The organism is Streptomyces sp. NPDC102360, from assembly GCF_044766085.1.
Taxonomy (GTDB): Bacteria; Actinomycetota; Actinomycetes; order Streptomycetales; family Streptomycetaceae; genus Streptomyces.
This window is the reverse complement of sequence record NZ_JBIWLG010000015.1, coordinates 111,396-157,494: the sequence shown is the minus strand read 5'-3', so window position 1 is coordinate 157,494 and position 46,099 is coordinate 111,396. Positions and strand designations below refer to the sequence as shown.

Genomic DNA, 46,099 nt, shown 5'->3' with positions numbered 1-46,099 from the left:
GGGGCCCGCCCCCGGGGTTCGGCCCGGGAGCCGCCTGCTCAATCGCCGCAGGGGCTCAAAAGATCGGGGCTCTGCCCCGGACCCCGCGCCTCAATCGCCGGCGGGGCTTGATGGGCCAGCGGGGCTTGATGGGCCGACCGGGCTCGATGGGCCGGCGGGGCTTGAATATGCGTCGCCCCACTCGACCTTCCGGGCCTCGCGGTAAGCGGACCCGTGGCGCTTGGTCACCGTGATCCTGGTCAGGGCCCCCCGGGACTCGCAGAGGTCGAGGAGGACCTGGCCCTTGCGGAGTTGGGGTTTGCGGACGACGCGGGACGCGGCCGGGTCCGGCGCGAAGCGGGTCGCCGCGACGTACGCGAACTTCTCGTCCTCGTACGCGAGGGAACCGCCCTTGATCTGCCGGTGCAGCGAGGACCGGGCGACCCGCGCCGAGAAGTGGCACCAGTCCGTGCCGGGCACGATGGGGCAGGCGGCGCTGTGCGGGCAGGGCGCGGCCACGTGGAACCCGGCGGCGATGAGCCGGTCCCGGGCCTCGATGACACGGGCGTAGCCGTCCGGGGTGCCGGGCTCGATGATGACCACGGCGCCGGTGGCGGCCCGCGCGGCGGCGTCGACGACGACCGCGCGGTCCCCCTCGGTCAGCTCCTTGAGCACGTACGAGACGGTGACGAGGTCGGCCTCCGGCGCGTCGTGCGCCCCGACCCGACCGCGTTCCCAGCGCACCGAGTTCGCCAAGTCGCCCTGCGATGCCGCCAGTTCACGGCCGAGGTCGAGCGCGGGCTGCGACCAGTCGACGACCGTCGTGGTCCGCTCCCCCGGCCACACGTCCCGCGCAGCCCACACGGCCGCGCCCGTGCCGCCGCCGATGTCCAGGTGCCCGGCGGGCCGCCAGTCGGCCGCGGCGTCCAGCGCGTGGAGCGCGGAGCGCACCGCCTCGAACGTGGCCGGCATCCGGTACGCCGCGTACGCCACGACGTCCGCCCGCTCGCGCAGGATCGGGGCGTCGGTCGGGGTGGTCCCCCGGTAGTTCGCGATGAGCCGCTCGACGGCCTTCGCGGCCTGCGTGGGCGGGAGGCCTTCGAGGAGCGCGGCGAGGGTGGACCGGAGGGTGTCGGAGGTCGACTGGAGGGGGGCGTTCACCCCGTGATTCTACGAAGTGGTGGGGGTGGTCACGGGCACCCGTCAGACCACCGCCCGCGCCACCCGGTTCGCCGCTGCCACCCGTGGGCCGTTCGCCGGGCCGCGGCGGCGGGGGTGCACGGTGTTGGCGAGGAGGACCAGGAAGGTGTCGGTGGCCGGGTCGATCACCAGGGACGTTCCCGTGAAACCGGTGTGGCCCGCCGCGCCGCGCCCCGCCAGTTCGCCCATGAACCAGGACTGGTCGAGGTGGAAACCGAGGCCGGGCGGGGTCAGCATCAGGTCGACGAAGTCGGGGCCGAGGATGCGGGCCGTGCCGTAGGAGCCGCCGGTGAGGAGGGTGCGGCAGAGGATGGCCAGGTCGTACGCCGTGGCGAAGAGGCCCGCGTGACCGGCCACACCGCCGACCGCCCAGGCGTTCTCGTCGTGCACCTCGCCGCGCACCATGCCCCGGTCGGCCTTGGCCCAGGGGCGGCGCTGGTCCTCGGTGGCGGCGGCGTCCGGGCACGGACCGTACGACGTGGCGGTCATGCCGAGGGGGCGGGTGATGCCCTCGCGGATCAGGACGTCGAGGGGGCGGTCCGTGATCCGCTCGAGGACGTGCTGGAGGAGCAGCATGTTCAGGTCGGAGTAGAGGTGGTCGCCCGGTGGGGAGGACGGCGCCTCCGCGCGAAGCAACGCCATCCTCGCGGCGGCGTCCGGCGCGTCGTACAGCGGGAGTTCGGGGCGCAGGCCCGAGGTGTGGGTGAGCAGTTCGCGGACCGTGATGCCGTGCCGGGCGGCGGCCGTGAACTCAGGGACGTAGGCGGCGACCTTCGCGTCGATGCCGAGTCTGCCGCGCTCGATCTGCTGCACGGCGGCGATCGAGGTGAAGAGCTTGGTGAGCGAGGCCAGGTCCAAGGGGGTGTCCACCGTCATCGGGACGCGGGCCTCCGGCGGCAGCTCGATTCCCGCGTCCGTCACCTCGTCGTACGACGCGTAGCGCGCCGCCCAGCCGGCCGCCGCCTCCACCGCGACCACCGGGCCGCGCCCCGCGAGCACGACGACCCCGGCGCACCAGGGCCGCGCCCCCTCGGGCAGCCGGCGCACGTCGGCGACGAGCCCGGCGAGCTGCTCCGCGTCCAGCCCGGCACGCTCGGGGGTGCCGGGGCGAAGTCTCGGCGCGTTCAGCGCGCAGCCACCTCCCCCGCCGTGCGCTGCCTCCAGGGGCGGCAGAGCGTCACGAAGGCGAGCGCCGCGACCAGGCCGCAGACGAGCTGGACCAGCGCCATCGGGACCGCCGTGTGCTCGCCCGCGATGCCGACGAGCGGGGAGGCGATCGCGCCGATCAGGAACGAGGACGTCCCGAGCAGCGCCGACGCGGAGCCCGCCGCGTGCGGGGTGCGCATGAGGGCGAGGGCGTTGGTGTTGGGCGTGGTCAGGGCCATCGACGCCATGAGTACGAAGAGGCCCGCCGCCACGGGGGCGAGGCCCAGCTCCTCCGGGCTTCCGAAGACACCCGTGGCGGCCAGCAGGAGGAAGGCGGCGGACAGGACCACCAGCGTGAGGCCGATGCCGAGCACCTTGTCGAGGTTGACCCGGCCGACCAGCACCTTGCCGTTGAGCTGGCCGACAGCGATCAGGCCGATCGAGTTGAGCCCGAAGAGGAGGCTGAACGTCTGCGGGGACGCCCCGTAAATCTCTTGGATGACGAAGGGGCTGGCGCTCACGTACGCGAAGAGCGCCGCGAACGCGAAGCCGCCGACGACCGTGTAGCCGAGGAAGACGCGGTCGGCGAGCAGGCCGCGCATCGTGCGCAGCGCCTCGCCGGTGCCGCCGCTGTGCCGCCGCTCCGGCGCGAGGGTCTCCGGCAGGAACTTCCACACGACGGCGGTGAGCGCGATGCCGATGAAGGTGAGCACGACGAAGACGCCGCGCCAATCGGTGAACCGCAGCACCTGGCCGCCGATCAGCGGCGCGACGATCGGGGCGATGCCGGAGATCAGCATGAGGGACGAGAAGAAGCGGGCCATCGCGACGCCGTCGTAGAGGTCGCGGACCACGGCGCGGGCGATCACGATGCCCGCCGAGCCCGCGAGGCCCTGCATCAGCCGGAAGGCGATGAGCAGCGTGGCGTTCGGCGCGAAGGCGCAGATCGCGGTGGCCACGATGTAGATCAGCAGGCTGACGATCAACGGCCGGCGCCGGCCCCACTTGTCGCTCATCGGGCCGACCACGAGCTGCCCGAGCGCCATGCCGGTCAGACACGCGGTGAGGGTGAGCTGGGCGGTGGCGGCCGAGGTGTGCAGGACCTCGGTGACCTCCGGCAGGGCCGGCAGGTACATGTCCATGGAGAGCGGCGGTACGGCGGTGAGGCCGCCGAGGATGAAGGTGACGAGGAGGCTCGCACCGGCCCCGACCACCGCCTTGGGAACGGGCGTTGGGGTCGTGGCACGAACCTCACCGGTCGCGCTCTCCCCCGTGGTGCTCCCGGTGGAACATCCGCTGTCCTTCATCCCGCTGCCCCTCGTTTCCCTTCGCCTCTCCCGGCCACCTGTGCGATTCCCTATGCTCTCAGCTCGGTGGTGCGGTCGAGACCAATTTCTGGAGTGGGTGGGACGCGGTGACAGAGCGGGTGCGTTGGGGAATCCTCGCGACGGGAGGGATCGCCGCGTCGTTCACGGCCGATCTGCTGGATCTGCCGGACGCCGAGGTGGTGGCGGTGGCCTCGCGCAAGGAGGCCTCCGCGAAGGCCTTCGCGGAGCGGTTCGGGATCGAGCGGGCGTACGGCGACTGGGCCTCGCTCGCGGCGGACGAGGACGTGGACGTCGTCTACGTCGCGACACCGCACGCCGCGCACCGGGAGGCCGCCGGGCTCTGCCTGGAGGCGGGGCGCGCGGTGCTGTGCGAGAAGGCGTTCGCACTGAACGTGCGGGAGGCGGCCGAGCTGGTGACGCTCGCGCGCTCGCGGGGCGTGTTCCTGATGGAGGCCATGTGGATGTACTGCCATCCGCTGGTGCGGCGGATGAAGGCGCTCGTCGACGAGGGTGCGATCGGCGAAGTGCGGACCGTGCAGGCCGACTTCGGGCTCGCCGGGCCCTTCCCGCCCGCGCACCGGCTGCGTGATCCCGCGCAGGGCGGCGGCGCGCTCCTGGACCTCGGGGTGTACCCCGTGTCGTTCGCGCAGCTGCTGCTCGGGGAGCCCACCGGTGTGACGGCGTCCGCGCAGCTCTCCGAGGAGGGCGTCGACCTCCAGACCGGGATGCTGCTCTCGTGGGACAGCGGCGCGCACGCGCTGCTGCACTGCGCGCTGAACGCCGGTACGGGCGTCACCGCGTCGGTCACCGGGTCGGCCGGGCGGATCGACGTCCCCGCCGGGTTCTTCTCCCCGGAGCGGTTCGTGCTGCACAGGGACGGGCGGGATCCGGAGGAGTTCACGGCGGCGCCGGAGGACGGGCCGCACGACTCCATGCGGCACGAGGCGATCGAGGTGATGCGGCGGGTCCGGGCGGGCGACACGGAGTCGCCGCTGGTGCCGCTGGAGGGTTCGCTCGCCGTGATGCGGACGCTCGACGCCGTCAGGGAACGGGTGGGCGTCCGCTATCCCGGCGAGCACTGACCAGGGCTACGCGGGCTTGAGGCCCGGCTCTCCCACGGCCGTCACGAACGAGGCCGCCGTGGTGAGGGCCGCCCCCGGCGTGGTCACCGCGGACACCGTCTTGAAGTCGGCCCGCGCCGCTTCCTGCCCCAACTCCACGGTCGCGTAGCCGCGTTGGCCGTTGTAGTGCTTCATGTGCGGGTTGCGGGCGAGGTATCCGGCCCAGTTGGCGGGCTTGGCGGAGCCGTCCTTGCCGCTGGTGATGGACGTCGTGACGATCTCGGTGCCGACCGTGCGCGAGCCCTGGTCGTCGGCGTCCCGCTTGATGTCCATGGCGTACGAGACGTGGACGTCGCCGGTGAGGACCATCAGGTTCTCGACGCGGGCCGCCTCCGCGCCCTTGAGGATCCGCTCGCGGGAGGCCGGGTAGCCGTCCCAGGAGTCCATGGAGAGCGTGGTGTTGCCCTCGACCGCGTTGTTCCTGCGGGAGAACGTGACCTGCTGCGGCACCACGTTCCACAGCGCCCGCGAGTCGCGCCAGCCGTCGGTCAGCCAGCGCTCCTGGGTGAAGCCGGGCAGCGTCTGCGAGGCGGCCTCGGACTCGGGCGTCGGGGCCTTCCAGCCGTCGCCGTTGGCCTGGTCGGTGCGGTACTGGCGGGTGTCGAGGATGTCGAACTGGGCGAGCCTGCCCCAGTGCAGGCGCCGGTAGAGCCGCATGTCGGGGCCGCTCGGCGTCTGGGGGCGGCGCAGCGGCTGGTTCTCCCAGTACGCGCGGTACGCGGAGGCGCGGCGCAGCAGGAACTCCTCGGGCGGATTGCCGTTCTCGTCGGTGTCGCCCGCGTAGTTGTTCTCGGTCTCGTGGTCGTCCCAGGTGACGACGAAGGGGTGCGCGGCGTGCGCGGCGCGCAGGTTCTCGTCGGACTTGTAGAGGGCGTACCGCAGCCGGTAGTCCTCCAGCGTCATGGTCTCCCGGTTGAAGACGTCGGGCAGCACGCGGTCGGTGTAGTTCCGGGCGCCGCCGGCGGAGGTGACGGCGTACTCGTACAGATAGTCACCGAGGTGGAAGACGACGTCCACGTCCTCCTGCGCCAGGTGCTTGTACGCGGTGAAGTACCCGTCGTGGTACGCCTGGCAGGACACGGCGGCGAGGGTGAGCGCTTCCGTACGCGCGTTGGTGGCGGGCGCGGTGCGGGTGCGGCCCGTCTCGCTCACCCAACTCCCCACGCGGAAGCGGTAGTAGTACACGCGCCCGGATGCGAGCTTGTCGACCTCGACGTGCACGGTGTGGTTGTACTCGGGGTGCGCCGTGGCGGTGCCGCGCCGCGCCACACGCCGGAACTTCTCGTCGAACGCCAGCTCCCACGCCACCTCTACGCGGGCGGCGGGCAGCCCGCTGCCGCTTTCGTACGGGGACGGGGCGAGCCGCGTCCACAGCAGCACGGAGTCGGGGAGCGGATCGCCGGAGGCGAGGCCGAGCGTGAAGGGGTCGCTCTTGATCTTCCGGGCGTCGAGCTCGGCGGCGGCCGCGGTGCCGGCGGTCGGCAGGTTGGTCGCGAAGGCGAGCGCGGCGGCGGCGCCGGTGACGGTGAGGAATCGTCTGCGGCCCAAGTGCTGGGCGGCGACGCGGAGTTCGGGAGCGTGCTGCGGTATGTGAGGCATGAAGCGTTATTGCAGTGGCCGGGGACGACCGTGGACTGTCACGTACACAACAGCCACATGGCGGATCGATGATCTCCGCGTGGCCCGGCGACCCGTACGCTGCGGCCTCATGAACGCTTCGCAAACGGACACCGCTTCGCGCACCGCCGTCGTCACCGGCGCGGGTTCCGGCATCGGCCGGGCCGTCGCCCTCGAACTGCTGCGGGCGGGCTGGCGGGTGGCGCTCGCAGGCCGCCGCACGGAGACGCTGGAGGCGACCGCGGCGCTCGCCCCGGACGCCGGCTCCCTCGTGGTCCGCGCGGACGTGTCGGACACCGAGGACGTGGCGGCGCTCTTCGCCACCGTCCAGGACCGCTTCGGCCGCCTCGACCTGCTGTTCAACAACGCGGGCACGTTCGGCCCCGGCGGCGTGGGCATCGAGGACCTCGACTACGACGCGTGGCGCCGCGTCGTCGACGTCAACCTCAACGGGGCGTTCCTGTGCGCTCAGGCGGCGTTCCGGCAGATGAAGGAACAGGACCCGCAGGGCGGCCGGATCATCAACAACGGCTCCATCTCCGCGCACGCGCCGCGCCCGCGCTCGATCGCGTACACGACGACGAAGCACGCCCTGACCGGACTGACGAAGTCGCTCTCCCTGGACGGCCGCCCCTACCGGATCGCCTGCGGCCAGATCGACATCGGCAACGCGGCGACCGACATGACCGAGGCCATGCAGCGGGGCATCCCGCAGGCGAACGGGGAGCTGGCGGCCGAGCCGGTGATGGACGTCGCGGACGTGGGCCGCACGGTGCGGCACATGGCGGAGCTGCCGCTGGAGGCGAACGTCCAGTTCGCGACGGTCCTTGCGACGAACATGCCGTACATCGGCCGCGGCTGACCTCCCGCGATCAGGTGTGCGGCTTGATCCACTGAACTAGGGTCACTCGAACGGGCCTGCGCACCGCGTGCGGGCCGGACGAGTGCCGGACGGTGAAGTCATGACCTGCTCACGTTTTCGTACGTCTCGTAAATCCTGCTCCGGGCGCCTGGACCTGGGGCTGCTCGCGCTGCGCGTCGGCACCGGCGGGGTGCTCGCCGTGCACGGAGCGCAGAAACTCCTCGGCTGGTTCGGTGGCGGCGGGGTGTCCGGCACGGCCGCCGGCATGGAGGCCATGGGGTACCACCCGCCCAAGGCGAGCGCCATCGCCGCCGGGCTCGGCGAGGCGGGCGGCGGGGCGCTGCTCGCGCTCGGGCTCGCGACGCCGGTGGGCGGGGCGGCGGCCGCCGGGACCATGGCGGGCGCGGCCGCGGTGCACGCGCCGAACGGGTTCTTCGCGCAGGGCGGCGGGTACGAGTACCCGGCGTTCCTCGGCTTCGTCGCGGCGGGCCTCTCGGTGACCGGCGCGGGCCGCTACTCCCTCGACCACGCGCTCGGGCACCGCCTCGACCGGCACTGGATGGTGCCGGCGGCGCTCGTCGGGGCGGGCGCGGCGGCGGTGGCCGTGGTGGCGTCCCGCAACAAGCAGGTGGCGGCGGCGCAGGACGACAAGGAAGAGGAATGACCCTCTACCCTCGTCGCCCGTGACGACGAACGACGACAACACCAACGACAGCGCCCTGTGGGCGACGATCGACCAGTTGCGCGCCTGGCTCGACGCCAACAACTCCCGCCCGCCCCATGAGGCCCTCCTCCTGCGGATACTGAAGCTCGCGGAGGAGGTCGGCGAGGTCTCCGAGGCGGTGATCGGCGCGGTCGGCCAGAACCCCCGCAAGGGCGTGAGCCACTCGTGGGCCGACGTCGAGTCCGAACTCTGCGACGTCGTCGTCACGGCCCTGGTCGCCCTCGGCACACTGACCCCGAACCCCCGGGACACACTGCACGCACACGTGGCGCAGGTGGCGGACCGCTCCCTGGGCCACTCAAGCCCCTCCGGCGATTGAGCAGGCATTTCAAGCCCCTGCGGCGATTGAGCAGGCGGCTCCCGGGCCGACCCCCGGGGATCCGGTTACGCTGACGTGGATCATTGGCCATGGATCACAGGGGGCACCACGTGGACAGCGGCAGCGTCACGGCGGTCAGCAGTAACGGCACGTACTCCTTCACCAAGCCGAACCGGGAAAGCATCACCCTGCTCGCGGGACTCGGTGTCGAGGGGGACGTGCACGCAGGGGTCACCGTCAAACACCGGTCCCGCGTCGCCCAGGACCCGACGCAGCCGAACCTCCGCCAAGTGCATTTGATGCACGAGGAGTTGTTCGGCGAGGTCGCCGGCGCGGGGCACGCGGTACGGCCCGGCGACCTCGGCGAGAACGTCACGACACGCGGCATCGACCTGCTCGCCCTGCCCACCGGCACCCTGTTGCACTTCGGCGAGGGCGGCGCCGTCGTGGAGGTCACGGGGCTGCGCAACCCGTGCGCGCAGATCGATGCGTTCCAGGGCGGGCTCCTCAAGCAGGTCGTGGGGCGGGACCCGGAGACCGGCGAGCTCGTGCGGAAGGCCGGGGTCATGAGCGTCGTACGGGAGGGTGGCGAAGTCAGGCCCGGCGACACGATCCGCGTGGAACTGCCGGCCGAGCCGTACCGGCCCCTGGAGAGGGTCTGACCCCGCACGGGCAGGACGTACAAGGTGAACGGCTACCATCGCCGCCATGACTGACAGGCACCGAAGCACCGAACCACCGCGCCTGGGTGTGGCCATCGTCACCATGGGCAATCGGCCCAAGGACGTGGCCGCCCTCCTGGAATCGGTGGCCAAGCAGGATGCGGTGCCGGCCCGCGTCGTCATGATCGGCAACGGGACACCGCTGCCCGCGTATCCCGGCTACCCGTTCGAGGTCACGACGGTCGAGCTGGACGAGAACCTCGGCTGCCCCGGCGGCCGCAACGTCGCCCTCGCCCGGCTGCGCGAGTTCGGCGACGTGGACGTGGCCGTGGAGCTGGACGACGACGGGCTGCTCGTCGACGCCGACGTTTTCTCGACCATTCAGAAGCTGTACGCGGCCGACCCCGAGCTCGGCGTCGTCGGCTTCCGCATCGCCGACGAGCTCGGCGAGACCCAGCGCCGCCATGTGCCGAGGCTGCGCGCCAAGGACCCGATGAAGCGCGGCCTCGTCACCGCGTTCCTCGGTGGCGCCCACGGTTTCTCGATGAAGATGCTCGACGAGACCGGCGACTGGCCCGCCGACTTCTTCTTCACGCACGAGGAGACCGACCTGGCGTGGCGGGCGCTGGACGCGGGATGGAAGGTTCTGTACGAGCCGTCGCTGCTGCTCCAGCATCCGAAGACGTCCCCGGCCCGGCACGCCGTCTACCACCGGATGACCGCCCGGAACCGGGTGTGGCTGGCCCGCCGCCGCCTCCCCCTCCCGCTGATCCCGCTGTACCTCGCGGTGTGGACGGGCATCACCCTGCTGCGTACGAGGTCGCTCGGCGGCCTGCGCGCCTGGGCGGGCGGCTTCGCCGAGGGCCTGCGCGCGTCCGCCGGTGAGCGTCGCCCGATGCGCTGGAGAACGGTGTGGCGGATGACGCGGCTCGGCCGCCCGCCGCTGATCTGACCGTACGGGGCCCCGCCCACCCTCGCAGGTGCTTCGCTGGCCCCATGATTGTCGTCGCCACCAGTGTCATCGCGGTCCTCGGCACCCTGTTGGGCGCGGGCCTCAGTCACGTACTGCAGAGCCGCACGGCCGCCCGCGGCCAGGACTTCGCGCGTGCGGAACGGCTTCGCCAGGAGCGCATCGACGCGTACTGCGCGTTCGGCGGGGCGCTGGCCAACTACCGGCGGGGGCAGCTCGACCGCTGGTTTCCCGAGCACGTCGACCGGCCCGGCGAGACCGCCGACGTCCATGAACTGCGGCGCGAGGCCTTCCGGTTGAGGGCTTCGGCCATGGAGGCGATGTTCCGCGTCGAGCTGCTCACCGCGAGCCCTTCGCTGACCGCACTCGCCCAGGAGGCGATGGCATCGGTCGACCGCATCCCCGCGGCCGGGGACCGCGAGGAGCTCCGGGTCGTACGGGACCAGTCGCGCGGCCTCATGCACGACTTCATCGCGGCATCACGCCCGCACGTGAACCCTGCCTAGATCGACTCCAGGCTCCGCCCGGTCGTTCGCGGCCCCAACAACCGTACGTTCAGGCACAGTACGAGCATCAGCACGCCCGAACCGATGAACACCGCGTTCGCGCCCAGGTCCTCGAGCACGTCGATCGCGATGAACGGCAGTACCACCGAGGTGAGCCGGGACAGCGAGTACGCGATGCCGATGGCGCTGGAACGCATGCCCGTCGGGAAGATCTCCGTCTGGTAGACGTGGAAGGCGTTCGAGAAGACGTTGGAGCACACGGTGAGCAGGAAGCCCGCCCCGACGATCAGCCAGGACGCCTCCGCGAAGCCGAAGACCAGGCCGAACGCGGCGATCCCGAGCGCCGACAGGATGATGAGCGTGCGCCGCTCGATCCGGTCGATCAGCGGCACGGACAGCGCGGAGCCCACCGGGTAGCCGAGGTAGCTGAGGGCCGCGTACGTCAGGGACTCCGTGACGGTGTGGCCCTTGGCCTGGAGCACGACGGGGGCGAGTGAACCGAAGCCGTAGTAGCCGACGGTCTGGAGGATCTGGAAGATCCACCACATCACCGTGCGGCGGGCGTAGGGGGGCTTGAACATCTGGCTCAGCGGGACCTTTTGGGCGTCCGCCGTTTCGGGTCGCTGCACCGGAGTCGCGGTCGCGGGGCTCTGCCCCGGACCCCGCTGCTCAATCGCCGCAGGGGCTTGAGATTCGATGCCCCGCACGACCGCATCCGCCTCGGCCGCCCGACCCCGCGAGACCAGCCAGCGTGGTGATTCCGGCAGGCGGGTCCGCAGGAGTTGGATGAAGGCGGCGCCGAGTGCGCCTCCGACGAGCAGCCAGCGCCAGCCGTCCACCCCGAACAGCTCGTGCTTGGCGACGAGTCGCGCGCCGAGCAGCGCCGCGACGGGCACGCCGACGAAGCCGAGGGTGTACGCCCAGGCGATGTAGCGCCCGCGCACCTTGCGCGGCAGGAACTCGGCCAAGTACGTGTCGACAAGCACCAGTTCGGCGCCGAGGCCGAGGCCGGCGAGGAAGCGGAGCACGGAGAGCTGGGTCGCGTCCTGGGCGAAGGCGGAGGCCAGCGAGAACAGCGAGTAGAGCCCCAGGTTGACCAGGAACATCTTCCGCCGCCCGAACCGGTCGGCGAGCACGGACAGCACGTTGGCGCCGACGAACATGCCCAGGAATCCGGAGGCGATCAGCCATGACTTCTCGGTGCCCGACAACTGCCAGGACTCGGCGAGCGCCGCGGCGAGCACGCCGCCGAGGAACACCTCGTAGAGATCGAAGAAGGCTCCGATGCCGACGATCGCGGTCAGCCGGCGGTGCCACGGACCGACGGGCAGCCGGTCGAGCCTGCCGACCGGGTCCGTGGTGTCGTTCAAGTCCGGGGTGGCGGCAGCCCCCGTGACGCCCTGCTCACTCATGCTCACAGACGTTAGCTGTAAGCGGCAGGTAAATGAAGACCTTGATTCCGCTTCCGGGACGGCGTAATGGGGCAGACGAGTCGGGCTGTACGCCGGGTTCTGTGCCCCGGGACCTCGCGGTCGTCGGGGCGACGGCCATCCATCTACGACCGGCGTTGCCACCGGCCTCCTGCGGTCTACCCGCGAACATCGGGCGGGCAGCCCTCGATCGTCCGCGCAGGACCGGCTCCGAAGAATCGGCCCCTCTTGACCTTGCTCCAGGTGGGGTTTACCTAGCCACCTGAGTCGCCTCAGGCGCTGGTGGTCTCTTACACCACCGTTTCACCCTTACCCAGCAAGCTGGGCGGTCTGTTTTCTGTGGCACTGTCCCGCGGGTCACCCCGGGTGGCCGTTAGCCACCACCTTGCCCTGTGGAGCCCGGACGTTCCTCGGGAGACCCCCGAAGGAATCCCACGCGGCCGCCCGCCCGGCTCGTCTGCCGTGTGGCCATCCTACCTGGCGGTGCACCGGATCCCGTCCGCTTGACCTTGCCGCAGCGTCAACGTTTCTACTGAGGTCATGCGGATCGGAGAGCTCGCCGGGCTTGTCGGCGTCACCACGCGTGCCATCCGGCACTACCACCATCTCGGCCTGCTGCCGGAGCCCGAGCGGCTCGGCAACGGGTACCGCGAGTACGGCCTGCGGCACGCCGTGGAGCTGGCCCGGATCCGGCGCCTTACCGAGCTGGGGCTCGGGCTCGCCGAGGTGCGGGACGTGCTGGCCGACGACGCCGGGCGCGACCTCGTGGAGGTGCTCGCCGAACTCGACGCGGACCTGGCGAGGCAGGAGGCGGCGATCCACGAACGCCGCACCCGGCTGCGGACCCTCCTGACGGAGGCCGAACGGGGGCGGCTGCCCGCAGAGGGCCCGGTGTCGCCAGAACTCGCCTCTTTCTTCAGCGAGTTGGGCGACACCGGCGCCGATTCGCCGATGGCCGCCAAGGACCGCGAGGTGCTCGCGCTCATCGACACGACCGCCCCGCCCGAGGCCCGCGAGCAGCTGATGGCGACGCTGCTGCCCGCCTTCTCCGCACCGGGTGCCGTGGCGGCGGCCCACGAGGTCTACGCCCGGCTCGACGCACTCGCCGACGCCGCCCCCGACGACCCGCGGGTGGCGGAGGCGGCGCGGGCGCTGGCCGCGTGCGTACCGAGCGAGCTGCCGATCGGCGAGGCGCTCGCGGAGGGGAACACCCTGCTCGACACCTTCCTCGCCGACTTCTCCCCCGCCCAGGCCGAGGCCGTCCGGCTCGCGATGCGGACGGCCGCCGAGGGCGGTGCGCCATGACGACCCTGCGCACGACGTTGCGCGTCCTCGCCTACGCGGCCCTGGCCGCCGAACTGGTCCTCACCGGCTGCCTGTTGGCGGGCGCGCGGCCACCTCGCAGCGTCGAGGCCGCGGTCGTCGCCGTCATCGTCGTCGAGGTCTGCGGGCTCGCCGTGCTGTACCGGCGCGGCGGCCGGGACGCCGTGCGGGAGGTCGTCCCCGCCAAGGTTCGCCGGCTCATCGGGCACGAACTGCGGGTGCTCGGGAGCTACTGGCTGTGGGTGACGCGGCGCCGCAACGGCGTTCCGGCGGGGGCGAGCGCCTTCGCGTATGCGCGCGGGCAGGCCGTGATGATGTACGCCTTCGCGTTCGTGTGCCTCGTCGAGACCGCCGCGATGTGGGCCCTGCTGCACAACTGGCCGCTACTGCACCGCGTCGTGCTCGTCCTCGACGTCTACACGGTGGTGTGGGTGCTCGGCCTGCACGCCGCGGCCGTGACCCGGCCGCACGTCGTGACCGCCGACACGCTGCGGGTGCGCCGCGGCGCCCTCGTCGACCTGCTGATACCGCTGGAGCGGATCGGGGCCGTGCGCCGCGAGAACAAGTACACGCACCAGCCCACGGAGGGCGAGCTGAATCTGGACGTCGGCGCCCAGACCAGCATCACCCTCGAACTGACCTCTCCCGTACGGCACTTCACGTTCCTCGGCCACCCGAGGGACATCCGCCTGGTGCGGTTGCACGCGGAGGATCCCGACGGGCTCGCGCGCACCCTGGAGCAGCGGCTCACGCCGGCGTGAACAGCACCTTCGCCGAGCCCGGGTCCGCCTGCGCGAGCCGGACCCGCAGTCGCTCCCCCAGCGGCAGCGCGGACGTACCGCCCTCGACCCTGGCGACGACGGCGGGCTCGGTCAACTGCACGGTTCCGGCGGCAGGTTCGCGGTCCTTCACGTCCACCACCACCGCGTCGAAGACCTCACCGACCCGGTGCCTGAGCAGCGCCGCCTCGACGATGTCGACGCACTCGCGCTCCACGGAATTGGCACGCCGGGTGCCCTCCGCCATCTCCTTCGGCAGGCCGTCCAGAGCCGTCAACACCCATTCGGGGACGCCACGTTCGGCGGACGCGGCCAGGCAGAGTTCGGACGCGTAGCGGTCGACGAGGCGGCGCAGCGGGGCCGTGCAGTGGGTGTAGGGCGCGGCGACGGCCGCGTGGGTGGCGAGGGCCGGGGTGTCGCCGCCGCGGAACGCCGTGTAGCCCGCGCCGCGCAGCAGCGTCGTGCACTCCTGGAGGAACGCGGCGTGGTGCGGGATCCGCGGGTCGAGGGTGCGGATCAGGTCGGAGTACGGGACGTGGTGCGGCCACTCGATGTGCAGGGCCTTCGCGGTGCGGCGCAGCCGGCCGACCGCGCCGTCGGGGGCGGCGGGCAGGGTGCGCAGGATGCCGGTGCCCGCGGCGAGCATCAGGTCGGCGGCCGCCATGCCGGTGAGCAGCGAGATCTGGGCGTTCCACGAGTCGGCGGGGAGCGGGGCCCGGTAGGCGAGTTCGTACGCGGTGTCGCTCGCGACGATCTCCTGCTCGGGCACGTCGAGCGAGATGCCGCCGCGCTCGACCTCCAGCCGTTCGCGCAGCGACCCGATGTCCTTGAGCAGGGCGAGCGGCTCCTCGGCGGTCCCGTCGTCGATGGCCTTCTGCACGCCCGCGTAGTCGAGCTTGGCGCGGCTGCGGACGAGGGCGCGGACGACATCCGTGGATTCGGCGCGCCCGTCCGCGTCCAGGTCGATCGTCCACAGGATGGCCGGGCAGGTCTGGTCCGGCAGCAGGCTCGCGGCGCCCTCGCTGAGCACGGTGGGGTGCAGCGGGACCTTCTCGTCGGGGAAGTAGAGGGTGGTGACGCGGCGGTGCGCCTCGGCGTCGAGGGCGCCGCCGGGCGCGACGTACGCGGCGACGTCGGCGATCGCGTACCGCACGCGGTAGCCGCCGCCGGAGCGCCGGGACAGATGCATGGCCTGGTCGAGGTCGGTCGACGTGGGCGGGTCGATGGTGAAGAAGGGGATCGCCGTCTCGTCGCGGTCGGGCAGCCACGGCGGATCGGCGGCGGCCTTCTCCGCTTCCGCGAGCACATCGGCCGGGAACTCCTCCGGCACGTCCAGCTTCGTACGCAGTTCGCGCAGCACGGCGCCGAGCGGCTCCCGCGCCACGCCGGTCACTCGGAGGTGGCGACGGGGCATGCGTCGAGCGTAGAAGCCGGTGGCGGGGTTGGCACGCCGTAGGGCCGTAGGCTGGTGCGTCGATCGACAGTTGTTCCGTACGTGTATGAGGAGTGCCCCGTGCTTGTGCTGTTGCCGCCGTCGGAGGGTAAGGCCGCTTCCGGACGCGGGGCGCCGCTGAAGCCGGAGGGCCTCTCGTTGCAGGGGCTCGCCGAGGCGCGGGCTGCCGTCCTGGACGAGCTGGTGGAGCTGTGCGCGGCCGACGAGGAGAAGGCGCGCGAGGTGCTCGGCCTGAGCGAGGGGCTGCGCGGCGAGATCGCCAAGAACACGGAGCTGCGCACGGCGGGCGCGCGCCCGGCCGGCGAGATCTACACGGGCGTCCTGTACGACGCCCTGGACCTGGCCTCGCTCGACGCGGCGGCGAAGAAGCGGGCGGCCAGGTCGCTGCTCGTGTTCTCGGGGCTGTGGGGCGCGGTCGGCGTCACCGACAGGATCCCCTCCTACCGGTGCTCGATGGGCGTGAAGCTGCCGGGACTCGGCGCGCTCGGGGCGTACTGGCGCGACCCGATGGCGAAGGTGCTGCCGGAGGCGGCCGGTACCGGCCTGGTCCTCGACCTCCGGTCGTCGGCGTACGCGAGCGCCTGGAAGCCCAAGGGAGACGTGGCCGAGCGGACGGCGACGGTGCGCGTGCTGCACGCGCCGACCCGCAAGGTCGTCTCCCACTTCAACAAGGCGACCAAGGGGCGGATCGTCCGGTCGCTGCTGACGGCGGGGTCCGCGCCGGCCGGGCCCGCCGAGCTCGTCGACGTACTGCGGGACCTCGGGTACGTCGTGGAGGTCGAGGGGCCCGCGAAGGCCGGCCGGCCGTGGAATCTGGACGTACTGGTGGACGAGATCCACTAGAGACCCTGTAAGGACCAGAAAGACCAGACGGATTGCAGCATGTGCAACGACCTTTGCGCATGTTGCTGCGGGCGGGGCAGGATGGGGCCATGACCTCGACTGCCGCCGCCTCTGCCGGCTCCGCCTCCGTGCTGGATCTCGCCCCTGTCGTCCCCGTCGTCGTGGTGGAGGACGTCGCCGACGCGGTGCCGCTCGCGCGGGCGCTCGTCGCGGGCGGCCTCCCCGCCATCGAGGTGACCCTGCGTACGCCCGCCGCGCTCGACGCGATCCGGGCGATCGCCGCCGAGGTCCCGGACGCCGTCGTCGGCGCGGGCACCGTGATCTCGCCCGCGAACGTCGCCGACTCGGTCGACGCGGGCGCCCGCTTCCTGGTCAGCCCCGGCTGGACGGACACGCTGCTCGGTGCGATGAAGGAGTCGGGCGTGCCGTTCCTGCCCGGCGTCTCCACGACGTCGGAGGTCGTGGCGCTGATCGAGCGCGGCGTGCACGAGATGAAGTTCTTCCCGGCGGAGGCCGCCGGCGGCGCCCCCTACCTGAAGGCGCTCTCCGGTCCGCTGCCGCAGGCCCGGTTCTGCCCGACGGGCGGCGTCTCGCCCGCGAACGCGCCCACGTACCTGGCGCTGAAGAACGTCGGCTGCGTAGGCGGCAGTTGGATGCTCCCCGCCGACGCGATCGCGGCGAAGGACTGGGACCGGGTGGAGGCCCTGGCCCGCGAGGCGTCCTCGCTGCGCTGAACCATCTGAACCAGCTGGTTCGGCTGAACTATGTGAGGTGCGCTGTCTCGTTGAGGCAGCGCACGCTCGCGTTCCCGTCCGCGTAGTACGCGACCGTGGTCAGGGACGCCGCCGCGAGCTCCATGCGGAACATCGCCTCGGCGGGGGCGCCGAGCGCGAGCCGCACCAGCGTCTTGATCGGCGTCACATGGCTGACCAGCAGGGCGGTACGCCCCCGGTACACGGCCGTCAGCCGGTCCCGCGCCTCGGCGACCCGCTCGGCGACCTCGGCGAAACTCTCGCCGCCACCGGTCGGGGCGGCATCGGGCGAGGCGAGCCAGGCGTTCAGGTCGTCCGGGTAGCGGGCGCCGGCCTCCTTGAACGTGAGCCCCTCCCACGCCCCGAAGTGCGTCTCGCGCAGCCCGTCGTCGACCTCGACGCCGAGCCCGAGCCGCGCGGCGACGACCTCGGCGGTCTCCCGGCACCGCTTGAGCGGCGAGGCCACGACGACCTCGACACCATCGCGCGCGACCAGGGCAGCGGCGGCCTGCTCGGCCTGCCGCCGCCCGGCCTCGGACAACTCGGGGTCGCCGCCCCCGCTCCCGGAGAACCGCTTCTCGGGCGTGAGGGCGGTCGCGCCGTGCCGCAGCAGCAGAAAGGTGGCAGGCGGGCTCAAGTCGGGTACCGGCATATCAAGCCCCTGCGGCGATTGAGCAGCGGGGTCCGGGGCAGCGCCCCGAGACCGCAACACCGTGGGGCCGCAACATTCCTACAGCCCCGACTCGGACGTCCGCACCAGAATCCGCCGACAGTTCTCACAACGGACCACCGAATCCGCGGCAGCGGCACGCACCTCGTTCAGCTCCGTGATGTTGAGCTCAAGCCGGCACCCCTCACAGCGCCGCTGGAACAGCTTCGCCGCACCGACCCCGCCCTCCTTCTCGCGAAGCTTGTCGTACAGCTTCAGCAGGTCCGCCGGGATCGACCCGGCGACGACCTCACGCTCCTTGGCGGCGGAGGAGACGTCGGCGTCGATGGCGGCGGCCGCCGCGTCGCGCCGCGAGGTCGCGTCGTCGGCCTTGGCCTGCACCGAGGAGAGCCGCTCGGCCAGCTCACCCGCGCGCTCCTGCGCGGACTCGCGGCGCTCCATGACCTCGAGGACGACGTCCTCCAGGTCACCCTGCCGCTTGGCGAGCGAGGTGATCTCGCGCTGCAGGTTCTCCAGGTCCTTGGGGGACGTGACCGCGCCGGAGTCGAGGCGCTTCTGGTCGCGGGCGGCGCGCTGGCGGACCTGGTCGACGTCCTGCTCGGCCTTGGTCTGCTCGCGGGCGCAGTCGCTCTCCTCGGTCGTCGCGGCGACGTGCAGATCGCGCAGCTGCGTGAGGTCCTTGGTCAGCGACTCGATCTCGGCGTGCTCGGGCAGCGACCGCTTCTTGTACCTGAGCTGCTGCAGTCGTACGTCGAGGTCCTGGACGTCGAGAAGTCGGATCTGGTCGGCGGGCTCGGCGTTCAGTTGGGGGCTCCAAATGTAGATACAGGCTGGGGGTGGGACGCCGCGTGGGCGGTCCAGGGATCGGTGACCGTCTTCGAGACATGGACCCGCAGGCCCCATCCCTCGCGGTCGGAGATCTCGTCGAGCTGAGCTGCGGCCAGCTCGCACCAGGGCCACTCGGTGGCCCAGTGCGCCGCGTCGAGCAGCGCGAGAGGCGTGGTCTCACGGGCCTCGCTCACCGGGTGGTGGCGCAGGTCCGCGGTGAGGAAAGCATCGACGCCCGCCGCACGCACCTCGTCGAAGAGGCTGTCGCCTGAGCCACCGCTCACGGCGATCGTACGCACCGTCGCGTCGAGGTCCCCCGCGACGCGGATGCCCTGCGCGGTGGCGGGCAGCCGGTCGGCGGCGCGGCCCGCGAGCTCGCGCAGCGTCAGCGGGTGCTCGAGCTCGCAGACCCGGCCGAGGCCGCGGCGGCCCGCGGGGTCGGTGGGGTCCGGGACCAGGGGACGTACGACGCGGATGTCGAGCGCGCCCGCGAGCGCGTCGGAGACGCCGGGGTCGGCCTTGTCGGCGTTGGTGTGCGCGACGTGCAGCGCGATGTCGTTCTTGATCAGCGTGTGGACGGCGCGGCCCTTGAACGTGGAGGCCGCCACCGTCGTCGTACCGCGCAGGTAGAGCGGGTGGTGGGTGACCAGCAGGTCCGCGCCGAGCTTCACCGCCTCGTCGACGATCTCCTGGACGGGGTCGACCGCGAAGAGCACCCGGCCCACCTCGGCGTCCGGGTCGCCGGCGACCGTGCCCACCGCGTCCCATCCCTCGGCGAGGGCCGGGGGCCAGAGGGCTTCGAGGGCGGTGGTCACTTCAGACAGACGGGGCACGCAGACAGGTTACCCGCGCCGCCCGCCCCACCCCCAAGCCCGGCCCGTTCCGGAAGGGCACACAGGAGAGCACAGGGGACCCACCGTTCTCAGCCAATTCGGGGCATGGCCCACCTTTCGTGTGAAACGGCGGGCGCGAGGTGCCACGGAGGTTCGTACGAAAACTACGTTCGTGGCGAACACAAGCGGAGGTGACTGAATCCATGACGGCCCTGGCCACGGAACCCACGCCGGATACGCCAGACACGCCAGAAACACGGCCACGACCGCCGCACACCGGATGTGTGCTCACGATGGACGCGACGTACGCGGCGCGGCTCGCGCGGCACGGCGGGAGCGAGGACTCCTGGTTTCCCGAGCGCTGGACCCTGGACGGACCCGAGCCGTACGCGGTCCCGCTGCCGGGGCCGCAGCCGGAGGAGCCCGGTACCGCCGTGCTGCCCCTGACGGACGGCCGGGTGCTGATCCAGCGCGCCGCGGCGGGGCGCCGGATGTTCTCGCTGCTCTACCCGACGGGCCCGGGCACGGGCGAGGTGCCGCTCGGGGCCGTGGAGTGCGCGGAGCTCACGCTGCTGCCCCCCGCGCCGGACGGGCGGTGTGCCTACGCCCTGTCGGCCGGCGCCGACGGGGAGTCGACCGCCGTATGGCAGGTGGCGGGCGCCGGCTCCGGGCCCGAGCTGCTCGCCGAGGTGCCGGGGCGCTGCTCGGGCGGGGTCTGGCTGTCCCGCGAGGCCCGGCTGCTCGCGCTCGACCGCACACCGCCGGACGCGGACGGCGGCGGCCCGGTGAAGACGGTGGTGGTGGATCTGGACCGGGGCGGCGAGGTCTCCCCGCTCCTCCAGATCGCCGAGGAAAGCGAGGACCGGCTGCTCCTCGCCGATCTCGACAGCGGGCTCATCCTGCTCCGCTCGGACGCTCCGAGCCCCGGGGAACTCCGGCTCGGCTGGGGCGTGTTGGGCAGTACGCTGCCGATCCGGTTCCCGGAGTCGCTGCGCCTCGCCGACTGCGAGCTGACGCCCTTCGCGATCCAGCCGGGACAGTCGCTGATGCCGGAGGGCTGCGCGGTGGCGCTGCACGTGGCGAGCACGGAGGGCGGCTCCCCGTGGCTCGGCCTGTGGCGACCCGTGGAGGGCCGGATGCACCAGGTCGCGGCGCCCGGCGGCTGGCTGCCGGGCAGCGGCTTCCTCTCGCGCGACGGGGTGCTCTCGCTGCCGTACGTCAGCGAGGACGTGCCGTGCGGCCTGGCGAGGCTCCCGGTGCCCGAACCCGGCACGGGACAGCGCGAACCGAAGGAGGAATCCGCCCCGCCGGAGCCCACCGCGACACGCCCCGTCCCGTTGGCGCAGGCACCCCTAGGTGGCCGCACCACGGACCGTTAGACTCGCCCGGCTGCAACTGAAGGATCTTGTACGTGTTTACGGGGTGAATGTTCCGATGGCGGAAGGCAACGGCACGCATGTCGAGTTCGACACGGAGACGACGCGCCATGCGCGGGTCGGCTCGGGTCGGCACCGCGGCGAGGTGTCCTCGCCGCCCATGACGGGCGGCGACCAGGAATCGAGGCCGCGCGGGCGGCACCGTGGGGCGCGCGCCGACGAGGCGTAACGCTCGACACTCGATGTGAGGAAACGTATCTCTGAGGGGCCCGGCGGAAGCCGGGCCCCTCAGTCGTGTCGTGTCGTGTCGATGGCGGTCGGCCGGGCTCAGCCGTGCTTGAGGCCGAGCACCTCCGCTGCCGCGAACGTCTCGTTCGGGGGCCGGTCCTTGTAGTGCGGGGTGAGCAGCGCGTCGAGCTCGTCGTACGTGAACGCGTCCTTGGCCGTGTCGAACTTCGCCTGCACCCTGGGCCGGTCGACGACGGCGACCATGCCGCCGTGCACCACGAGCAGTTGGCCGTTGACGTTCCCGGCGGCGGGCGCGGCGAGGTAGCCGACGAGCGGGGCGACGTGTTCGGGCGCGAGCGGGTCGAGCCCGTCCTCCGGCTCGGCGAATCCGGCGAAGACGTCCTCCGTCATCCGCGTACGGGCCCTGGGGCAGATGACGTTGGCGGTGACGCCGTACTTGGCGAGGGCGAGCGCGGTGGAGGTGGTGAGCCCCACGATGCCGCCCTTCGCGGCGGCGTAGTTGGGCTGACCGGCCGAGCCCGCGAGGAAGGCCTCGGACGAGGTGTTGATGATGCGCCCGTAGACCGGGGCGCCGGCCGCCTTCGAGGCCTCGCGCCAGTGGCGGGCCGCGAAGTGGCTGGTGTTGTAGTGGCCCTTGAGGTGGACGTGGATGACCGAGTCCCACTCCTCCTCGGTCATCGAGAAGATCATGCGGTCGCGGAGGATGCCGGCGTTGTTGACGAGGATGTCCAGTTGACCGTACGTGTCGATCGCCAACTGGACGAGTTCCCGGGCCTGTTGGTGGTCGGCGACGTCGCCGGTGTGGGCGGTGGCGGTTCCGCCCGCAGCCTCGATCTCCGCGACGACCTGCTCCGCGGGGCCGGTCGTGGCCTCGCCGGAGCCGTCGCGGCCGGGTTGGCCGAAGTCGTTGACGACGACGTTGGCGCCGAGGCGGGCGAGTTCGAGGGCCTCGGCGCGGCCGAGGCCGCGGCCGGCGCCGGTCACTATGGCCGTGAGGCCGTTGAGCGGGGTTGACATGCAGTCGGCTCCCTTGGTTCGTGTGCGCCACGACGGTGTTGCGGGCACGGGGCTCTGCCCCGGACCCCGCGGGCTCTCGTCACAAGTGCGGGGCTTGAAATGCCCGGCCTACAGCTCGATACAGGTGCGCAGTGCGACGCCCGTGCGCATCTGGTCGAGGGCCTCGTTGATCTCCGCCAGGGGCACCCGGTGCGTGATCAGGGACTCCAGGTCGATGCGGCCCGCCCGCCACAGCGAGATGGCCCGTTCGTAGGACTGCAGGACGTCTCCCCCGCCGTACATCGACGGCAGGATCTTCTTCTCGTCGAAGAACAGCTCGAACATGTTGAGCTGGAGGAAGTCGTCCATGGCCCCGGCGCCGACCACGCAGAGCGTGCCGCCGCGGCGCGTCGTCTCGTACGCCGTGCGGGCGGTGGCGGACTTGCCGACGACCTCGAAGACGTAGTCGAAGCCCTCGCCACCCGTGATGTTCTGCTTGGCGTCGGCCAGTTCGTCCGGTGAGATCGCCTTCGTCGCACCGAACTTGAGGGCGGACGCGCGCCGCGACTCCACCGGGTCCACGGCGACGATCTCCGCCGCCCCCTTGAGCCGCGCGCCCTGGATCGCGGAGATGCCGACGCCGCCGCAGCCGATGACGGCGACGGACGAACCCGCCTGCACGTCGGCCGTGTTGATGGCCGCGCCGAGCCCGGTGGTGACGCCGCAGCCGATGAGCGCCGCGATGTCGAACGGCACGTCGTCGGGGATCGGCACGGCGCAGGCCGCGTTGACCACGACCTCCTCGGTGAAGGTGCCGGTCCCGGCGAAGCCGAAGACGTCACCGCCGGGGCGCTTGAAGTTGGGGGTGCCCGCGTTCATGAATCCGGCGAGACAGAGCTCGGTCTGGCCGCGCTTGCAGGCGGGGCAGCTGCCGCAGGCGGGCAGCCAGCACATCAGGACCCGCTGACCCGACGTCAGGTTCGTTACTCCGTCACCGACTTCGACGATCTCGCCCGCGCCCTCGTGGCCGGGGATGAACGGGGCCGGCTGCGGCAGCACCCCGTTCATCGCGGAGACGTCGGAGTGGCACAGGCCCGTGGCGCGCAGCCGGACCCGCACCTTGCCGGGGCCGAAGCCGACCGCCTCGACGTCGTCCAGTACCTCGAGTTTGTCCTGGCCTATCTCGTGCAGTACGGCTGCTCGCATGGCGTGCGGCTCCTTCGCGATCGATCTGCCTGCTGGTTGCGTCAGTTGTGGTCGACGAGGGTGTCCGCGAGCACCGGAGCGTCCTCGCGGTCCGCCGCGGTGACCGTCACCTGCACGCGGCCCGGCTGCTCCCACATGCGGACGCGCAGCGTCTCGCCGGGGAAGACGATCCCGGCGAAGCGCGTGCTGTAGCGGGTGATGCGGGAGACGTCGCCGCCGAGGGCCGTGTCCGCGACCGCCTTGAGCGTCATCCCGTACGAACACAGGCCGTGCAGGATCGGCTTGTCGAAGCCGGCCAGCTTGGCGAACTCCGGGTCGGCGTGCAGCGGGTTCCAGTCGCCGGAGAGCCGGTAGAGGAGGGCCTGGTCCTCGCGGATGGTCCGTTCGACGGTGCGGTCGGGTTCGCGGGAAGGGACTTCCAGGCGCTCGGAGGGGCCGCGGTCACCGCCGAATCCGCCCTCTCCGCGGACGAAGATCTGGGAGTCGGCCGTCCACAACGGGCCGTCCGCGTCGGCGACTTCGCTGCGCAGCACGAGCACGGCCGCCTTGGTCTTGTCGTACACGGCGGCGACCCGCGAGGTGGTCGTGGCCCTGCCCTTGACCGGGATGGGGCGGTGCAGCTCGATGGTCTGGCCGCCGTGCAGCACGTGCGCGAGGTTCACGTCGATGCCGGGTGCGGACAGGCCGCCGACGACGCCCATGCCGGCGCCCGCGACGGTCGCGAAGCTCGGCAGGACGTGCAGTTTCGACTCGAGCGTGTAGCGCAGCTCGTCGGGGTCGGTGGCGGGGCGGCCGGCGCCGAGGCCCAGGTGGTAGAGCTGGATGTCCTTGTGGTCCCAGGTGATCTCGGCGGACCTGGGCTCTGCGGCTACGGCCTTCGCGGCGTCGATGGGCATAGAGGCAAGCGCTCCTAAGGCGGGTCGAAGACCTCGGTGCGACCGTCCGCACCGTCGGCCGCACCGAGGTCGTCACGGGCCGGGTAGAACCTGTTCCAATTCCCCCGGCGCCCCATGTATAGCCAAGAGCGCATGGCTTGGGAAGGGCCGGGGCGCATTTTCCTGACGATGCGTCAGACGGGAGCTCGGGAGGGCGGCGGTGACATTTGTACCGGCGAACCAGGGACAAGCGGTCCTGCCCGCGAGCGGGCACCCCTTCGTACGCTTTCGGCATGACATCGAGGACGAAGGCTGCCGGCCGGAAATGCGACGACAGGCCGGACAAGCAGGTCTGGCCGGTCGCCGGCATCGGCGGCGCACGGGTGAACGGATACACGCTGCTGCCCTGGCTGCTCCTCGGCCTCGGGGCGCTCTCGAACCTCCTCCAGGGCGAGACACCGAACCCCTGGGTCGGCGGCATCGGCCTGCTGATCTTCAACTCCCTCTACATCTACGTGGCGTTCCGGTCCTTCGTCCCGATCACCCGCGATGCCCTCTCCACCCGCCTCGCGCTGCTCGCGATGACCGTCGTGACGTGCACGCTCGCGGGTCTGTACGGCGGCAGCTGGGTGGCGTTCTTCCCGCTGCTCGGGCTCGCGGTCGGGGCCGCGATGCGGGGGCGGCACCTCGCCAAGGTCGCCATCGTCCTCTCCTCGCTCGGCGGCGCCGTCGCCGGTGCGCAGAGCCCGAGCGCGGGGGTGACCATCGGCTACGGCACCTTCCTGTCCACCATGGTGACCGCGGCGATCCTCTCGCTCGGCGAGACCGTACGTGAGCTGCGCGCGACCCGGGAGGAGCTGGCGCGCAGCGCGGTGGCCGAGGAACGCCTGCGCTTCTCCCGCGATCTGCACGATCTGCTGGGCCACACCTTGTCCGTGATCGTGGTGAAGTCGGAGGCCGCGCGGCGGCTCGCGCCGCGCAGCATGGACGCGGCGCTCGAACAGGTCACCGACATCGAAGCGGTGGGGCGGCAGGCGCTCACCGAGATCCGCGAGGCGGTCACCGGCTACCGCGAGGGCAGCCTCGCCCTGGAGCTCGACCGGGCCCGCTCCGCCCTCTCCGCGGCCTGCATCGAACCCGTCGTACGGCAGTCGGGCCCGCCCCTGTCGGCGCGCACGGAGGCGCTGCTCGGGTGGGTGGTACGGGAGGCGGTCACGAACGCCGTCCGGCACAGCGCGGCCACCACCTGCACGATCACCGTCGAGGGCACGGCCAAGGGGGCACCCCCTGCTCGAGCGGATTCGAGTGCTTGGGGGAGGGTCCGGCTGCGGGTCACGGACGACGGGGCGGGCCCCGCCCCGACCACCACGCCCGGCACCGGCCTCAAGGGCCTGACCGAGCGGCTCGCCGCGGCGGGCGGCTCACTGGAAGCGGGCGAGGGGCCGGACGGCGGCTTCGAGGTCCGGGCGGAGCTGCCGGCCGACGAACGGGAACCGGCGACCGGCGGCGCGCTCGCCGCGCCCGCGTGACGCCGCCCAGCGCCCCCGGTCCCCGTAATCTCTCTTCCGTGACGGAGATGCCGCAGGACCACCGCCCGGCCAAGAGCATCCGCGTACTCCTCGCGGAGGACCAGGGCATGATGCGGGGCGCGCTCGCGCTGCTGCTCGGTCTTGAGCCGGACCTGGAGGTCGTCGCCCAGATCTCGGCCGGCGACACCATCGTCGACACGGCGCTCACGTGCCGGCCCGATGTGGCGCTGCTCGACATCGAGCTGCCCGGCCGCAGCGGGCTCGACGCCGCGGCGGAGCTGCGCGAGCAGGTGCCGGACTGCCGGGTGCTGATCCTGACCACGTTCGGGCGGCCCGGGTATCTGCGGCGGGCGATGGAGGCCGGGGCGGCGGGGTTCCTCGTCAAGGACGGCCCTGTCGAGGAGCTCGCCGAGTCGATCCGCAAGGTGCTGCGGGGGGAGACGGTGGTCGATCCGGCGCTCGCCGCGGCGGCGCTCGGCACCGGGCCGAATCCGTTGACCGCGCGGGAGGCGGATGCGTTGCGGGCGGCGGCGGGCGGGGCGACCGTCTCCGACATTGCCGGGGAGTTGCATTTGTCGGAGTCGACCGTGCGGAATTACCTGTCGGCGGCGATTGGGAAGACGGGGGCGCGGAATCGGGCGGAGGCGCGGATGGCGGCCGCCGAGAACGGGTGGCTGTAACGGGGTTGCGGTCACGGGGCTCCGCCCCGGACCCCGCGCCTCAGTCGCCGGCGGGGCTTGATATTGGCCGGGTCGCGCGCCTCAATCGGCGGCGGGGCTTGGTTTGCGTATGCCTGTCAGGAGGACCGCCGCGGCCACCACCAGGATGGCCGAGCCCACCGCGAACGCGGCCGCGTAGCCGTGGGTCAGTGACGTCGGGTCCGTCGAACCTGCGGAGCGGCTCGTCGCCACCGTTGAGAGGATGGCCAGGCCGAGTGAACCGCCCAGGGTGCGGGACGTGTTGACGAGGCCGGAGACCAGGCCCGCGTCGCCGGGCGCGGCGCCCGATGTCGCCAGCGAGGCCAGCGGGGTCATCGCGCAGCCGGCCCCCGCCATCATCACGATTCCGGGCAGCATGATCGTGGTGACGTAACCGCCGTCCGCGGTCATCGTCGACTGCCACAGGAATCCGGCCGCGGTCACGAGCACGCCCACCACCGCCACGTTCCGCGCGCCGTAACGGGGCATCAGGCGCGGTGCGAACTTCGAGCCGAGCACCACCGCCAGCGAGCTCGGCACCAGCGCGAAGCCCGCCTCGATCGGCGTGTAGCCGAGCGCGTTCTGCGCGTACAGCGTCATGAAGAACCACATGGCGAACGAGCCCATGCCGCACACGAACATCGCCGCGTTCGCGACCGCCACCGAGCGCACCTTGAACAGGCCGAGAGGCATCAGCGGGAGGCGGGTGCGCGCCTCCACCAGCAGGAACGCGACGATCAGGAGGAGCGCGATGCCCAGTGGCACCAGCGTCACCGCGGCACCCCAGCCCTGCTCCTCCGTCTGCACGATGCCGTACGCGAGGACCGCCGTGCCCGCCGTCACGAGGACCGCGCCGGGCAGGTCGAGCCGGCGTTCGCCGCCCGCGCGGGACTCCTTGATCCAGCGGGCGGCGGCCGCGAGGACGACCGCGCCCAGCGGAACGTTGATGAGCAGCACCCAGCGCCAGTTCAGCCCCTCGGTGAGGACGCCGCCGACGAGCCCGCCGGCCGCGCCGCCGCCCGCGCCGACCGCCGTCCACGTCGCGATGGCCCGCGCCCGCGCGGCGCCCTCCGGGACGGCGGAGGTGAGGATCGTGAGGGTGGAGGGCGCGAGGACCGCCGCCCCCAGGCCCTGCACCGCGCGCGCCGCCAGCAGCTGCCAGCCCTCCTGCGCGAGCCCGCCCGCGAGCGACGCGAGCGTGAACAGGCCGAGCCCGACCAGGAACATCCGCTTGCGGCCGAAGAGGTCGCCGGCCCGGCCGCCGAGCAGCATGAAGCCCGCGAAGGCGATCGAGTACGCGTTCACCACCCACTGCAGCCCGCTCGCGCTGAGCCCGAGGTCGGTGCGCATCGACGGCAGCGCCACGTTCACCACGGACACGTCGAGGACGACGAGGAACTGCCCGGCGCAGGCCACGGCCACCACCAGCCAGGCGGGCGGGGCGGCGGCAGCGCGGCCACGGGAACGTATCGCGTCGTCGGAGGCCGCTTCGGAAGCGGCATCGGGGGGAGTCTGGGCCATGCGTGTCATGGTCCCAGCCGCCCGGCACCCCGTACATCGGGATTTCGCCGGACCCGTTTCCGCCGTGGGTCATAGGTCCAGGGGCCTAGGGCCTGTCGCTGGACGAGATCGGGAAGAAGCGGGATCCCGCCCCGGTGTACCACCACGACGACAAGGGGAACGTGACGCGGCTCGGGGGCGACGGCAAGAAGCAGACCCTGAGCGACAGCGACAAGAAGCGCCTGGGCATCCTGCAGCTCAACGCCGACAACACAACCCAGCCCCGCCCGCGGGGAAAGTTCGGACTGCCGAACAGGAAAAAGGGCGAGGCGCGGCCGCAGAAGGATTCCACACAGGTCGCCCTCGGCGGCACCGACCTGTCCAGGGCCACACAACTGGCGCGCCACTCGGACAAGAGCTACGGAAACTACACGAAGGACAAAACGTCCGGAGATTCCAAGTTCAGCAGCAACAACTACGCCGCGGTCAGGTACGGAAAGCAGGGCGGCGAAGACGAGTTCATCCTCGCAGGGCGCAGCAGATCCCCCGTGCATTCCGAACGGGTACTTGGGATACCTTCGATTCAGTCCGGCGCCACCCATAAAATTTCCGAACTGTACACGGAACGTGAACGTAGAATACGGCACGTCGAAGGAGTCCCAGATTCGCGGGAACCAGGGAATGGAGAATTACCTGGGCGACCTGCGCAAAAAGGGTAAATGACCACGCCTGACACCGCCGGATTGGAAAGACAGCACACATGCCTCCGCTCATTGACCGCGAAACCATGGAGCGGCACTTCGAGCCGTCCGACATGGTCACACTCGACGAAGCACAACTCGCCGGGGTGACACACGCCGAAACCCTCCGACGGCGGCCGACTGGATCTCGCTGGGTGAAATCCCCTACGACGGGATTGCGGTGGACGGCGGGACCGGAACCGTCTACTGCCTGCCGGACGGCGGCACTGAAATCTACCCCCTCAATGCGAGTATCCACTCGTTCGCATATTTCCTCTGCCTGCTCGAGGAAGAGCGCGAGAATTACGATTTTGGCGCAGCCGGCGAGTTCACGGACACAACAGGTGCTGCCGCCCGGATTCTCGGCCGGATGCAGGAAACCGATCCCACCTCGGTCGGTGACGAGGACTCCACGTGGCGGCGCATGCTGGAATACGTTGAAGAAGGAATCCCCGCGTAGTGACTCGAAAATTTGGAGTCTCCCCCTTGAATGATGCCCAGGTTCACAGGTCCTTCGGCGCCACGGCCGCCGGGAATCCGCTCGACGTGCCCGTCGGTGTGCGCCGCGTCGCGCGGCTTGTGCTGCCGCTGCGCGTGGGACCGTATTTCGCGACTCAGGCCGACGAGCCGGTGGTACTGGGCGAGTACGCGGCCACCGTGGACCGGCAGGTCGTCCGCGAGGACTGCGAGGCGTGGGCGCGCCTGGGGAGCGACGGGGGCTTCGAACTGTGCGCCGACCGGGACGGGGCGGTGCGGGCCGTACTGCTGGACTGGGAGGAGGACGTGCGCTTCGTCAGTTCGTCTCCCGAGGCCTTCGCCGATTCCCTCACCGAGCTGGATCGGGCGCTGCGCACCATTCTGACCACCGATGACCCGCCGCGTGCCGAGCAGGCGTACACGCGCCTGGAGGAGCGCCTGCGCTCCATCGACCCGGAGGCCTTCGCGCAGCGCGAGAACTGGTGGCCGCTGGTCCTCGACGACATCCGCGACACCGCGAGCGCCGAGTGGTTCACCGCCTTCGAAATCCTCAACGGCCAGGGCGAGAAGCAGATCGTCACCGCGTCGGGTGCCATCGGCGTCCACCCCGAGGAGAGGCTGTGGGAGCAGCTCGGCGCCGCGGGTCTCAAAGCCGAGCAGGTGCTGCGCATCCACACCGAGCTGGAGGCGTGCTTCATGCCCGGCCACTACTGCGCACTGTGGCTCGGCCAGGTCTTTCCCAAGGCGCAGATGACGCACAACTTCCCCTATGGGGAGAGCGTCGCCTCGCGGGCCGAGGGGATCCGGCGGCTGCGCGAGGCCGCCGAGCAGCAACAGCAGTAGGGGGAGCCGTCAGTGGGTACGAGCAGCGAGATCGTTGATACGACACCGGCACAGGAGCTGCTGGACTGGGTCGCGGACGGTTCGTCCCGACTTTGCCGGGTCACCGGAGCGCGGGGCAGCGGCAAGAGCCACATGCTTGCCCGCTTCCTCGCCGACTGGGGCGACGGTCCGGGCACCACCGTGCATGCCACGGTGCCCGCGCGGGGACTCGACGTCGACGGCACGGCCTGGGAGCTGGGACGTCAACTGGGCTACGGCCCACAGCCTGCGCACCGCCTGCTGAAGCGGGTGGCGGATGATCCGCGTCCGCTGCTGCTGGTCGTACCCGACCTGCATCTCGCCCGCGGTCCGGAGACGGTCGTAGGGAGCCTGCTGGCTCCGCTGCTGCGTCTTGAGCACGTCCGGATGGCCATCGAAACCGCTGACGAGGCGCTGTTCCCGGGCGAGGCGAAGAACATCGGGGCGAAGAACATCGACCTGAGGTGCGCTGTCTTCGAACCGCCGCAGCCGCAGGCCGGCTTCGCCGCCCTCCTGGCCTCCGTGCCCCGCACCGCGGACGGTCGCGCCGACTGGGTCCGGGCCCCGCGCCAGGTGTGCGAACAGATCCTGGACCAGGCACCGGACCACGACGCGGTACAGGAGCTGCTGAGCGAGCCGGGCTTCCTCCTGCACGGCTCGGCCGCGGCGATCAGTGCGTCCCTCACCGACCCGGACTCCCCTGCCCCGCCCTCGCTGCGTGCGGTGTGGCCCCTGGCCGCCCCACAGCTGTCCGCCCGTGAGCACGGGGCGGCTCAGCGTGCCGCGTTCCTGCACACCGCCGCCCTCACCCGCGATGCCGACCTGGCCACCGCCCTGCGGCCACTGGCCATGGAGTACCCGCTGCCCACCGTGTGGGCACGGTCGGACCTCCCCGTCACGGCCCTTGCCGCGCTCGCCGACGGCACCGTGGCCGCCGCCGCGCCGCCCGGCACCCCGCACGTCCTGGACCCGGCCACCGGCCGGAGCACCGGGACGCTGCCGGCGCCACGCACCGCCCGCCCGTCCCATATGGCCGCGGACCGCCTGCTGTTGGACGACCGGGGCACCTTGCTGCCCGCGACACCCGACGCTCCCGTCGCGGCCGAGATCGCCGCGTACCACGGACAGGCCGCCCTGGGCCCCCGCCCCGTGCTCCCCACCGCCCTGGGCTCCGACCCGCGGGCGACGACCGCGGTGATCGGCGACACGCAAGGGACCGTGCACGTCTGGCCGTTGACCACGTTCCGGTCGCTGCCGCGAGCGATGCGGCTCCACGAGGCGCCCGTCTCCGCCGCCACCTGTCTGCGCCTGGTGGAGGACGACATCGACCTGGTCTTCTCCGCCGCGACGGACGGGACCGTTCGACTGTGGGCCGTCGGCAGCGACCCGATGCCGGGGCCCATCGAACAGCGGCCCGCGCTGGTCACCGCCCTTGCCGCCGCCGGCACTCCCGCGGGCCCGGTCCTGGCAACCGCCTGGGACGACGCCCAGTTGCACCTGACCCACGTCTCCAGCGGCCGCACCCGCGCCCTTCCCCTCCTCCAACAGGCCGACGCCCTCGCCCTCACCCCCGACGGACTCCTCACGGTCGGCGGAGCGGACATCACCTACGCGCTGCGGCTGCCTCCGGAAGGACTGTGGAGCTGATGGGCCGCGTTCACCCCCGACGCAACATCGTCACGACCGCCGCGCCGCCGAGGCCGATGTTGTGGGCGAGGCCGGTCCGGGCGTCAGGGACCTGGCGTGGGCCCGCCTCACCCCTCAACTGCCAGGTCAGCTCGGCGGCTTGGGCGATGCCGGTGGCGCCCAGCGGGTGGCCCTTGGAGATGAGGCCGCCGGAGGGGTTCACCACCCACTTCCCGCCGTACGTCGTCGCGCCCGACTCCACGAGCTTGCCGGACTCGCCCTCGGCGCACATGCCGAGCGCCTCGTACGTGAGGAGTTCGTTGATGGAGAAGCAGTCGTGCAGCTCGACGACGTCCACATCCTCGATGCCGACCCCGGAGGCCTCGAAGACCTGCCGTCCCGCCTCCCGCGACATCGGCTGACCGACCACGTCGATGCATGATCCGGACGCGAAGGACTCCTCCGTGTCCGTGGTCATCGACTGGGCCGCGATCTCCACCGCCTTGTCGCCCAGGCCCCGTTCCTCCACGAAGCGTTCCGATACGACGACCGCCGCTGCCGCGCCGTCCGAGGTGGGCGAGCACTGGAGCTTCGTCAGCGGCGTGTGGATGGCCTTGGCGGCGAGGATCTCGTCGACCGTGTACGCGTCCTGGAACTGGGCGTACGGGTTGTTCACCGAGTGCCGGTGGTTCTTGGCGCCCACCGCCGCCAACTGGGCCTCGGTCGTGCCGTACCGCTCCATGTGCTCGCGGGCCGCGTCGCCGAAGATCTGGGCGGTGGGCGGCGTCATCTCGAAGCCGTGGCGGGCCGCCATGATCCCGTAGTGCCGGGCGACGGGGGACGTCTTGAAGTCCCCTCCGTCGGCCCCTCCCCCGAGCGCGCCGCGCTGCATCTTCTCGAAGCCGAGCGCGAGCACGCAGTCGCTGATCCCGCCCTCGACGAACTGGCGGGCCATCATCAGCGCCGTCGAACCCGTCGCGCAGTTGTTGTTGACGTTGTAGACCGGGATGCCGGTCAACCCCAGTTCATAGGCGGCGCGTTGGCCCGCCGTCGACGCCTGGAAGCAGTAGCCGACGGGGGCCTGCTGGACGTCCGCGTAGGAGATCCCGGCGTCGGCGAGGGCCGTGGTGCCCGCCTCCTTCACCATGTCCCAGTACTGCCAGTCCCTGGTCTCGGGCTTCTCGAACCTGGTCATGCCGACACCGACGATGTACGACTTCATGGCTGTGCACCCCTCCTGCCGCTGCCCACTCCGCCTTCGCTGGTTAACTGACGGATCGTCAGATAGTGACAGGGTGGGCCTTCCGACGGAAGGGCTCAGGGCGGCTCAGAGACCCAGCAAGCGGTCGATCTCCGCCTCCCCGTACCCGATTTCGGCCAGTACCTCCCGGCTGTGCCGGCCCAGCGTCGGCGGCGCCGAGCGCACCGCCGGGCGGGCGCCGCGGAAGGTGACGGGGAACGCGACCTGCTCCAGCGGCCCCACGTCCGGGTGGTCGACCTTCTGCACCATGTCGAGGGCCGCCGTCTGCGGGCAGTCGTAGACCTCGTCGAGGGTGCGGATGGGAGTGACGGGTACACCGAGAGGCTTCAGCAGATCCACCCAGTGGGCCACCGGCTCGTCGACGAGGACCGCCTCCAGCTTGGCGTTCAGGGCCGTGCGGTGCGTCACCCGGTCCCGGTTGCTCACGAAGCGGTCGTCGTCCGCCCACTCCGGGTGGCCGAGGGCGGTCACGAGGCGGCGGAAGAGCGCGTCGTTGCCGACCGCGATCACGAAGTGTCCGTCGGCGGCCCGGTACGCCTGGTACGGGACGAGGCTGGGGTGGCCCGAACCGAGGCGCGTGGGCCGCTCGCCCGTCGCGAAGTAGCCCGTCGCCCAGTTGATGTGCAGGGCGAGCTGGGACTCATAGAGGGAGGTCGTGACGTACTGGCCGCGGCCCGTGCGCTCGCGTTCGACCAGGGCCGCGTTCACGCCGATCAGGCCGAAGAGGGCGGCTCCGAGGTCGCCCATCGCGTAGCCCGCCTTGACCGGGGGTCCGTCGGGCTCGCCGGTGAGCGACATCAGTCCCGCCGACGCCTGCGCCACCATGTCGTAGCCCGGCTCGTCGCGCAGGGGGCCCGTGTCGCCGAAGGCCGAGATGTGCAGGATGACCAGGCGCGGGTAGCGGGCGCTCAGCTCACGGAAGTCGAAGAGGCCGGCGAGGGACGATCCCGGGCGGAAGTTCTCCACCATGACGTCCGCGTCGGCGAGCATCCGGTGCACGGCCTCCTGCCCTGCCTCCGACTTGAGGTCGAGGGTCACCGAGCGCTTGTTGCGGTTGGCCGCCAAGTAGTAGGTGGCGTCGGGGCCGTTGAAGGGTGGGCCCCAGGAGCGGGTGGGGTCGCCGCCCTCGGGGTGCTCGACCTTGATGACGTCGGCGCCGAGGTCGGCGAGGGACATGGTGACGTACGGACCTGCGAGGATCTTCGACAGGTCGACGACCTTCATGCCGGTCAGCGGCATCTCAGGCACGGTGGGCCTCCTGGATCTCGGCGAGCGGGACCTGTCCACCGTCGGCCAGCGCGGCGAAGTGGTCCAGGGCGGTGCGGGGCAGCGCGTCCGGGTCGTCGGCGAGCGCCGTGTACGCGCGGGCGACGAGCAGCGCGCGGCCGTCTCCGCTCGTACGGGCGGCGTGCTCGGCCTGCTCGTACAGGAGCGTCTCCATGACGGCGCGGGTGAGTTCGTCGGCGTAGCGGCCGATGCGCGCCTCCTGTTCGTCCGCCGGGAGTGCGAGGAGCGCGTCGCCCTTCTTGCGGAGGAGCTCCCAGCGGTCACGGGTCCCCGCCCGGTCGCCGTACGTGCCGGCGAGGGTGTGGTGGGCGTTCTGGCGGCGCATGCAGCGCAGCACGTCGAGGGCGATGACGTTCGAGGAGCCCTCCCAGATGGAGCCGAGGTGGGCGTCGCGGACGAGGCGCGGGTTGACCCGGTCCTCGATGTAGCCGTTGCCGCCGCGGATCTCCATGGCCTCACCGGTGACGGTGCGGGCGCGCTTGCACAGGGTGTGCTTGGCGAGGGGGGTGAGGACGCGGACGAGCGCGCGGGCCTCCGCGTCACCTTCGTCGGCGGCGGTGAGCCGGACCGCCGCTTCAAGCACCAGGTGCAGCGCGGCCTCCGTGTCGAGGATCATCGGGAGCAGCGTGGCCCGCATCAGCGGCTGGTCGAAGAGGGGCTTGCCGAAGACGTGGCGCTCGCGGGTGTGGTCGACGGACTCGCGGACGGCGCGGCGCATCAGGGCTGTGGCGCGCATGGCGTTGGAGAGGCGGGAGACGTTGAGCATCTCGGCCATCTGCCGGAACCCATGGGCGAGTTGACCGACGGGAGTCGCATACGCCTCGTCCAAGGTGACCTCTCCGCTCGCGATGGAGCGCGAGCCCAGCTTGTCCTTGAGACGGTCGATACGGAGGGCGTTGCGCGTGCCGTCGGGGCGCAGCCGCGGCACGAGGAACATGCCGAGGCCGCGCGTGCCTTCGCCCTGGCCGGGGACGCGGGCGAGGGTGAGGACGACATCGGCGGACGGGTTCGAGGCGAACCACTTCCTGCCGGTGAGGGTCCAGTGGCCGCCCTGGTCGGTGGCGACGGTCTCCGTCAGGCCGACGTCCGTTCCGCCCTGCTTCTCCGTCATGAACATCGCGCCGGTGGAGCGGAGTTCGGGGTCGGTGGAGGAGAGGGCCGCGATCTCGTCGGCGTACCGCTCGGGGTCGAAGAGGCGCAGGATGCGGGCGGCGGAGTCGGTCATGGACAGCGGACAGGCCATGCCGAACTCGGACTGTACGTAGAGGTAGGACAGGGCGTACTTGACGGTGTGCGGGACCTTGGTGGGCCAGCCGAGGACGCCGGGCCTGTGGGACATCGCGGCGAGGCCGAAGCGTTCGTAGGCGATGGCCGCCAGCTTGTCGTGGGCGGGGTGGAAGGCGACCTCGTCGATCCGTTCGCCGTCCGGGTCGTACGGGACGAGCCGCGGCGGGTTGGCGTCGGCGAGCGCGGCCTGGCGGTCGAGGTCCCCGGCGGCGAGCTCTCCGAGTTCGGCGAGGAGCGGTTCGACCCGGTCGCGGTCCGCGGCGGACAGCACGCGGTCGAGGAGGGGGCGGAGGACGGGGTCACGGTGGGCGTAGTTCATGGGGCCTCCAGGTCGGTTCAGGTGGAAGTGGTCACGGCCACGGGGCTCCGCCCCGGACCCCGCGCCTCAATCGCCGGCGGGGCTGAAAGATCGGGGCTCCGCCCCGTACCCCGCTGCTCAATCGCCGCAGGGGCTTGATGTGCCCCGCGCCGCCGATTCATCCGGCCCCGCCCATGGGCGAGACGCGGCAAGGCAGGGGCAGAGCGCCCCACATTTCCAGCCCCTCCGGCGTTTGAGGAGCGGGGTACGGGGCGGAGCCCCGGTCTTTAGGGCTCCGCCGATTGAAGCGCGGGGGGGGTGCGGGGCGGAGCCCCGGTCTTTTACAGCCCCGCCGGCGATTGAGGCGCGGGGGCCGGGGCGGAGCCCCGTGGCGTAGGGGACGTCGGGGTGCGCTCACCCGTGCGGGCCAGGAGCGGGAGCACGCCCGCCAACGTGATCGCCGTATAGGCCAGGCCGAGCCCCACCACCGGCCAGATCGACCCGACGGACGTCAACAGGTACTGGGACACGATCGGCGCCGTACCGGCGAACAGCGTCGTGCACAGCTGGTACGACAACGACATACCGGTGTACCGGACCTCGACGGGAAAGACACGCGCGAGGATCCCGGCGAGCGCCGCGTAGTACATGGCGTGCGGGAAGGTGGCGAGCCCCATGCCGAGGACGGCGAGCCAGAAGTTGCCGGTGCCGACCAGCATGAACATCACCGGCAGCACGAAGAATTCGGGGAGCAGCATCCACAACACCGCCTTGCGCACCGGCCACTTGGTCGCCAGCACTGCCCCGAAGGGCTGCACGATCACCTGCACCACGAGCGCGAGCGCGATGACGGTGAGGAACGTCGACCGGTCGAAGTCCAGGTCGGACGTGGCCCACGACAACGCGAACGTCGTCTTCACATAGGTGATGGCGACCCCGGCGGTCCCCGCGAGCACCCCCAGGAACACCAGCAGCGGATAGCGACTCAGCACGGTCTTGATGGGCAGCTTGACCGGCTTGTTGCGGGCGAGCGCGGCCCGCATCTCGGGCGTCTCTGCGAGCTTCAGCCGAATGAACAGCCCGACCGCGACGAGCACGGCGGAGAACAGGAACGGCAGCCGCCACCCCCACGACTCGAAGGCGGCGTCCGGGAGTTGGGCGATCCCGAGGAAGGAGAGCGTGGCGAGCAGATTGCCGACCGGCGAGCCCTGCTGGGCGAACGCCCCGTACAGCAGCTTCCGCTTGGGCGGCGCGTACTCGGTGGCGATGAGCACGGCGCCGCCCCATTCGCCGCCCATCGCGACGCCCTGGATCATGCGCAGGAGTACGAGCAGGATCGGCGCGGCGGCCCCGATCCGGTCGTAGCCGGGGAGCAGCCCGACGCAGAACGTGGCGCCGCCCATCATGGTGAGCGTGGTGATCAGGGCCTTCTTGCGGCCGTATCTGTCACCGAAGTGCCCGAAGATCAGGCCGCCGAGGGGGCGGGCGAGGAAGCCGACCCAGAACGTGGCGAAGGCGGCGAGCGTGCCGACGGCGGGCGAGGCGTCGGCGAAGAAGATCTTGCCGAGGACCAGCGCGGACGCCGATCCGTAGATGTAGAAGTCGAACCACTCGATGGTGGTGCCGACGAACGCGGTGACTCCGGCGCGGCGGGCGTCCTTGGCGAGAGCGGGGTCCGGGGCGGGGTCGGTGGCGGGCTGCGCGGGGGCGTCGTGCGGCATGCGAGCGTCCTCTCGGTGCGGCGGGTCCCGCCCGTGTGGTGCGGACACCGCGGCCCGTGCACGCTCCGTCGCGAGACGCGGATCACTCTGCCCCCACGCATTAGGCGCTGTCCAAGACCAATTCCGGGGCCGATTGAGCTGCGATCGCGCGCAATCAGCTGCCGGGCTCCGCAGCCGCCGGGGCGTCCTCGGGCGTCGGCAGCACGTCCCGCGCCACCCGCAGCACCGCCTGCAGCGCCGCCGACGGGTTGCCGCCGCGCCAGCCGAGCGCGATCGGCAGGACCGGCACCTCGCCCCCGGCCAGCGGCCGGAACACCACATGTTCCAGGTGGATGTTGCGCGCCGACTCGACGACGACCGCGACACCGACACCCGCACCGACGAGCGCCAGCATGTTGTACGAGTCCGGGGCCTCCTGCGCGATCCGGGGCGCGAACCCGGCGTCGTGGCACGCCTGCACCATGGCGTCCCGCACCGCGGACTCACGGGAGAGCGGGAAGGTGACGATGGGCTCGTCGGCGAGCGCGCGCACGGGGACCTCGGTGCGGTCCGCGAGCGGGTGGCTGTCGGGCAGGGCGAGGACGAGGCGCTCCATGCGGACGACGCGGGCGGTGATACCGCGCCGCACCGGAAGCGCCACGAAGCCGATGTCGAGGGTGCCGTCGGTGATCCGGCGCAGCGCCTCGCCGCTGTAGGTCTGCCCCTCCAACACCAGCTCGATACCTGGCAGTTGGGAAGTGACGGCGCGGGTGAGCAGCGGCAGCGCCGCGTAACTGCTGGCCCCGGCGAAGCCGACCGAGACCCGGCCGACCTCGCCCAGGTGCGCGGCCCGCACCGTCCGGTGCACGGCGGAGGCGTCCGCGAGCAGCTTCCGGGCCGGCTCGACGAGCGCCTGCCCCGCCGAGGTGAGGCGGACGGTGCGGGTGGTGCGGTCGAAGAGCTTCACGCCCAGATCGCGTTCGAGCAGCTTGATCTGCTGACTGAGCGGCGACTGGGCGATGTGCAGGCGCTCGGCGGCGCGGCCGAAGTGCAGTTCCTCGGCGACGGCCACGAATCCGGTGAGGTGTTTCAGCTCCACGGGGCGACCATACGGGCCGGGCGCCCACAGGCCCCTTTACCTCGCGTTTGCCCCTTCTCACGAAGCTTGCTATACAGAAATCAAGCCCTCATCAAGGGCTCGCGGACGAGGGAGCAGTACCCGCTGAGCGACAAGACTGCCTTGGAAGGTGAGTCCGTCGTGCCGTGGGTTGTCCTGATCCTCTCCGGGGTTCTCGAGGCGGTGTGGGCCTCCGCGCTGGGCGCGTCCCACGGCCTGAGACGCCCCGTCCCCACCGTGATCTTCATCGTCGCCCTGACCGGCTCCATGGCCGGCCTGGCCCATGCCATGCACGAGCTGCCGACCGGCACCTCGTACGCCGTGTGGGTCGGCATCGGCGCCGTACTGACCGCCCTGTACGCGATCGTGCGCGGCCAGGAGAAGGCGACCCCCGCGAAGAGCCTGCTGCTGGTCGGCCTGATCGGCTGCGTTGTGGGCCTGAAGGCGGTGAGCTGACCATGGCATGGGGAATCCTCGTCATCAGCGGCGTCTTCGAGGCCGTCTGGGCCACCGCGCTCGGGCACTCCAAGAACTTCTCCGAAACCGGCCCGACGATCGTCTTCGTCGTCGGACTGATCATCTCGATGGCCGGCCTCGCCTTCTCGATGAAGAAGATCCCGATCAGCGTCGCCTACGCGGTGTGGATCGGCATCGGGGCCGCGCTGACCGTGACCTACGCGATGGTGACGGGCGACGAGCAGGCGAACCCGATGAAGATCGTCTTCCTCGCGGGGATCATCCTCTGCGTGGTCGGCCTGAAGTTCGTGAAGACCGTTCCGGGCAGGAACGCCCGCCCGGAGGAGTCACCCGCCGACGAGATCAGTCACGAGGCAGACCAAGAATCCGCTCGGCCACGACGTTGAGCTGCACCTGAGTCGTCCCGCCCGCGATCGTCAGACAGCGGGACAGCAGAAACCCGTGGAGGGCCCGCTCTCCTGGGCCCTCGCGCAACGCGCCTGCCGGGCCCAGGAGTTCGAGGGCGAGTTCCGCGACCTTCTGCTGGTGCGGGGTCTGCACCAGTTTCCTGACCGAGGCGCCCGCTCCCGGTTCCGCGCCCGCGACCTGGAGCATGGTCGTACGCAGGCCGATACAGCCGAGGGCGTGCGCCTCCGCGGCGAGCGCGCCGATCCTCGCCCGGTACGCGCCGTCCAGGTCGCCGGCGCGCGCGAGCAGCGCCTCCAGACCCGTGTCGAAGGTCAACTGGTCGGCCATGTGCACCCGTTCATTGCCGAGCGTGTGCCGGGCGACCCGCCAGCCGTCGTCGACCTCGCCGACCACGGCGTCGGCGGGCAGCACCACGTCGTCGAAGTAGACCTCGTTGAAGAGCGAGTCGCCGGTGATCTCGCGCAGCGGCCGGATGTCGATGCCCTCGGTGTTCTTCATGTCGAGGACGAAGTAGGTGAGGCCCTTGTGCTTGGGCGCGTCCGGGTTGGTCCTGGCGAGCAGGATGCCGTGGTCCGCCCACTGCGCGGCGCTCGTCCACACCTTCTGCCCGTTGATCCGCCACCGCCCGTCGGGCATCCGCTCCGCCCGCGTACGCAGCGAGGCGAGGTCGGATCCGGCCCCCGGCTCCGAGAACAGCTGGCACCACAGCGTCTCGCCGCGCAGGGTCGCCGGGAGATACCGGTCGCGCTGCTCCTGGGTGCCGTACGAGATGAGGGAGGGCACGACCCACGTGGCGATGCCGAGGTCGCTGAGCCTCACCCCGGCCGCCTTCAACTCCTGCTGCACGGCGAGCTGTTGGACGGGCCCGGCGCCGAGCCCGTACGGGGGCGGCAGATGCGGCGCCGCGTATCCGGTCGGTGCGAGGGCCTGCCGCGCGGCTTTCGGGTCGAGCCCCCGCGCCCCCTCGATGACGCTCCGGGCCGCCTCCCGGTGCCCTTCCGCCTCGGCGGGCAGCTCGAATCGCAGCTCGCGGCGCACGCCGGATTCGGCGAGCCGCACGGCGCGCAGCCGGTGCGCGTCCCCCGCGCCGAGCAACTGGCGGGCGACGACGGCTCTGCGCAGATAGAGGTGGGCGTCGTGCTCCCAGGTGAAGCCGATGCCGCCGAGGACCTGGATGCAGTCCTTGGCGCAGGTGTACGCGGCGTCGAGCGCGGTTCCCGCGGCGAGCGCGGCGGCGAGCCCGCGCACCTCACCGGGGCTCTCGTCCTCCAGCGCCCGCGCGGCGTCCCACGTGAGCGCGGCGGCCTGTTCCACCCGCACCAGCATGTCGGCGCACAGGTGCTTGACGCCCTGGAACTGCCCGATGGGCCGCCCGAACTGCTCGCGCACCTTGGCGTGTTCGGCCGCGGCGTGCAGCGCCCAGGCCGCGCTGCCGCAGGCGTCGGCGGCGAGCAGTACGCAGGCGAGGTCGCGTACGACGGTGACGCCGAGGCTCGTCAGGATCCGGTCGGTCGGGACGGCCACCCCGCTCGCCGTGACCTCCGCGGTGGGCCGGGTGGGGTCCCCGCTCTCGTGCGCCCGCACGGTGAGCCCGGGACTCCCGGCGTCGACGGCGAACCACACCACACCCTCGGCGCTCTCCGCCGCGAGCACCAGCAGATCGGCGTCGGCGCCGGTGAGGACGGGCGGCGCCGTACCGTCGAGGACGAGCCCGTCGGGGCCCGCGACGGCGCTGAGCCCGCCGGGCCCGAACGCGACCGCCCCGATCCGCTCCCCCTCGGCGAGTGCGCGGGTGAGCTCGCGCCGCCCGGCCCTGCGCAGCACCTCGGCGGCGAGCACGCTGCCGGCGAACGGGCCGGGCAGCGCCGCGCGCCCCGCCTCCTCCACGACCACCGCGAGATCGAGCAGGGTCCCGCCCCCGCCGCCGTACGACTCGGGGAGGTGCACCCCGAGGAGTCCCTGCCCGGCGAGACCGTCCCAGTAGGAGGGGCGGTGGCCGGGGGCGGCCGGGGCGTCGAGCAGCTTGCGCACCTCGTCGGGCGGTACGGCGCGCGCGATCCAACCGCGCACGGCGTCCGCGAGTTCCCGCTGTTCCTGCGTGATGGCGATGCCCATGCGGCGCACGGTAGAACACGTTCCAGTAGACCGGAAGACCAAATCTGACACTGGGTCAGGAACTTCGACGAACGCCGTTCACCGAGCGGTGACGTAATGAAGAGGTAAAGGATCCCGTTCGTACGACGACCGTCGGAATAGTCGCCCCAGCCAACCGGTTCGACATACACACAACCTGCCCGCACGCTGACCGCACAACGCGCGCCCCGACCCGGTGGCGCGCGTTCGCGTCCCGAATACGTGGACCCAGACCGCCTTCCGGAGGCCTTCCTTCATGTCCCAGCCGACGACTCAAGCCCGCCCCACCGGCGGCGTCGTCCCCGTCCTCGCCTTCGCCGGCATCACCGTGGCCGTCATGCAGACGCTGCTCGTGCCGGTGATCAAGGACCTGCCCGAGCTGCTGAACACCGCCCCCTCCAACGCCACCTGGGTCATGACGTCGACGCTGCTCGCAGGCGCCGTCTCCACCCCGATCATGGGGCGCCTCGGTGACCTGGCGGGCAAGCGCCGCATGCTCCTCACGAGCCTCGCGATCATGGTCGTCGGCTCGCTGATCTGTGGTTTCACCGACAACCTGCTCGTCATGATCGCCGGCCGCGCGCTGCAGGGCTTCGCCATGGGCGCCATCCCGCTCGGCATCGGCCTCATGCGCGACATGCTGCCGCGCGAGAAGCTCGGCTCGGCGATGGCCCTGATGTCCTCCTCCATCGGCGTCGGCGGTGGCCTCGCGCTCCCGCTGGCCGCACTCGTCGCCCAGCACGCCGACTGGCACGCGCTGTTCTTCGGTGCGGCGGGCCTCGGCGTCGTTGCCATGGCGCTCACCCTCTTCTTCGTCCCGGAGAGCCCCCTGCGCGCGCAGGGCAGCTTCGACGTCGTGGGCGCGATCGGCCTCACCCTCGGCCTGATCCTCTTCCTCCTGCCCATCACCAAGGGCAGCGACTGGGGCTGGAGCTCCGGCACGACGCTCGGCCTGTTCGCCGCGGCGCTCGTGGTCCTCGTCCTGTGGGGCGTGATGGAGCTGCGCCTGAAGGCGCCGCTCGTCGACCTGCGCACGACGGCCCGCCGTGAGGTCCTGCTCACGAACCTCGCCTCGATCATGGTCGGCGTCGCCTTCTACGCGATCTCGCTCGTCCTCCCCCAGCTCCTCCAGCTCCCGTCCGCCACGGGCTACGGCCTCGGCCAGTCGATGGTCGTCGCGGGCCTGTGCGTGGCGCCGCTCGGCCTGACGATGATGCTGACGGCCCCGGTCTACGCCCGGCTCTCCGCCAAGTTCGGCCCGAAGGTCACCCTCATCCTCGGCATGCTGATCATCGCGATCGGCTACGGCGCGGGCCTCGGCCTGATGAGCGAGGCCTGGCAGACGATCATCATCGCGGTCGTCGTCGGCGCGGGCATCGGCCTCGCCTACTCCTCGCTCCCCGCCCTCATCATCGGCGCGGTGGACGCCTCGGAGACGGGCGCGGCCAACGGCCTCAACACCCTGATGCGCTCCATCGGTACGTCGGTGTCCTCGGCGGTCATCGGCATGGTCCTCGCCAACACCGCGAACAACGTGAACGGCGTCGCCGTCCCGACGATGCACGGCTTCCGCGTCTCGTTCCTCATCGCCACGGCCGCGGTCGCGGTCGGCGTGCTGCTCGCCCTCGGCCTCCCGAAGCGCAAGGTGGCCGTGGTCCAGCTCCGCGCCACGAGCGAGGAGGAGCAGAACCTCGCCCACGCCGACGACGCGCTCGCCCACTTCCGCGGCCAGGTCGTGGACCCGGCGGGCATGCCCGTCGCCCGCGCCAAGGTGACCCTGATCGACCGTCGCGGCCGCCAGGCCGGTTCGGCGCTCTCCGACCCCGAGGGCCACTACGCCCTCGACGTCCCGGCCGGCGGCTCCTACGTCCTCGCGGTCACCGCGGCGGGCCACGCGCCCCGCGCCTCGGCCGCCACGCACCACGGCGAAGCCCGTCCGGTACGGGTGGACCTGGCACTGGAGGCACTGGCCGAGTCGGTGCGGTAGGCGGTCGCCGGGCTGCGGGCAGCTCCGGCGGAGGGCGCGTCACGCGAGTGCGTGGCGCGCCCTCTTCGCGTGGCACTCGAACCAGACGGTCTTCCCGGTACGGGGCGACCGGTGCGGCACCACACCCCACCGGTCGACCACGGCCGCGACGATGGTCAGCCCCCGGCCCGACTCGGCGCATTCACGGCGGTCCCGCGGCTCGGGCAGCGCGGGGTGCGCGTCGGCCACCTCGACCCGCACCCCTGCGCCGGCCCGCATCATCCGCACCGTGCAGCGCCGCCCCGGCACATGGCGGACGACGTTGGCGACCAGCTCCGTCAGCGCGAGTTCGGCGTCGTCGGCGAGCTCTTGCAGCTCCCACACCCCGAGGTGGATCCGCAGGATGCGACGCAGGTGCCGGGCGCTGTGCTCACCCACGGTGAGACCGAAACCGTAGGACTCGGCAAGTCCCGCTTCCGGGGCATCAGTTACGTGATTCATGTCACCAGCGTGAAGTGGTTCGATTACTCTCGGCTACGTCGTGATCGAAACGCCGCGAGGCGTTGCACGTCTGGGGTGACCGCCCATGCCGAACATCCGCCGTGACCTCGACCCTGGCGCCTCGAGGCTCGACTACTACGGGTTCGAGCTGCGTCGCCGCCGGGAGGAGGCGGGCCTGAAACTGGGGCAGTTGGGCGATTGCGTCTTCTGCACGGGTTCGCTGATCGGCCAGATCGAGTGCGCCAAGAAGGTGCCGACGCGTGACTTCAGCGAGCGGGTGGACGCGGCGCTGGGCACGGACGGCTTCTTCTCGGGCCTGGTGGGCTTGGTGCTGCGAAGCCAACTTCCGACCTGGTTTCAGGCGTACGCGGAACTTGAGGCGCGGGCCACGTACATCTCGACGTTCCAGTGCCAGCTGGTGTACGGGCTGTTGCAGACGGAGGAGTACGCGCGGGCCGTGCTCTCCGCCGAGGACCACGGCAGCCTGGAAGTTGCCGTCGCCGCCCGAATGGAGCGCCAGCTCATCTTGCAGCGCCCCGAACCACCGGCCCTGTGGGTGGTGCTGGACGAGTCGGTGCTGCACCGGGAGATCGGCGGCCCCGACGTCATGCGAAGGCAACTGGCGCGGCTGTTGGACTGCCGGGAGCTCCAAGTCCTGCCGTTCGCCTCGGGCCAGCACGCGGGCATGATGGGTACGTTCACCCTGCTGCGCTTCGACGGCGACCCGGACCTCTACTACAGCGCGAGCTACACGGCGGGGCACATGACCGCCAACCCACAAGTGATCAGGGAACGTTCGGTCGGTTACGCTCGCCTACAGGCGGACGCCCTCTCCCCTCGGGAATCGGCAGCACTGATCATTCGCGTAATGGAGACCCGGTATGGACACCGCAACGTGGCGTAAGTCGTCGTACAGCGGCAGCAATGGCGGCGAATGCATCGAGTGCGCCGCACTGGACGGCGCCACCTGGCAGAAGTCCAGCTACAGCGGCAGCAGTGGCGGCGACTGCCTCGAAGTCGCCGCGCCCACCCCCACCGGCGCCGTCGCCATCCGTGACTCCAAGGACCCGGGGCTCGGTCACCTCCGTGTCACGCCACGCGCGTTCAGCGCGTTCGTGGCCGGCGTCGTCCGCGGGCAGGCGTAACGGAAAACTCGGGCGACACCCGCGGAGCGCCCCGCTAACCTCACCGCATATGAGCTGGCTGCCGCGCGACTTCGTTCACCCCACCCACGTACCCGTGCCCGGAACCGGCCTCCACCTGAGGCCGATCCGGGAAGCGGACACCGCGATCGACTACCCCGCCGTGATGGGCTCGCGCGAACGCCTCTGGGAGATCTTCGGACCGGCGTGGGGCTGGCCCGCGGAGACCATGACGTACGAGGCGGACCGCGTGGATCTCCTGCGCCACGAGAAGGAGATCGCCGCGCACCAGTCGTTCAACTACGCCCTCCTGGACGAGGACGAGACGAAGCTGCTGGGCTGCGTCTACATCGACCCGCCGGAGCGCACCGGCGCGGACGGTGAGATCGCCTGGTGGGTCGTGGACGAACTCGTCGGCAGCGCGGAGGAGTCCGCACTCGACGCGCTCGTTCCCAAGTGGATCGCCACCGACTGGCCGTTCCAGCAGCCCCGCCACCTGGGCCGGGACATCACGTGGCAGGAGTGGCTGACGCTGCCCCCGGCCCCGTAACGTCCGCGAGCGCCAGCACACACCGGGCCGCCTCTTCCGGCATCCTCGGAGGAGCGCCGTGGGCCACTTCAGCGATCAACTCCCGCACCTCCGGGTCCGCCCAGTGTCCGGCAACCGCCTTCAACGCCGTCGCACGTACGCCGTCGTCCGGATCCTCGCGCACCGCGCCCATCACCAGGGTCCGAACCTCGGCATCCTCCCACCGGCTGTCGGCCAGCACTTCAAGTGCCCCTTCACGAGCCTGTGGCAGGCCGTTCCGAACGAGCTCAAAGAAGAGAGGCAGCGAGTCCTCGTCATCCCGCTGCCACAGCCGCAGAGCAGTGAGGTAGTCCTCCTCGGCATAAGGGTCACTTCCGTCACGCAGATCACCTGCCCGCTCCTGCACAAGAGCACGGACTTCCGCGTCCCCCGGCCAATGCACAATCGACAGCAGCAACGCGCGACTGCGCATCCCGACGTCGGCGTCGCAGCGGGCCAGGTCCATGAGCAGGGAC

Annotated in this window: 44 protein-coding genes, 1 other RNA gene, 2 pseudogenes and 1 riboswitch (1 of these 48 running past the window's edge); of the genes and pseudogenes, 25 read left to right on the top strand and 22 right to left on the bottom strand. The window is 71.6% G+C overall.

The genetic code is table 11. The annotated features are described in order from the left end of the window. Positions 1 to 90: 90 nt before the first annotated feature. Genes ACIRHA_RS38405 through ACIRHA_RS38395 form a run of 3 tightly spaced genes read right to left on the bottom strand, consistent with a single transcriptional unit; the run spans position 91 to position 3,632 of the window. Positions 91 to 1,140, bottom strand: coding sequence for a small ribosomal subunit Rsm22 family protein (locus tag ACIRHA_RS38405; protein ID WP_403855618.1), 1,050 nt, complete (start codon positions 1,138 to 1,140; stop codon positions 91 to 93). Positions 1,141 to 1,182: 42 nt separating this feature from the next. Further along, positions 1,183 to 2,352: a serine hydrolase domain-containing protein gene (locus ACIRHA_RS38400; RefSeq protein ID WP_403855669.1), complete on the bottom strand. Its 1,170-nt coding sequence runs from the start codon at positions 2,350 to 2,352 to the stop codon at positions 1,183 to 1,185. Then, a complete protein-coding gene (locus tag ACIRHA_RS38395; RefSeq protein ID WP_403855616.1) occupies positions 2,304 to 3,632 on the bottom strand; it encodes a multidrug effflux MFS transporter in 1,329 nt (442 codons plus the stop codon). Before ACIRHA_RS38395 ends, ACIRHA_RS38400 begins: the two co-directional genes overlap by 49 nt. 107 nt (positions 3,633 to 3,739) lie before the next feature. Between ACIRHA_RS38395 and ACIRHA_RS38390 the strand changes: the two genes are divergently transcribed. Next, complete coding sequence (locus tag ACIRHA_RS38390; RefSeq protein WP_403855614.1) at positions 3,740 to 4,735, top strand: Gfo/Idh/MocA family protein; 996 nt, start codon at positions 3,740 to 3,742, stop codon at positions 4,733 to 4,735. Between the two features lie 6 nt (positions 4,736 to 4,741). Here the strand turns inward: ACIRHA_RS38390 and ACIRHA_RS38385 are convergent, their stop codons facing one another. Then, positions 4,742 to 6,373, bottom strand: coding sequence for an alkaline phosphatase D family protein (locus ACIRHA_RS38385; RefSeq protein ID WP_403855612.1), 1,632 nt, complete (start codon positions 6,371 to 6,373; stop codon positions 4,742 to 4,744). Positions 6,374 to 6,482: 109 nt separating this feature from the next. Here ACIRHA_RS38385 and ACIRHA_RS38380 point away from each other — a divergent pair, with 109 nt between their 5' ends. The 6 genes from ACIRHA_RS38380 (at position 6,483) to ACIRHA_RS38355 (ending at position 10,434) form a co-directional block, all read left to right on the top strand. After that, positions 6,483 to 7,253 carry an SDR family oxidoreductase gene (locus ACIRHA_RS38380; RefSeq protein ID WP_403855610.1) on the top strand — a complete coding sequence of 257 codons (771 nt, stop codon included), beginning with the start codon at positions 6,483 to 6,485 and terminating at the stop codon, positions 7,251 to 7,253. Positions 7,254 to 7,353: 100 nt separating this feature from the next. Beyond that, complete coding sequence (locus ACIRHA_RS38375) at positions 7,354 to 7,917, top strand: DoxX family protein (protein WP_403855608.1); 564 nt, start codon at positions 7,354 to 7,356, stop codon at positions 7,915 to 7,917. Between the two features lie 19 nt (positions 7,918 to 7,936). Beyond that, positions 7,937 to 8,296 (top strand): MazG-like family protein, encoded by a 360-nt coding sequence (locus tag ACIRHA_RS38370; RefSeq protein ID WP_403855606.1) that lies wholly within the window; start codon positions 7,937 to 7,939, stop codon positions 8,294 to 8,296. An 89-nt stretch (positions 8,297 to 8,385) separates the two neighbouring features. Further along, positions 8,386 to 8,958, top strand: coding sequence for an MOSC domain-containing protein (locus ACIRHA_RS38365; RefSeq protein ID WP_403855604.1), 573 nt, complete (start codon positions 8,386 to 8,388; stop codon positions 8,956 to 8,958). A gap of 46 nt (positions 8,959 to 9,004) precedes the next feature. Next, entirely contained in the window at positions 9,005 to 9,910 is a 906-nt protein-coding gene (locus tag ACIRHA_RS38360; protein WP_403855602.1) for a glycosyltransferase family 2 protein, read from the top strand. Between the two features lie 44 nt (positions 9,911 to 9,954). Next, the gene (locus tag ACIRHA_RS38355) at positions 9,955 to 10,434 is read left to right on the top strand and encodes a hypothetical protein (protein WP_403855600.1); all 480 of its coding nucleotides are present in this window, start codon (positions 9,955 to 9,957) and stop codon (positions 10,432 to 10,434) included. Here ACIRHA_RS38355 and ACIRHA_RS38350 read toward each other — a convergent pair. Both ACIRHA_RS38350 and rnpB read right to left on the bottom strand, forming a co-directional pair. Further along, on the bottom strand, positions 10,431 to 11,846 hold the full coding sequence (locus tag ACIRHA_RS38350; protein ID WP_403855598.1) for an MFS transporter: 1,416 nt from the start codon (positions 11,844 to 11,846) through the stop codon (positions 10,431 to 10,433). The genes ACIRHA_RS38355 and ACIRHA_RS38350 overlap by 4 nt on opposite strands. 72 nt (positions 11,847 to 11,918) lie before the next feature. Next, positions 11,919 to 12,320: RNase P RNA component class A (rnpB, locus tag ACIRHA_RS38345), an RNA gene on the bottom strand. A gap of 84 nt (positions 12,321 to 12,404) precedes the next feature. Between rnpB and ACIRHA_RS38340 the strand changes: the two genes are divergently transcribed. Together ACIRHA_RS38340 and ACIRHA_RS38335 are read left to right on the top strand one after the other, a co-directional pair. Next, on the top strand, positions 12,405 to 13,169 hold the full coding sequence (locus ACIRHA_RS38340) for a MerR family transcriptional regulator (protein WP_403855596.1): 765 nt from the start codon (positions 12,405 to 12,407) through the stop codon (positions 13,167 to 13,169). Beyond that, positions 13,166 to 13,948, top strand: coding sequence for a hypothetical protein (locus tag ACIRHA_RS38335; protein WP_403855594.1), 783 nt, complete (start codon positions 13,166 to 13,168; stop codon positions 13,946 to 13,948). Before ACIRHA_RS38340 ends, ACIRHA_RS38335 begins: the two co-directional genes overlap by 4 nt. On the opposite strand, the gene ACIRHA_RS38330 is transcribed toward ACIRHA_RS38335, so the two are convergent. Next, positions 13,935 to 15,380: an RNB domain-containing ribonuclease gene (locus ACIRHA_RS38330; RefSeq protein ID WP_403855592.1), complete on the bottom strand. Its 1,446-nt coding sequence runs from the start codon at positions 15,378 to 15,380 to the stop codon at positions 13,935 to 13,937. The two genes, ACIRHA_RS38335 and ACIRHA_RS38330, sit on opposite strands and share 14 nt — an antisense overlap. A 99-nt stretch (positions 15,381 to 15,479) precedes the next feature. Here ACIRHA_RS38330 and yaaA point away from each other — a divergent pair, with 99 nt between their 5' ends. Further along, positions 15,480 to 16,262, top strand: a complete 783-nt coding sequence (yaaA, locus tag ACIRHA_RS38325; protein WP_403855590.1) for a peroxide stress protein YaaA — start codon at positions 15,480 to 15,482, stop codon at positions 16,260 to 16,262. An 89-nt stretch (positions 16,263 to 16,351) separates the two neighbouring features. Then, complete coding sequence (gene eda, locus ACIRHA_RS38320) at positions 16,352 to 16,996, top strand: bifunctional 4-hydroxy-2-oxoglutarate aldolase/2-dehydro-3-deoxy-phosphogluconate aldolase (protein ID WP_403855588.1); 645 nt, start codon at positions 16,352 to 16,354, stop codon at positions 16,994 to 16,996. A 28-nt stretch (positions 16,997 to 17,024) separates the two neighbouring features. Here eda and ACIRHA_RS38315 read toward each other — a convergent pair. From ACIRHA_RS38315 to ACIRHA_RS38305, 3 genes and pseudogenes are all read right to left on the bottom strand, one after another. Next, a pseudogene (locus ACIRHA_RS38315) lies at positions 17,025 to 17,660 on the bottom strand (histidine phosphatase family protein); the annotation flags it as partial. An 84-nt stretch (positions 17,661 to 17,744) separates the two neighbouring features. Then, on the bottom strand, positions 17,745 to 18,488 hold the full coding sequence (locus tag ACIRHA_RS38310) for a zinc ribbon domain-containing protein (protein WP_403855667.1): 744 nt from the start codon (positions 18,486 to 18,488) through the stop codon (positions 17,745 to 17,747). Further along, complete coding sequence (locus tag ACIRHA_RS38305) at positions 18,485 to 19,345, bottom strand: Nif3-like dinuclear metal center hexameric protein (protein ID WP_403855586.1); 861 nt, start codon at positions 19,343 to 19,345, stop codon at positions 18,485 to 18,487. The genes ACIRHA_RS38310 and ACIRHA_RS38305 overlap by 4 nt, the downstream gene beginning before the upstream one ends. Before the next feature lie 203 nt (positions 19,346 to 19,548). Between ACIRHA_RS38305 and ACIRHA_RS38300 the strand changes: the two genes are divergently transcribed. Continuing rightward, positions 19,549 to 20,724 (top strand): hypothetical protein, encoded by a 1,176-nt coding sequence (locus tag ACIRHA_RS38300; RefSeq protein ID WP_403855584.1) that lies wholly within the window; start codon positions 19,549 to 19,551, stop codon positions 20,722 to 20,724. Between the two features lie 55 nt (positions 20,725 to 20,779). After that, a complete protein-coding gene (locus tag ACIRHA_RS38295; protein WP_403855582.1) occupies positions 20,780 to 20,950 on the top strand; it encodes a hypothetical protein in 171 nt (56 codons plus the stop codon). Positions 20,951 to 21,048: 98 nt separating this feature from the next. On the opposite strand, the gene ACIRHA_RS38290 is transcribed toward ACIRHA_RS38295, so the two are convergent. From ACIRHA_RS38290 to ACIRHA_RS38280, 3 genes are all read right to left on the bottom strand, one after another. Beyond that, the gene (locus ACIRHA_RS38290) at positions 21,049 to 21,987 is read right to left on the bottom strand and encodes a 3-oxoacyl-ACP reductase (RefSeq protein ID WP_403855580.1); all 939 of its coding nucleotides are present in this window, start codon (positions 21,985 to 21,987) and stop codon (positions 21,049 to 21,051) included. Positions 21,988 to 22,095: 108 nt separating this feature from the next. After that, the gene (locus ACIRHA_RS38285) at positions 22,096 to 23,172 is read right to left on the bottom strand and encodes a Zn-dependent alcohol dehydrogenase (protein ID WP_403855578.1); all 1,077 of its coding nucleotides are present in this window, start codon (positions 23,170 to 23,172) and stop codon (positions 22,096 to 22,098) included. A 41-nt stretch (positions 23,173 to 23,213) separates the two neighbouring features. Then, the gene (locus ACIRHA_RS38280) at positions 23,214 to 24,068 is read right to left on the bottom strand and encodes a MaoC/PaaZ C-terminal domain-containing protein (protein ID WP_403855576.1); all 855 of its coding nucleotides are present in this window, start codon (positions 24,066 to 24,068) and stop codon (positions 23,214 to 23,216) included. A gap of 272 nt (positions 24,069 to 24,340) precedes the next feature. On the opposite strand from ACIRHA_RS38280, the gene ACIRHA_RS38275 reads away from it, so the two are divergent. Then, positions 24,341 to 25,576 carry a histidine kinase gene (locus tag ACIRHA_RS38275; protein WP_403855574.1) on the top strand — a complete coding sequence of 412 codons (1,236 nt, stop codon included), beginning with the start codon at positions 24,341 to 24,343 and terminating at the stop codon, positions 25,574 to 25,576. A 47-nt stretch (positions 25,577 to 25,623) separates the two neighbouring features. Beyond that, the gene (locus tag ACIRHA_RS38270) at positions 25,624 to 26,256 is read left to right on the top strand and encodes a response regulator transcription factor (protein ID WP_403855665.1); all 633 of its coding nucleotides are present in this window, start codon (positions 25,624 to 25,626) and stop codon (positions 26,254 to 26,256) included. A gap of 81 nt (positions 26,257 to 26,337) precedes the next feature. On the opposite strand, the gene ACIRHA_RS38265 is transcribed toward ACIRHA_RS38270, so the two are convergent. Beyond that, positions 26,338 to 27,795, bottom strand: coding sequence for an MFS transporter (locus tag ACIRHA_RS38265; protein WP_403855572.1), 1,458 nt, complete (start codon positions 27,793 to 27,795; stop codon positions 26,338 to 26,340). Between the two features lie 134 nt (positions 27,796 to 27,929). Between ACIRHA_RS38265 and ACIRHA_RS38260 the strand changes: the two genes are divergently transcribed. From ACIRHA_RS38260 to ACIRHA_RS38245, 4 genes and pseudogenes are all read left to right on the top strand, one after another. Further along, entirely contained in the window at positions 27,930 to 28,493 is a 564-nt protein-coding gene (locus ACIRHA_RS38260) for a hypothetical protein (protein WP_403855570.1), read from the top strand. A gap of 130 nt (positions 28,494 to 28,623) precedes the next feature. Further along, positions 28,624 to 28,974, top strand: a pseudogene (locus ACIRHA_RS38255) (SUKH-4 family immunity protein); the annotation flags it as partial. Between the two features lie 26 nt (positions 28,975 to 29,000). Beyond that, entirely contained in the window at positions 29,001 to 29,834 is an 834-nt protein-coding gene (locus tag ACIRHA_RS38250; protein WP_403855568.1) for a nucleic acid/nucleotide deaminase domain-containing protein, read from the top strand. Positions 29,835 to 29,846: 12 nt separating this feature from the next. Continuing rightward, positions 29,847 to 31,499: a WD40 repeat domain-containing protein gene (locus ACIRHA_RS38245; RefSeq protein ID WP_403855566.1), complete on the top strand. Its 1,653-nt coding sequence runs from the start codon at positions 29,847 to 29,849 to the stop codon at positions 31,497 to 31,499. A gap of 10 nt (positions 31,500 to 31,509) precedes the next feature. Here the strand turns inward: ACIRHA_RS38245 and ACIRHA_RS38240 are convergent, their stop codons facing one another. The 5 genes from ACIRHA_RS38240 to ACIRHA_RS38220 form a co-directional block, all read right to left on the bottom strand. Further along, positions 31,510 to 32,700: a lipid-transfer protein gene (locus ACIRHA_RS38240; protein ID WP_403855564.1), complete on the bottom strand. Its 1,191-nt coding sequence runs from the start codon at positions 32,698 to 32,700 to the stop codon at positions 31,510 to 31,512. Between the two features lie 105 nt (positions 32,701 to 32,805). Further along, positions 32,806 to 33,978 (bottom strand): CaiB/BaiF CoA transferase family protein, encoded by a 1,173-nt coding sequence (locus ACIRHA_RS38235; protein WP_403855663.1) that lies wholly within the window; start codon positions 33,976 to 33,978, stop codon positions 32,806 to 32,808. Between the two features lies 1 nt (position 33,979). After that, positions 33,980 to 35,632 carry an acyl-CoA dehydrogenase family protein gene (locus ACIRHA_RS38230; RefSeq protein WP_403855562.1) on the bottom strand — a complete coding sequence of 551 codons (1,653 nt, stop codon included), beginning with the start codon at positions 35,630 to 35,632 and terminating at the stop codon, positions 33,980 to 33,982. Between the two features lie 320 nt (positions 35,633 to 35,952). Beyond that, positions 35,953 to 37,332: an MFS transporter gene (locus tag ACIRHA_RS38225; protein ID WP_403855560.1), complete on the bottom strand. Its 1,380-nt coding sequence runs from the start codon at positions 37,330 to 37,332 to the stop codon at positions 35,953 to 35,955. A 154-nt stretch (positions 37,333 to 37,486) separates the two neighbouring features. Further along, positions 37,487 to 38,410, bottom strand: a complete 924-nt coding sequence (locus ACIRHA_RS38220; RefSeq protein ID WP_403855558.1) for a LysR substrate-binding domain-containing protein — start codon at positions 38,408 to 38,410, stop codon at positions 37,487 to 37,489. 79 nt (positions 38,411 to 38,489) lie between these two features. Next, positions 38,490 to 38,555: riboswitch (guanidine-III (ykkC-III) riboswitch) on the top strand. Between the two features lie 14 nt (positions 38,556 to 38,569). Here ACIRHA_RS38220 and ACIRHA_RS38215 point away from each other — a divergent pair. Together ACIRHA_RS38215 and ACIRHA_RS38210 are read left to right on the top strand one after the other, a co-directional pair. Next, complete coding sequence (locus tag ACIRHA_RS38215; RefSeq protein ID WP_403855556.1) at positions 38,570 to 38,884, top strand: DMT family transporter; 315 nt, start codon at positions 38,570 to 38,572, stop codon at positions 38,882 to 38,884. Between the two features lie 2 nt (positions 38,885 to 38,886). After that, entirely contained in the window at positions 38,887 to 39,291 is a 405-nt protein-coding gene (locus ACIRHA_RS38210; RefSeq protein ID WP_403855554.1) for a DMT family transporter, read from the top strand. On the opposite strand, the gene ACIRHA_RS38205 is transcribed toward ACIRHA_RS38210, so the two are convergent. Beyond that, the gene (locus ACIRHA_RS38205) at positions 39,248 to 41,428 is read right to left on the bottom strand and encodes an acyl-CoA dehydrogenase (protein ID WP_403855552.1); all 2,181 of its coding nucleotides are present in this window, start codon (positions 41,426 to 41,428) and stop codon (positions 39,248 to 39,250) included. The two genes, ACIRHA_RS38210 and ACIRHA_RS38205, sit on opposite strands and share 44 nt — an antisense overlap. A gap of 274 nt (positions 41,429 to 41,702) precedes the next feature. Between ACIRHA_RS38205 and ACIRHA_RS38200 the strand changes: the two genes are divergently transcribed. Next, on the top strand, positions 41,703 to 43,433 hold the full coding sequence (locus tag ACIRHA_RS38200; protein WP_403855551.1) for an MFS transporter: 1,731 nt from the start codon (positions 41,703 to 41,705) through the stop codon (positions 43,431 to 43,433). A gap of 39 nt (positions 43,434 to 43,472) precedes the next feature. On the opposite strand, the gene ACIRHA_RS38195 is transcribed toward ACIRHA_RS38200, so the two are convergent. Further along, on the bottom strand, positions 43,473 to 43,913 hold the full coding sequence (locus tag ACIRHA_RS38195; RefSeq protein WP_403855549.1) for an ATP-binding protein: 441 nt from the start codon (positions 43,911 to 43,913) through the stop codon (positions 43,473 to 43,475). Positions 43,914 to 43,998: 85 nt separating this feature from the next. Between ACIRHA_RS38195 and ACIRHA_RS38190 the strand changes: the two genes are divergently transcribed. The 3 genes from ACIRHA_RS38190 to ACIRHA_RS38180 are packed head-to-tail and all read left to right on the top strand — an operon-like array spanning position 43,999 to position 45,605. Beyond that, a complete protein-coding gene (locus ACIRHA_RS38190) occupies positions 43,999 to 44,817 on the top strand; it encodes a helix-turn-helix transcriptional regulator (RefSeq protein WP_403855547.1) in 819 nt (272 codons plus the stop codon). Further along, positions 44,795 to 45,058, top strand: a complete 264-nt coding sequence (locus tag ACIRHA_RS38185) for a DUF397 domain-containing protein (protein ID WP_403855545.1) — start codon at positions 44,795 to 44,797, stop codon at positions 45,056 to 45,058. Before ACIRHA_RS38190 ends, ACIRHA_RS38185 begins: the two co-directional genes overlap by 23 nt. Before the next feature lie 49 nt (positions 45,059 to 45,107). After that, positions 45,108 to 45,605, top strand: coding sequence for an N-acetyltransferase (locus tag ACIRHA_RS38180; RefSeq protein ID WP_403855543.1), 498 nt, complete (start codon positions 45,108 to 45,110; stop codon positions 45,603 to 45,605). Here ACIRHA_RS38180 and ACIRHA_RS38175 read toward each other — a convergent pair. Beyond that, positions 45,565 to 46,099 carry the 3' portion of an NACHT domain-containing protein gene (locus ACIRHA_RS38175; protein ID WP_403855541.1) on the bottom strand. It continues 3,392 nt past the right edge of the window, so 535 of the gene's 3,927 nt are visible here — the last part of the coding sequence; the start codon falls outside the window, past its right edge; the stop codon is at positions 45,565 to 45,567. The genes ACIRHA_RS38180 and ACIRHA_RS38175 overlap by 41 nt on opposite strands.

Excerpts from the sequence above, each read along its gene's own strand:
- ACIRHA_RS38200 (WP_403855551.1), top strand. The coding sequence starts at position 41,703 with ATGTCCCAGCCGACGACTCAAGCCCGCCCCACCGGCGGCGTCGTCCCC.
- ACIRHA_RS38280 (WP_403855576.1), bottom strand. The coding sequence starts at position 24,068 with ATGCCCATCGACGCCGCGAAGGCCGTAGCCGCAGAGCCCAGGTCCGCC.
- ACIRHA_RS38380 (WP_403855610.1), top strand. The coding sequence starts at position 6,483 with ATGAACGCTTCGCAAACGGACACCGCTTCGCGCACCGCCGTCGTCACC.
- ACIRHA_RS38350 (WP_403855598.1), bottom strand. The coding sequence starts at position 11,846 with ATGAGTGAGCAGGGCGTCACGGGGGCTGCCGCCACCCCGGACTTGAAC.
- ACIRHA_RS38290 (WP_403855580.1), bottom strand. The coding sequence starts at position 21,987 with ATGTCAACCCCGCTCAACGGCCTCACGGCCATAGTGACCGGCGCCGGC.
- ACIRHA_RS38190 (WP_403855547.1), top strand. The coding sequence starts at position 43,999 with ATGCCGAACATCCGCCGTGACCTCGACCCTGGCGCCTCGAGGCTCGAC.
- ACIRHA_RS38195 (WP_403855549.1), bottom strand. The coding sequence starts at position 43,913 with ATGAATCACGTAACTGATGCCCCGGAAGCGGGACTTGCCGAGTCCTAC.
- ACIRHA_RS38270 (WP_403855665.1), top strand. The coding sequence starts at position 25,624 with ATGCCGCAGGACCACCGCCCGGCCAAGAGCATCCGCGTACTCCTCGCG.
- ACIRHA_RS38275 (WP_403855574.1), top strand. The coding sequence starts at position 24,341 with ATGACATCGAGGACGAAGGCTGCCGGCCGGAAATGCGACGACAGGCCG.
- ACIRHA_RS38205 (WP_403855552.1), bottom strand. The coding sequence starts at position 41,428 with ATGGGCATCGCCATCACGCAGGAACAGCGGGAACTCGCGGACGCCGTG.
- ACIRHA_RS38185 (WP_403855545.1), top strand. The coding sequence starts at position 44,795 with ATGGACACCGCAACGTGGCGTAAGTCGTCGTACAGCGGCAGCAATGGC.
- ACIRHA_RS38300 (WP_403855584.1), top strand. The coding sequence starts at position 19,549 with ATGACGGCCCTGGCCACGGAACCCACGCCGGATACGCCAGACACGCCA.
- ACIRHA_RS38265 (WP_403855572.1), bottom strand. The coding sequence starts at position 27,795 with ATGGCCCAGACTCCCCCCGATGCCGCTTCCGAAGCGGCCTCCGACGAC.
- ACIRHA_RS38230 (WP_403855562.1), bottom strand. The coding sequence starts at position 35,632 with ATGAACTACGCCCACCGTGACCCCGTCCTCCGCCCCCTCCTCGACCGC.
- ACIRHA_RS38355 (WP_403855600.1), top strand. The coding sequence starts at position 9,955 with ATGATTGTCGTCGCCACCAGTGTCATCGCGGTCCTCGGCACCCTGTTG.
- ACIRHA_RS38335 (WP_403855594.1), top strand. The coding sequence starts at position 13,166 with ATGACGACCCTGCGCACGACGTTGCGCGTCCTCGCCTACGCGGCCCTG.
- eda (WP_403855588.1), top strand. The coding sequence starts at position 16,352 with ATGACCTCGACTGCCGCCGCCTCTGCCGGCTCCGCCTCCGTGCTGGAT.
- ACIRHA_RS38225 (WP_403855560.1), bottom strand. The coding sequence starts at position 37,332 with ATGCCGCACGACGCCCCCGCGCAGCCCGCCACCGACCCCGCCCCGGAC.
- ACIRHA_RS38330 (WP_403855592.1), bottom strand. The coding sequence starts at position 15,380 with ATGCCCCGTCGCCACCTCCGAGTGACCGGCGTGGCGCGGGAGCCGCTC.
- ACIRHA_RS38395 (WP_403855616.1), bottom strand. The coding sequence starts at position 3,632 with ATGAAGGACAGCGGATGTTCCACCGGGAGCACCACGGGGGAGAGCGCG.
- ACIRHA_RS38295 (WP_403855582.1), top strand. The coding sequence starts at position 20,780 with ATGGCGGAAGGCAACGGCACGCATGTCGAGTTCGACACGGAGACGACG.
- ACIRHA_RS38375 (WP_403855608.1), top strand. The coding sequence starts at position 7,354 with ATGACCTGCTCACGTTTTCGTACGTCTCGTAAATCCTGCTCCGGGCGC.
- ACIRHA_RS38360 (WP_403855602.1), top strand. The coding sequence starts at position 9,005 with ATGACTGACAGGCACCGAAGCACCGAACCACCGCGCCTGGGTGTGGCC.
- ACIRHA_RS38240 (WP_403855564.1), bottom strand. The coding sequence starts at position 32,700 with ATGAAGTCGTACATCGTCGGTGTCGGCATGACCAGGTTCGAGAAGCCC.
- ACIRHA_RS38365 (WP_403855604.1), top strand. The coding sequence starts at position 8,386 with ATGGATCACAGGGGGCACCACGTGGACAGCGGCAGCGTCACGGCGGTC.
- ACIRHA_RS38340 (WP_403855596.1), top strand. The coding sequence starts at position 12,405 with ATGCGGATCGGAGAGCTCGCCGGGCTTGTCGGCGTCACCACGCGTGCC.
- ACIRHA_RS38235 (WP_403855663.1), bottom strand. The coding sequence starts at position 33,978 with ATGCCGCTGACCGGCATGAAGGTCGTCGACCTGTCGAAGATCCTCGCA.
- ACIRHA_RS38180 (WP_403855543.1), top strand. The coding sequence starts at position 45,108 with ATGAGCTGGCTGCCGCGCGACTTCGTTCACCCCACCCACGTACCCGTG.
- ACIRHA_RS38385 (WP_403855612.1), bottom strand. The coding sequence starts at position 6,373 with ATGCCTCACATACCGCAGCACGCTCCCGAACTCCGCGTCGCCGCCCAG.
- ACIRHA_RS38285 (WP_403855578.1), bottom strand. The coding sequence starts at position 23,172 with ATGCGAGCAGCCGTACTGCACGAGATAGGCCAGGACAAACTCGAGGTA.
- ACIRHA_RS38210 (WP_403855554.1), top strand. The coding sequence starts at position 38,887 with ATGGCATGGGGAATCCTCGTCATCAGCGGCGTCTTCGAGGCCGTCTGG.